We start from the raw sequence: 53055 nt of genomic DNA, 5'->3' as shown, positions 1-53055 counted from the left end.
CAGCCGAAGATCTCGCGGCTCGTGAGCGCCCACCGGAATTGCCGCACGAACTCGTCGAGGTGGTGCTGCACCACGCGGTAAAGGTTCACGAGGTCACTGTTGACATCGTTCAATACCTCGACCTTCGCCGGCTCCTTCAGGAAGAAGAGCGCCGCCGCGCCCGCGAAGGGCTCGACATAGCAAGTGTGCTCCGGGAACAGGGGAAGGATGTGCTTCGCGAGGCGGCGCTTGCCGCCGATCCACGGCACCAGAGGTTTCGCTGAAATTTCCATTGTGCAAGCCTTTGTTCCACATTTTTTGATAGGCTTGGCCCACTCTGTACAGGGTGGCGGGCCTCGCCGGCTTGCAGGCTAGATCTGCACTTCGGGGCTTGAACAGGTGCTCCAACACCTGAACAGGTCGCCCGTCTTTTTTGTGACTCAGGGCGCGGCCGTCGCCACGCCCGTGGGCACCTCGTAGACGTTGAATCGCACGACCTCGTCGCCGATCCACGCGTTGATCTCCTTGAACCGGTCCTGCAGCGGCTTGATCTCGTTGAGCGCGAACACCTGGGCGGCCGGCACCACGGCGCCGAAGCCGCCGGTGTTACTGGGCACGATGCCCAGCAGCTGCGGCGGGATGCGATGCGCGGCCAGCACGTCATCGCGGCTGACGTTTTTGATGTTGAAGAAGTCGTCTTTCGCGGCCACCTCGCTGACCGGGATCAACTGCACGCCATCCTTCTTGCCGTTGGGCGAGTAGAGGAACAGGTTCCGAAAATTGCCCGGGCCCTTGCTCTCCTTGAGCGCGGTGCGCATCGCGTCGACGTCTTCCTGCTGCTGGGCCGGGTCGCTGATGTAGAGGATGAAGCCCGCATGGCTGCCGTTGTTGTAGTAGCGGCGGCGGAATAGCGTGGCCGACTCGTTGAGCCAGGCCGACTGCAGCGCGCTCAGATACTCGGGCAGGCCGTACACCTCTTGATTGATGTCGGCCTCGCGCATGTGAAAGATGCTGCCGGCCTTGAACTCGTGCTCGTCCTTCCAGCCGCGCACGAAGAAATAGCTTTCGAGGTCTGCGCCGCGTCGCATGTACTTCGCGAGCGCGTGCTTCAGTTCCACCGGCCGCCGCGTGAGCGAGTCCCGCCGCTCGACGTACGCGTTGCCGAAGGTCAGGAAATCCAATGCAAAGGCGCTGAAGGTCGTGCGGTCCATCAGCTTGTGCGGGATGAAGGTACTCAGCAGGATGTTGCGCTTGAAGTAGATCGAGCTGCTGTGGTGCGTGCTGGCGCGGAACGATTTCGCCAGGCCGTCCCAGCTCACCGGTGGTTCGTACCAGCGGCCGTTCATCCAGCACTCGATGTAGTCGAGGATCTCGCGCCGGTCCATCACCGGCACCGGGTCGCCGAAGGTGAACGCTTCCATGCCCGCCGGTTTTGCGGCAGTCGTTTGTGTATCCATCAGGAGATCTCCATGAAGCCGCTGTTCGCGGCGGTGAGGCCTTCGAGCGGCTCGTTGTCCAAGGCGTGCATGCAGGCCCACGCAAGGTCGGCATGCCCGGTGTCTTCAGTGCGCCCCGCTTCGAACGTGACATTGCGTCCGCTGGCCGTGAGCGTCTTGCGGATGGCGAGGAACGCGTGCGCGAGATCGACCCACCCGGCATCGAACTCGAGCCTCCCCTTGCTGATCACGCTCTTGGCCTTCAGCACGAGGCGCGTCTTCACTTCGAGCGAGTAGTTGATCGCCTTGGCGGCGGGGAAGAACTTGCTCACCAGCTGGTAGACGCCCTGGCCGAGGCCGGTGGTGTCGATCCCGATGAACGCCACGTTGTAGCGCTCGGTGATCTTTCGGATCGCCTCGGCCTGCGCCTCGAAGTCGAGGCCTCGGAACTGGTGCTTCTCCAGCACACGGAACTTTCCGCCGGGGCGCTCGGGCGGTGCGAGCACCACGCAGCCGGCGGTGTCGCCGGTGTGCGAGGGGTCATAGCCCACCCACACCGGCCTGTAGCCGTAGGGCCTAGGCGCCAGCGGCTTGTACACGTCGGCCCAGTCCACCCACGAGTCGACCATGCAGGCCTGCAGCTCTGACATCGGGAACACCGACTGGGTGTCGTCGATGAACTCGCACATCAGCAGGTTGGCGAACTCCTGCGGGTTGTACTCCAGCCGCAGCTCGTCGATGTCGAACAGATCGCAGCCTGCGGCCTCGGCGTCGATGATGTTGACGATGTTGCGCCAGACCTTGTCTTCGCCTGTGAAGCCGCCTGCCAGGCGCTCATGCGACAAGTCGATGGCGACGCGTTGATCCTTCGGACGGTTCTTGTTGAAGTGCGCGCCGCTCCAGCGTGCGTAGGCCTCGTGCTGGATCGAACTGGGCGAGCTGAAGTAGGTCTTGCGCCAGCGCTTGTGCATCGCCATGGCGCTCGCGACCTTGTTGAGCTCCTCGAAGCGATGCGTCCAGAAGAACTCGTCGAAATAGAAGTTGCCGTGGTAGCCCTGGGCGGTGCGCGCGTTGGTGCCGAGGAAGTAGATGTGGGCGCCGTTGGGCAGGATCATCGGATCGCCGGTCAGCGTCACGCCGCAGGCCTCCTGCGCGAACTGCACGATGTACTGGCGGAAGATGTATGCCTGCGCCTTGCTGGCCGACAGGAAGATCTGGTTGCGCCCAGTCTTCAGCGCATCGACGAGGGCTTCACGCGCGAAGTACCAGGTCGCGCCGATCTGCCGGCTCTTGAGCACCATGCGCGTGCGCTCGTGCCCGTTGCGGAACCAAACCTTCTGATGGCCGAAGAGGGAGTCCTGAAACGCCTCGTACAGATCGTCGGCCTGCTCGTCGGTGAAGTGGTTGCGCTGCGGCTTCTTCTTCGGGCCGGCATTGCGCTTCTCGATCTCCGGATTGAGATCTGCTTCCTTGCCGGTCTTCTCGTATCGCGTGATGCGCGCGGTGCGCTCCAGCTGCCGGCCCAGCAGGTCGATCTCCTTGAAGTCGCCGCCCGTCTTCGATTCCTTCCCGATCAACTGCACGAGGCGGGCTTCGAGCGCGCCCTCTACGCGTTGGATCGGTTGCGCCTTGTCCCACTCCTCGGCATCCTTCCATCCGTGCACTGTCGTGCGCGGAATTCCAAGGTGTTCCGCGATCGAGGAAATGCGCCAGCCTTGCCAGTAGAGATGCCGTGCCGCGCGGCGCTGTTCCACCACTGGCGCATCAGGCGTTTCGACGACATCGCTGCATGAATCCATGCGGGTGAGGCTATGGGCGCTCGCGTCTCTTCGCGACGCCTCTCGGGCCAGTTTCGGTTGTAGATCGCGCATTCACAACCGAATTGCATTGAGCCTCGCGCGTGCTCGGCCGACCATCAGCGCCATCACTCGTCAACCTACCCGCACACCACCATGGCCCAGAAGTCCAAGTTCTTTCGTGTCGCCGTCGAAGGCGCTACCACCGACGGTCGCACCATCGAGCGCTCCTGGCTGCAACAGATGGCCGCCAACTTCGATCCCGCGAAGTACGGCGCACGCATCTGGCTCGAACACATTCGCGGCACGCTGCCCGACAGCCCCTTCAAGGCCTACGGCGACGTGACCGCGCTGAAGTCCGAGGAGATCACTCTCGACGGGCAGAAGAAGCTCGCGCTGTTCGCCCAGCTGGACCCCACCCCCGATCTGGTCAACCTGGCGAAGGAACGCCAGAAGATCTACACCAGCATGGAGGTCAACCCGAAGTTCGGCGACACCGGCCAGGCCTATCTGGTCGGCCTGGGCATCACCGACAGCCCCGCGAGCCTGGGCACCGAGATCCTGAGCTTCGCGGCCAAAAACCCCAACAGCAATCCCTTCACGGGGAAGAAGCAGGCGCCAGAGAACCTCTTCTCCGAGGCTGTCGAGGTCACCCTCGAATTCGAAGATGACGAAGACGAAGAAAAGGGCGTGCTCGCCAAGGTGAAGAGCTGGCGCGAATCGTTCTCGAAGAAGTTCGCCTCCCAGTCGAAGCGCAATGACGCGACGGCCACCGAGCTGATGGGCGCCCTCGATGAGATCGGCGAGACGCTGCAGGCCTCGGTCGAGCAAGGCAGCACCACCTCCAAGGATCTCGCGGCCCTGCAGAAGAAGTTCAACACGCTCGAAACCGAGCACAAGGAACTGAAGGCGAAGTTCGACACCATCGACACGACCGATGCGAACAAGCACTCGCGGCGCCCACCGGCCACCGGCAACGACCCGAAGCTGCAGACCACCGACTGCTGATAGCCCGCACCCACCCCAACGCCACCAGCCACAGCCCTACACGCATCACCGGAGCCACCATGCAAAACGCAACCCGTCTTCTCTTCAACAAGCTCATGGATCGCCTGAGCGAACTCAACGGCGTGCCCTCGGCGCGCGAGCAGTTCGCTGTCGAGCCGACCGTGCAGCAGACGCTGGAAACGAAGATCCAGGAATCGAGCGAGTTCCTCGGCAAGATCAACATCATCGGCGTCGACGAGATGAAGGGCGAGAAGCTGGGCCTCGGCGTCAGCGGTCCGATCGCGAGCCGCACCAACACCGACAACGCCGACCGCGTGCCGCGTTCGGTCGAGACGCTCGATCAACACACCTACGAGTGCAAGAAGACCAACTACGACACCGCGATCAAGTATGCGACGCTCGACGCGTGGGCCAAGTTCGCTGACTTCCAGACCCGGGTGCGCGATGTGATCGTCAAGCGCCAGGCACTGGACCGCATCATGATCGGCTTCAACGGCATCAGCGCCGCGGCAAACACCGACCTCGTGGCTAACCCGCTGCTGCAAGACGTGAACATCGGCTGGCTGCAGCACATCCGCACCGACGCTCCGGCGCGAGTGCTGGATGACGGTGCCGCCCCGGGCGTGATCACCGTGGGCCCGAACGGCGACTACAAGAACCTCGATGCGCTGGTCTACGACGCGTACCAGACCTTGCTGGACCCGTGGTATCGCGAAGACGGTGGTCTCGTGGCCATCGTCGGGCGTCCCCTGATGCACGACAAGCTCTTCCCGCTGGTGAGCGACCCCGAGGCACCCACCGAGATCCTCGCGGCCGACATCGTGCGCAGCCAGCGCCGCCTCGGTAGCCTGCCCGGGCTGTCCCTGCCCTACTTCCCAACCAACAAGGTGCTGATCACGCGCCTGGACAACCTGTCTATCTACTACCAGAACTCGGCCCGCCGCCGCAAGGTCGAGGACAACGCCAAGCGCGACCGCATCGAGAACTACGAGTCGAGCAACGACGCATTCGTGGTCGAGGACTACGGTCTGTGCGCGCTGGTCGAAAACATCTCGATCCAGCCCTGATCGCCATGCGCCAAACCCCCGCACAGCGCCACCTGCAGGCCAAGCTCGCCAAGATCGCATCCGCTGCGGCGGGCGTGGGCGGCGAGCTGCAGGGCAGCGCCTACCAGCTCATGCTCGCGCAGCTCGCCGAGCACCGCCGCGCGCTCAAGGACATTCAATCTGTCGAGCGCAAGATCGAGGCGAAGCGCGCCTTCCTGCCCGTCTATGACGCATGGATCGATGGTGTCCTGGCCAGCAATGGCGGTGCGCAGGATCAGGTGGTGACCACCGTGCTCGTATGGCACATCGACGCAGGCAACTACCAGCGTGCAATCGAGATCGCGGAATACGCCGTGACGCACAAGCTGGCGCCGCCCGACCAGTACGACCGCAACCTGGCCACGATCCTGATCGACGAATTCGCCACGGCGGCGCTGACCGGCAAGATGGATCGCGCCACCGCGCGCGACCTGCTGCCGATCGTCCTGCACGGCACCCAAGGCCTCGACGCACCCGATCAGGCCCGGGCCAAGCTGCACAAGGCCTTCGGCTACGCCGTCATCGGTAGGGCCGGCTCTGCCGACGTGGACTACGACAAGGTGTCCACCGACGAGGCCCGTCTTGCGCTGGACCACCTGCAGCGCGCCCTCGCCCTGTTCGAACAGGTGGGCGTGAAGAAAGACATCGAGCGCCTGGAGCGCCGGCTCAACAAGCCGGAGACGCCCCCCGCGCCGTAACCGAGTCCGACCCCGGACCCCGGCGGCTCGGGCTGATTCCTGAAGCTCCTTGACCGGCCTGCCCACGGATGACGCCCGACCACCGCCGACCTCTTCCCCTTCGCCATGAACTTCCTCGGAAACCCGCCCACCCCGACCGCCGCCGAAGAGACCTCGCTGGCAAACGACGGCTGGTTTCCCGACATCGATCTGGCGAAGCTGCGCGCCTCCGCGCGCCTTGACGGCACCGTGACGCCCGACCGACTGCGCCACAGTGCTGTGCAGGCCGTGCTGAGCATCAATTCCGAGCTGGCGAAGTACAAGAGTGCGCAGCTCGTGCTCGGCCACGCGAAACTGGAAGACGTGCCCGCGCCCGAGATCGACGGCAAGAGCGCGCAGGTCGCGCGCTACCTGCGCGCCGTCTATGCCTACACGCAGGCCGACCTGATCGAGCGCTACCGCGACTACGACACCACGGGCGCCGGCGACAAGGCTGCTGACAAGCTGGAGTTGCGCGACTGCGATCTTCGCCGCGACGTGCGCTGGGCAATCTCCGACTTCCTCGGCATCCGCCGGACCACAGTCGAGCTGATCTGATGCAGGTACGCACCCAACAGAACGAGACCGTCGACCTGCTGTGCTGGCGCTACCTGCAGCGCACGCAGGGCACGGTCGAGGCGACGTACCTGCTCAACCCCGGGCTTGCAGACCACGGCCCGATCCTCCCGGCCGGCCTGGTGGTCACGCTGCCCGAACCCACCACCACCAGCATGAGGCGCACCGTCGCCCTGTGGGACTGAAGCAATGAACGATTTCCTCCAGCTGTTCACGGAACTGAAGGGTGTCTTCGGCGGTGCCGCCGCCATCGGCATCGCTGCCGCGTACTACTTCTTCAGCCAGAAGAACAGCCGCGACATGGCCGGCGCCGACAGCGCGGGCCAGATCAAGGCCCTCGCCGTCTACGAGGAAATGCTCAAGTCGGAGCGCGAGGCCCGCGCCCTGGCCGAGCAGCGCGCCGACAAGTTCGCCGAGGAGCGTAACGAGGCCTACCGGGAGCTCTACAAGCTGCAGGGCCAGATGTCCGAGCTGACCAAGCAGATCGAGCGCCAGAACGCCGAACTCGAGCGGCTGCGCGCGCAGATCTCCAACTTGGAGGAACAGATCCATGCAAACCCAAGACTCTGACCTGACACCGCTCACTCCGACGCGGCACCTGCCGCGCGCGATCCGGCGCGTCGTGGAATCGCTGCTCGTGATCGGCGGGCTGATCGGCGGCGGCCTGGCGATCGGCTACTACGCGGGCATCCAGCAGGAGCGCGAAGCCCGGCTCGAAGAGATCGCGCGCCTGCAGGACAACTTCCAGACCGCGCTGGGCGCCGTGGCGGGCAAGACCGAGCGTTCTGCCGCCAAGGTGGCCGACGCCGCCGCGTCTGTCTCTTCGGCGGCGGAAGCGGTGGCCGAGGTGGCGGGCAAGGCCGACAGCGCCGCTGCCACGGCGAAGACCGCCGCACGCACCGCTGCCAGCGCCGCCGTCACGGCCCAGTCCGTCAGCGCCGCACAGGAACAGGAGCGCCGCGCCGTCAACAACGCCGTCAACCGTGCGAATGCCCGGATACAGGAGCGCGGCCGATGAAGCCGCTGCTGTGCCTGCTGGTGGCCCTCACCGCGACGGCCTGCACCAGTCCGCCCCCGCCCGCGCCCCCGTGCGCCGCCCTGCCCTCACTGCCAGCGGGCGCTACGCCCGCGCAGCGCCACCGCCATCACGAGGCCGTCATCACCCTCTACGCTGAATGCGCCGGGACACGCCCATGAACGACTACCACATGAGCCCGGACGGGCACGAGGTCGCCCACTACTTCGAACAGTGCCGGCTGCTGGCCTATCCCGACCCGGGTTCGGCACTGTTCAAGGCGCTGAGCGCAGCTGGCATCGATCCCTATCGCATCACGTCGGTGCCTGCGGCGTTCGCCCGGCTCAGCGGCAAGCCCTGGACGATCGGATGGGGCGACACGGGGCCCGACGTGGTGCCCGGCCTGGCCATCACACGAGCCGAAGCCGATCAGCGTTACGCGCGCCGTATGTCCGGCGAATTCGAGCCGGCGGTGCGTCGGGCCGTTACGGTGCCGCTTGCGCAGCGGCAGTTCGACGCGCTCGTTTCGATCTTCTACAACTGCGGGGTCGACGCGCTCTCGAAGTCCACGCTCGTGCGCCTGCTCAATGCGGGCGACACGGCCGGCGCCGCCGCACAGTTTCCGCGCTGGAACCTGTCCGGCGGCAAGGTGCTCAAGGGCCTCGATCGCCGCCGCGAGGCCGAGCGCCTGCTGTTCCTGGGCACAGATCCGAAACCGGCCATCACCGCCGCTCTTGCGAAGTTCCCATGAGCTGGCTGCTCAAGGCCCTGCCCTACGTGATCGCGGTGGTGCTCTTCGGTGCCTGGACCGGGCTCACCTACCACATCGCCTCTAAGGCAAGCGGTGATGCCGTGCGCCTGGAATGGCAGGCCGAGCGCGCCAACAACGCCCGCGCGGCCGTCGACGCCTTCACGCGCACGCTCGACGCGCAATGGCAGATGACCGAAAGCCTCGCCGCGCGCGACGCTGCACATGCAAAGGAGATCGAACGTGTTCAAGGCGAAAAAGCTCTTCTTAAGCGTCAGCTTTCTACTGGCGCTGTCCGGGTGTCAGTCCCTGTCCGCACCACCACCTGTCCTGCAGGCGGGAATACAGGTGCCGCCGCTGCCGGCCAGCCTGCAGAAGCGCGAGCCGAACTTGACCCAGCGTTTGCGGCAGATGTGGCAGGAATCACCGGTGAGGGAGACGAGGCCATCTACGACCTCAACGCCTGCATCGACCGCTACAACGAAGTCCGCGATCGGATCAACGCCCTGACCAGACACGGGACCACCAGTGCTCAAAGTCCATAGCCTGCGCGCGCACCTGACCGCCGCGACGCCAGAGTTCCAGACCGACCCGGACAAGCTCACGGTCTTCATCACCAACGGGCGGATCGTCGCCGCCGGCGCCGCCTCGCTGTCGTTCGTCTATCGCTACACGCTGAAGCTCGTGGTGCTCGACTACAGCAGCCACGCGGACGCGATCTTCGTGCCGCTGCTGGCCTGGCTGCGGACCAATCAGGTCGAGATCTTCGAGAACACCGACCTTCGCGAGAAGAGCCTGCGCTTCGAAGCGGAATACCTTAACAAGGAAACGATGGATCTCTCCATCGAGATCGACCTGACCGAGCGCGTGATCGTCAGGCCCGGGACCGACCCCACTTCGAAGGAAACAGCCAAGCGCTACGACGTGACGCATGCGGCCGAGCCCGCGCACGTCGGCACCGTCACGCAGGCCGAGCGCATCGAGGTTTACTTCGAAGGCCAGCAGCTCGCGGCTTGGGACTTCCCGGCGACGGAGTTCTGAGGTGGCTGACGATCTGCGCGCGCTCGAAGACTGGGCAACGCCTCTGCTGTCGCAGCTCACCGCGACCAAGCGCCGCGCGCTGGCCCGCAAGATCGGCCAGGCGCTGCGCCGCGAGCAGGCCGCCCGGATCGCATCGCAGCGCAATCCAGATGGCAGCGCCTACGAGCCTCGCAAGACGACGAACGCCCGCTTGCAGAAAGGCAGCATCCGACGCACCATGTTCGAGAAGCTGCGCGCCGCGCGGCACCTGCGCGTCGAGGCAGAGGATGACGGCGTGGCGGTGGGCTTCTTCGGTCGCACAGCGCGCATCGCGCGCGTGCATCACGAAGGCCTGCGCGATCTGGTGCAGCCCGGCGGCCCCACCTACCAATACCCCGCGCGTGGCTTGCTCGGCATCACGGATGCCGATCGCGAGCTGATCAAGGATCTGCTGCTGCAGCACCTCGCCCCCTGAATCTTTCGGTTGTAGATCGCGCTCGCACAACCGATATGAAGTGCGTCGCGCGCGCACGGTCGGCACCATCGACGGCATGTCTGGAAAGGCCCCGTCCCCGTTCGAACTGCAGCGCCTGATCGAGAACCTTCTCCGGTCGGGAACGATCTCGCAGGTCGACCAGGCGGGCTACAAATGCCGCGTGAAGTCCGGCGGACTGGAGACGAACTGGCTGCGCTGGTTTGCGCACCGCGCGGGCGACGTGCGGCACTGGTCGCCGCCCGTTGTCGGCGAGCAGTGCATGGTGTTCTCTCCGGGTGGCGTCATGGCCGCTGGCTTCGTACTAGTGGGCATCTTCAGCGACAGCATGCCCCCCAATGGCGACAGCGGTGACGTGGAGCGCACCACCTATCCCGATGGCGCGGTCTTCGAATACGACCACAGCGCAAGCGCGCTGAAGGTCACTCTACCCGGCGGCGGAACCGCCGACATCACCGTTCCGGACTCGATCACCGTGCAGTGCAAGACGGCCGACGTGACAGCCAGCGAGAGCGCGAAGGTGCACTCACAGGAGATCACCCTAGATGCGCCGATGAACATCGTGACCGGCCAGCTGGTCGTGCAGGGGCTGCTCACCTACACCGCTGGCATGGCCGGCTCGGGCACTGGGCCCGGCGGCAAGACGGCTCAGATCGACGGCGACATGGAGTTCATCAACGGCCACGGCATAAGCACCGATGGCGGTGACATCGTCGCCGGCAACATCAGCGTGCAAAGCCACGGCCACATCGAGGAAGACGCCGGCGGGCGAACCGCAGGCGGCGCGGTGCCATGAGCGGCATGAACCGTGTCACCGGCAAGGCGCTCGACGGCATTGAGCACCTGCGCCAGAGCATCGCCGACATCCTCGGCACGCCACTGGTCAGTCGCCTCATGCGCCGGACCTATGGCAGCCTCTGGCCCGAGCTGATCGACCAGCCGGACAACGGCGCCACACGCGTGCGCCTGTACGCGGCCACAGCTGGTGCTCTGATGAAGTGGGAGCCTCGCCTGCGCCTGTCACGCGTGCAGATCTTCGGCACCGACACGCCCGGCCAGATCTTGCTGGATTTGCAGGGCATCTACAGCCCACCGGGCCAGCGCCGCAGCGTGCTCTCGATGCGCGTCCCCGTACAGGTAGGGGCCGCAACATGAGCATGGACATGTCGCTGCTGCCGGCGCCGGCGGTGATCGAGGTGCTGGACTTCGAAGTAATCCTCGCGCGGCGCGTTGCTGAGTTTCAAGAGCTGTGCGAACAGGTGGGCTTTGACTACTCACTGCTGCTCGAGTCCGATCCGGCCATGAAGCTGCTGGAAGTGCAGGCCTATCAGGAACTGGAGATGCGCCAACGCATCAACGATGCCGCGAAGGCATGCATGCTGGCCTATGCGACGAAGACGGACCTCGACAACCTCGGTGCGAACTACCAGGTCTATCGCCTGATCGTTACGCCTGCAGACCCGACTGCGGTGCCTCCAGTGGAGGCAGTCTACGAAGACGATGAGCGCTTCCGCGAACGAATCCAACTCGCGCCCGAGGGGACCACCACGGCCGGGCCCGTCGACAGCTATCGCCTCCACGCGCTCTCCGCCAGTGCGGAAGTGGCAGACGTAGGCATCGACAGTCCGATACCAGGCACCGTGCGCGTTACGGTCCTGTCCACCGACCCGAGCGGCGTTCCCTCCGAAGCGCTGCTCAACACGGTGGGTGGTGCACTCAACGCGGAGAAGATCCGCCCGCTGTGCGACAGCGTGCCGGTGCAAGGGCCGGAGATTTTCGAGACGGTGATCACGGCGAAGGTGTACCGGTATGAAGGCCCGGCTGGCGAGGTGGCACTGGCAAACGGAAAAATCGCGCTGGACAAGTGGCTCCTGAAGATCCGCAAGCTCGGCAAGGGGTTGCCGCACTCCGGCATCGACGCCGCACTGCATCAGCCGGGCGTCGATCGTGTCGAGATCACAGATCCGCCGGCAGACATGCTGTGCACGAAGACCCAATGGGTTCGAGTCACCGCGATCAACGTGCTCGAGGAGGTGGTCAGTGGATAGCCTCACCCCCGCGCAACGCTTGCTGCCGCCCAACCGCACGCCGCTGGAACTGGCGCTTGCTGGCACTTCGCCGCTGGATCTGGATACCGATGGCCTTCGGCATCTGTGGACGGCCATGCTTTGCCTCGCGCCGCTGTTGCCGTGGCTTTCGTGGACGCTGTCCGTCGAAGCCTGGCAGGACGCGAAGTCCGACGATGCGAGGCGCGCGCTGATCCTCAACAGCATCGAGATCCACCGCCACAAAGGCACGCCCTGGGCGATTCGCCTGCTGATCCGTTCCCTCGGCTTCGGTGAGGTGAACATCATCGAACGCGTCGGCGGGCGCACCCACAACGGGACGATCCGCCGCGACGGCGTCTATCCGCATGCATCACTTGCGGCTACGTGGGCGACCTACATGGTTGCGCTGCAGCGCCCGATCACCAACGCGCAGGCCGAGCGCCTGCGCAAGCTCCTGCCGTCCGTCGCCCCCGCCCGCTGCCATCTGGTTGCGCTGCGGTATGCCGCCGTGGCGAACAGCCACAACGGCGCCACCCGACGCGACGGCGCCTACAACCACGGAAGCGCCTGACATGGCAAACCTCAACGAATCCGACCTCTGGGAAGCCGGGATCTATCAACTGGAGGAGGATGACCCGGTCCTCGGCGGTCCGACTGGCATCGACAACCTGGCACCCCGGCAGCTGGCCAGCCGCACGCGCTACCAGCGCCTGCGCAACATCACGCCGTGGGATGCCACGCTCACCTATCCGGCAAGCGTCGCCTATGTCAGCTACGGCGGCACCACGTGGAAGAGCGTGGGCGAGAGCCTCAACGTAGCGCCCGGCGCGGACGCCGCGAAGTGGGTTCGCTGGGCGTTCACTGCGGCCGAGCTCAATGCGGCTCTCGGCGATGCCGTGACCGCGCACGAGGCCAAGGCCAACCCTCATCCGCAGTACGCCACCGATGCCGACTTGGCTGCGCACGTCGCCGATGCCAACCCGCACCCGCAGTACGCCACGGACGCCGATATGGCAGCGCATGTGGCAGCCGCCGACCCCCATGCCCAGTACATCATGGCCGCCGGCGACGCGATGACCGGCCCGCTCACCCTTGTCGATGCCGGGCAGTTCGACAACAGCGCCAAGGCCGCCAGCACGGCCCACGTGCAGCGCGCGCTGGGCAACTACAGCGGCGCGCGGGACATCGCGATCACGGGCGGCACGAACCTCACGGCAGCTGACATGGGCCGCTACATCAGCGTCTCCGCAGCCGGGGTGAATCTGACCCTGCCTGCGGGCAACGCGATCGCAGCCGGTGCGACCTTTGTCCTGGGGCCCTCTCAGCGTTGCGTCATCACTCGCAGCGGCGCGGACGGGATCATGACGCCTGCGGGCTCCGTAGTGACCAGCATGGCCCTGTTTTCTCCGGCCATCGTGACATGGCGCGGCGACATCTGGCACGTCCTCGAACTCCCCATGGGCGGTGATGCTGACGCGGGGGAGGTGTTCTACACAGCGCGCGCGACCCCGCCGGCGGGGTCGATCAAGGCCAATGGCGCTGCGGTGTCGCGCACCACGTACAGCCGCCTCTACACAGCCATCGGCACCACGTTCGGAGTTGGCGATGGCGCGACCACCTTCAACGTACCCAACGCCCGCGGTCTGGTGCTTCGGGGCTTCGACGATGGGCGGGGCATCGACACCGGCCGCGTCCTCGGTACCGAGCAGGAAGGCACCTGGCTGCGCACGATGGCACAGGAGTGGACCGGTGCAGATGGCGTGGCCGGCGGTCCGTATGCCTTCGGCAACCCGTTCGCAAATGCGGACGCCTCCATCTCCAACAGCGGGGGCCCCGGAGGCACAGTGCCTGCCGGCGCCAAGGGCGCTGCTGGCGGCGCATGGCAAGCGGCTGCAAGTGACAACTTCATGCTCGCTACAGCGGCCGTCGACGCAACCGTCGCCAACACCTGGATTCGCTTTCGCATGTCCAACCTGGCACTGATGGCCTGCATCAAGTATTGAAAGCACCTTCATGAACATCAAGACGGTCTATTCGTACGACCCGCAGACACGCTTCTACACAGGCCCCGTCTATCTCGACGACAGTGACCTGTCGCCGCTGGAGCCCGGCGTACACCTGATTCCGGCCGACTGCCTCGAGGAAGCGCCGCCGCACATCCCAGAAGGCTTTCGCGCGAGCGCCGAAGGCACCACGTGGGCTCTGGTCGCCATCCCGGCCGTGGCACCGCCGGCACCGCCTTCGCTCGACGAGCTGCGCGTCACGCTGACACAAAAAGCCACCGCGCGCCGGTGGGCCGTCGAAACCGGCGGCATCACTCTGCCCAACGGCGTGAAGGTTCTGACCGGCATCGATGACCAGACACGGATCACTTCGGCCATTGCGGGCATGGAGGCCGAGGGCTATCCGTCCGTGGATTTCAAGGCGGCGTCCGGCTGGGTAGAGCTCACCCTGGACGAATTGCGCGCGCTGCGCGGCTTCGTGGCCGGCCACGTGCGCGCCTGCTATTCGGCGGAGCGGGCACACCACACCGCCATTGGAGCGATCGCCACCGTCGCGGCTGCACAAGGCTACGACCTCACCACGGGCTGGCCCAGCCCCGTCATCACCGTTTCGCCTTCCGCCTAACACCCATTTCTCAGGAGCACTCCACCATGGCCCTCACCGACTACCACCACGGCGTCCGCGTTCTCGAAGTCACCGAGGGCACGCGCCCGATTCGCGTGATCAACACCTCGATCATCGGCCTCGTCGCAACCGGGCCCGATGCCGACGCGGCCACCTTTCCCCTCAACACGCCGGTCCTTGTGACCAACGTCCTCAACGCCATGGGCAAGGCCGGCACGACAGGCACTCTGAAGAAGGCGCTCGAATCCATCGCAGCCCAGGCACGACCAATCACCGTTGTCGTGCGCGTCGAGCAGGGTGCCGACGAGGCGGCCACCACCACCAACGTGATCGGGACCGTACTGCCCAGCGGCCAACGCACCGGCATGAAGGCACTGCTCTCTGCACAGGCCAGGCTCGGCATCAAGCCGCGCATCCTGGGCGCTCCCGGCCTCGACACGCAGCCGGTGGCCGCCGCCTTCGGGACGATCGCGCAGGCACTGCGCGCGTTCGCCTATGTGAGCGCATGGGACTGCGAGACCGTCGAGGAAGCAACCGCCTACCGCGAGCAGTTCGGTGCGCGCGAGCTGATGGTGATCCACCCCGACTTCCTCGCATGGGACACGGTCAACAGCGCCAACGCCCGCGCACCGGCTACCGCTTTCGCTCTGGGCCTGCGCGCGAAGATCGACAACGAAGTGGGCTGGCACAAGACGATCTCGAACGTCGCAGTCAACGGCGTCACGGGCATCAGCAAGGACATCTACTGGGATCTGCAAGACCCGGCCACCGATGCGGGCGTGCTCAATGCCGGCGATGTGACGACGCTGATCAACCGCGACGGCTACCGCTTCTGGGGTTCGCGCACCTGCAGCGACGAGCCGCTGTTCGCCTTCGAATCGGCCACGCGCACCGCACAGGTGCTGGCCGACACCATCGCCGAGGCCCACATGTGGGCCGTCGACAAGCCGCTAGTACCTAGCCTGGTGAAGGACATCCTCGAAGGCATCAACACGAAGTTCCGCTTCCTGACGCGGGCCGGCTACATCATGGGCGGCAGCGCCTGGGCCGTCGACGGCGACCTGAACACCGCCGACGAACTCAAGGATGGCCGTCTGATCCTCGACTACGACTTCACGCCGTGCGCGCCCCTCGAAAACCTGATGTTCCAACAGCGCATCACGGGCCGCTACTACGAGAACTTCGCCGACCTGGTCGCCAAGGCCTGACGGCTCCCTGCCCGCTGATCCACAGAGGAAAACACCATGTCCCTCCCCCGCGTACTCAAGAACTTCATCGTGTTCAACGATGGCACCGGCTACCTCGGCGAAGTGCCCGAGGCCACCCCGCCCAAACTCTCCCGCAAGATGGAGGAATACCGTGCCGGCGGCATGAACGGCCCCATCAGCATCGACCTCGGCATGGAGGCGCTGGAGTTCGAGTGGACCGCTGCCGGCTATATGTCGAGCCTGCTCACCCAGTGGGGCGCGCCGACCCATGACGCCGTCCTGCTGCGCTTCGCTGGCGCGATCCAATCCGACGACACGGGCGAGGTTCAAGCGCTCGAAATCGTCATGCGTGGTCGCCACAAGGAAATCGACTCGGGCAACGCCAAGCCCGGCGAGAAGACCGAGATCAAGGTGAAGTCGGCGCTCAGCTACTACAAGCTGAGCATCAACGGCGAGGTAATCATGGAGATCGACTTCGTCAACTTTATCGAGGTGATCGGTGGTGTCGATCGCATGGCGCAGATCCGCCTGGCGCTCGGCCTGTTCTGACCTGATCCAGTCGCGCCGGCCGCTGCCGGCGCATCTCTTCCCTTTCCCTTTCCTCTTCCAGCACCATGAACCTCAACGACACCAACGGCGCCGGCGACGGCCAGGAGCCGACCACCACCCCGACCGCTGTCCCCGGCGAAGTCATCCTCGACACGCCCGTCGTGCGCGGCAGCCAGACCATCGCCAAGGTGGTCATCCGCAAGCCGCGCTCCGGCGAGCTGCGCGGCACCTCGCTGTCCGCGCTCATGCAGATGGACGTGATCGCACTGACCATGGTGCTGCCCCGCGTCACGGTTCCCACGCTCACGAAGCCCGAGATCGAGGCGCTCGAGCCAGCCGACCTGGCGCAGCTCGGTGCGGAGATGGTGAATTTTTTGCTGCCGAGGGCGGACCGGATTCCCGCATCCCAGAGCACGTAGAAGACGCAATGGCGGACCTCGCCTTCGTCTTCCACTGGGGCCCCGCCCAGATGGACGACATGACAGTGTCCGACCTGATGCAGTGGCGCGAGCGCGCCCGTGAACGCCACGAACCGCCCAAGTAGACCCATGCGCCACCTCTCCCCCTTCCAGCCTCATTCGCGCCACGCGGCCGCCTCGCAAGGGGGTGCACATGTCCGGTAGCGGCGATCTGCGCCTGATGGTGATCCTGCAGGCACTGGACAAGGCCTCCGCGCCCTTCAGGCGGGTGACCGAGAGCAGCAGCAAGGCCGCGAAGGCGCTGCGCGATGCCCGCGACCGCCTCAAGGAGCTCAACACCCAGCAGAAGAGCGTCGGCGAGTTCCGCGAGATCCGTGCCGGGCTGCAGGACACCACGGCCAAACTCACCGCCGCACAAGCGCGCGTCAAGCAACTGGCGCAGGGCCTCGGCGCCATGGGGCCGCCCTCCAAGGCAATGATCCGCGACTTTGCCGCGGCGAGGCGCGAGGCGGCCGCGCTGAGCGAGCAGCACCAGCGGCAGGCCACGCGCGTGCAGGCGCTGCGCGACAAGCTCACGGCCGCCGGCATCAGCGCGAGCGCCATGGGCACGCACGAGCGCCAGCTGCGCACCGAGATCTCGGCGACCAACCGCGTCATCGGCGAGCAGCAGACCAAGCTCAAGCAGCTGGGCGATCGACAGCGCGCCATGCACGCCGCCAAGGCCGAGTACCAGAAGGGTCGGCACCTCGGACATAACACCGCAGTTGCCGGCGCCATTGCGGCCGGCTCCGGCTTCGCAGTGCTGCACGGCATGCGCGCGCCGATCGAGGAAAGCAAGAAGTTCGCGACTGAACAGCAGCGCATTGCGGCGCTGGGCCTCGGCGATGCGACCACGGCCGACGCGATCAAGTATGCGAAGGCCATGAAGACCTACGGCACCAGCACCCGCGACAACCTGATGCTGGTGCGCGATGGTCTGACGGTGTTCGCCGACCTGCATCACGCCGAGATGGTCGCGCCCACGCTGGCGAAGATGAAGTTCGCCAACGAGGCGATCTACGGCGAAGAGCAGGGCCACGAGAACGAAAAGAAGTTCATGGACATGCTCAAGGTCATCGAGCTGCGCGGCGGCTTGGCGAACGAGAAGGTGTTCAAGGACCAGGCCGACAAGATCCAGCGCGTGATCGCGGCCACGGGCGGGCGCGTGCAGGGCGAAGAGTGGCTCAACGTCATCAAGACCGGCGGCGTCGCGGCCAAGGGCCTGACCGACGAGGCCCTGTACTACCAGATGGAGCCGCTGGTGCAGGAAATGGGCGGGCACCGCGTGGGCACGGCCATGATGTCGGCCTACTCCAACATCTACCAGGGCAAGACCACTAAGCGCTCAGCCCAGATGCTCGACCAGTTCGGGCTGATCGCCGATCCGTCGAAGGTCAAGCACGACAAGGTCGGGCAGATCTCGCAACTGGGCGTCGGCGCACTCAAGGGCAGCGAGATCTTCCGTGAAAACCAGTTCCGCTGGATGGAGGAGATCCTGCTGCCTGCGCTCAAAGCCAAGGGCATCACGGAAAAACAGGACGTGCTCGACGCTATGGGAGGCATGTTCAGCAATCGCACCGCATCCAACCTGTTCGCGCAGATGTACCTGCAGCGCGAGCAGATCCACAAGAACGCGAAGCTCAACGCCGGCGCCGATGGCATCGGCACGCTCTACGACCGCGCACTGCAAACTACATCCGGCGCCGAGCTGGAGCTGGCCGCGCGGCGCAACGACCTCTACAAGCAGTTCGGCGACAGCATCATGCCGGCCTACGTAGCGGCGCTGCAGTTCGCAACCGCTGCGATGAAGGGCCTCACGAACTGGATGGCAGCCAACCCTCGTCTCGCGCAAGTGCTGGCGACCGGTCTCGGCATCCTTGCAGTGACGCTCGTGGCGCTTGGCGGCATCCTCCTGGTAGTCGGGCCCGCAATCCTCGGTTTCGTCACGATGCGCTTTGCCTTCGCCGCCATGGGCATTCAGGGCGGCGTGCTCGCCCGAGTGCTGGGCCTGCTCGCCACAGGCTTCCGCCTGGCTGGCACCGCGCTGCTGTGGCTCGGGCGCGCGCTGCTGATGAATCCCATCGGGCTTGTCATCACGGCCATCGCTGTCGCGGCCTACCTGATCTACCGCTACTGGGGCCCGATCAGCACCTTCTTCGTCGACCTGTGGAACCGCGCGAAGTCGGCCTTCGATCAGTTCTGGCAGTACCTGGGCGGCTCGGTGCCTGCGGCCCTCACGACGGTGGGCGCAGCGATCCTCAACTGGTCACCGGCCGGCCTGTTCTACCAGGCCTTCGCCGAAACGATGCGATGGTTCGGTTTCGAGCTGCCGGCCAAGTTCACCGAGTTCGGCACCCAGATCATGTCTGGCCTGGCCAGCGGCATCACCGGCGCACTCGGGCAGGTCCAGACCGCGATCTCGGGCGTGGCCGATTCAACAGTGGCATGGTTCAAGGAAAAGCTCGGCATCCGCAGCCCCAGCCGGGTCTTCATGCTGGCCGGTGGCGAGATCAGCAACGGCGCCGCGCTCGGCATCGCCAGCCGCGCAGGCTACGTGCGCCAGGCGGTGCTCGGCGTAGCGGCTGCTGCTGCTTCGGTTCTGCCGATGACCGCTGGCGCCGACAGCATGCCGCTGATCGACAACCGTGCGCCGATCAGCGCCAGCGCTGGCCAGTTCGCGCAGATGTCACCCACGAAGTACGAGATCAACATCCATGCGGCGCCCGGCATGGACCCGCAGGCCATTGCCCGCGCTGTTACGGCCGAACTGGATCGCCGCGAGCGCGCCAAGCGCGCGGCCGGCCGTTCTTCTCTGTCGGACATCGACTGATCGAAAGCCCAACCATGGACATGATGATGGCCTTGGGCCAGTTCGTTTTCTGCCTAGACACGCTGGCCTATCAGGAACTGCAGCGGCAGATGAAATGGCGCCATGCGAGCAACAGCCGCATCGGCGCGCGCGCTGCACGCCAGTTCCTCGGCGTGGGCGACGACACCTTCCAGCTGTCGGGTGTGCTGATGCCCGAGCTGACCGGCGGCACTCAGTCTCTCGACGAGCTGCGCGAGATGGGCAACCTGGGCGCCTCGTGGCCGTTGGTCGACGGCACGGGCATCGTGTATGGCCTGTACGTGATCGAGGGCCTTACGGAAACGAAGACTGTGTTCCTGTCCAATGGTGCCGCCCGCCGCATCGAGTTCCAGCTGCAACTCGAGCGCGTCGACGATGAACTGACCGACTCGATTGGCGAAGACGACGGCAGCAGCGAGGACGTGGCAGCGTGACGATGGACCCGCAGGACCAACGCCCAGCCCATCCGGCCCCGACCTACCGCCTCAAGATCGGCGAGCGGGACATCACCCCGGCCGTGGACGCGCGCCTGATCAGCATGACGCTGTCGGAGTGCCGGGGCAACGAAGCCGACCAGCTCGATCTGGTGCTCGACGATCACGATGGTGCGCTGGAGATTCCCCGCAAGGGCGTCGAGCTGCAGCTCGCCATCGGCTGGAGCGGTACCGACCTGGTCGACAAGGGCACGTTCATCGTCGACGAGGCCGAGCATGCCGGCGCGCCCGACCAGATCTGCATCCGGGCCCGCAGCGCGGAGATGCATCAGTCGCTGCGCACTCGCGTTGAGCGCAGCTTCCATGGCGTCACGCTGGGTGAAATCGTGCGGCAGACGGCCGCCCGGCACCAGTTGGTGGCGCGCATCGATCCCACGCTCGGAGCCCGCCAGATCGAGCATATCGACCAGACCAACGAGAGCGACCTGAACTTCCTAACGCGCCTGGCGAAGCTGCACGATGCCGTCGCAACGATCAAGCGGGGGCGCCTGCTGTTTCTCCCCATCGTCGGCACAGCCACATCGAGCGGAGAAACCCTGCCGATCATTGAGATCACGAGAGCCGATGGCGACAGCCACCGCTATCACTCCAGCGATCGGGACGCATACAGCGGCGTGCGCGCCTACTGGCACGATCCGAAGCGCGCGAAGCGGCGAGGGGTGCTTGTGGGGGTCAGCGGCAACGCTAAGCGGCTCAAGGACACGTTCGCGAACGAGGCCGATGCACGCGCAGCAGCGCAGGCCGAATGGCGGCGCATCCAGCGCGGGCTCGCGACCTTCGAGCTGACGCTGGCGCTGGGCCAGCCCCTGCTCTCCCCTCAATCGCCGGTGAAGGTCTCAGGATGGAATAAGCCCGAGATCGACGACACGGACTGGCTGTCGGTCAAGGTGCGGCACTCCATGACGCCGGACGGTGGATTCACCACGCATGCCGAGATGGAGGTGGCGGGCACGGTGACCGACGAGCCCAGCAGCGTCGAAGACTCCGAGTGAGGCGCTCCGGATCTACTAGGCCCGAGCCGTAGGCCGATGCAACCCAAGCACGTCTTGGGCGTGCAGCATCTTTCCTTCGTGCATGAGCCGGTCCTTCCGGTCGGCACAGTAGACCTCTCGATGCGCATTGGCAAACGTGATCGAGTTGAGGGCCGCCACGCTTTCAGCGTCGAGTGTTCGGACCTCGCTTGGTCCTTCAAACCTTCCGATGGCCATCAGCCGCCGGTCAATCGGAAAGTACAAATCAGTCCCCGGAATCCCATGCGCCAGTTGTCGATCAGGGCCTGCAGTTGCGCCGTCCGAATGCACGAGTGTCACCGGGCGGTCGCTTGTCACGAAGTTCCCGGCCTCCGGCCCGGCGATACAAAGTGTCCACTTGCGTTCCACGAGCGTTTTCAAAACGTGCTCGAGCACCATGAGTTCGAGGCCGATGTGATACGACGTCGGCAGCTCAACGGTGTACCCCGCTGCAAATGCCCGCCCGTCCGCCAACGAAAAAAAATCTTCCTCTGTGTTTATTCGCCCGTGCTCTCTTGCGATGCGCTGATACGAGTTCCAGCTTTCCTCATCGGCGGTGAGCAGGTCCAGCACCGTCTTAGCAGCCAATTCGGCAGTTGCCTGGGTCTTCTGTCGCTGAACCGGGTGACGAACAGCGAACAGCGCGACAAGATACAGGACCTCCTCCCACGCAGCCGTAGCGTCCAGCGAGCGATCCGCGCAGATTCGCTTCAAGGCTGTAGCGATGGCCCCTTCGAAGCCCGCAAGCATGCGCTCGACCTCGCCGGCGGGTAACCCCTCGGCGCGGTTGAAGTCTCGGATTTTCGCGACGCCTCCGGGGACGCTTTCAAACGTCTTGTGCTCGGCAAGCGAGACAACGTACAGCTTGGACTTCTTCGAGCCGTTCCGGGTGAACCCTCTGAGGTAGCACTGTGAGATGAAGTGATGGCCGCGCGCCTCGCTCACAGTAGTCCCTCTACGGCAGCAAGCAGTTTGCGAAGCACTCGAGCCCTGCGGCGAGCAGTGGTGTCAGGGAACACGCTGAAGGATCAGGATGGTGCCGCCTGCAGCTGCAGGAATCACTGGTCCAAGCCAGGCAGCCAACAACAGCAGCCCCCGCGACGGCACTTTGCCGGTCTTCTTGTCGGCCAACCACTGGGGATTGACGAAGCCGACGATGCACACAACGAACAAGAAAAGGGCAAACGCGAGAAATGCCCATCCCAAAAAAGTCAGCATGCCAGCTCCCCAAAACGCCACTCGGTGAGCAGCTCATTCTTCGATATCGAATGGTCCGAAAGCAACCTGATCCATGTCTTCCAGATCAAGCCAGTCTTCGACGTCCAGCAGTCTGAGCAAGGCCCAGAGCAGTTGAAGCCAAGGTGGCCTACGGCTACCCGGTTTTCTGTTTCGCGAGCGAAGAAAGCACCCTCCGGGCTGCTGCCCGCCCCTCTTCATCCGAATGTTTGTAGTTGTCCAACAGGGCCGCCTCGTCAGGTGTGAGTCGGCTCTCGACAGGCACAGATCGTTGACCAATAAGGACGTAGAGCACATCTATACCGACCTCCGCCGCAGCCGTGAGGGCGTCGGCATTGGGCGACTGCTCACCCTTCTCCCAAGCAACCAATGTCCGCCGCGACACATCGATGGCGGCTGCAAATTGTTCCTGCGAGAGGCCTGTTCGGTCGCGCTCCTCGCGCAAGCGATCGCCCACGGCTGCGCGATTTTTCTCACTCATAGCTTGACTTGCGCGATATTTCTCGCAAGAATGGGTTCACTGTGCAATTTTCTGTTCCACAAGCATACCGCCGCCCATGAAGCCCGCCTCGAAGACACCGCGTCGTGCGCCCAACGGCGTACTCACCGACAGGCCAATCCCCATCCGGCTGCTGCCAGCCGAGCGGGCCAAGCTCGAAAAGATGGCCGAGCGCGAGCAGCGTTCCCTTGCCTCGGTGTCCCGGTTGGTGCTCCTGCGTGGCCTCGCCGTCTGCGAGCGCACGAAGACGCTCACCAGCTGACGCGACCCACTTCTTCCGAGCACGACCATGACCTACCCCGATCCCAAGCGAGTGCGTTCCAAACGCTACACGATCCGCCTCGATGACTACGAGGATGGGCTCGTTCAAGCGATGGCTGACTACCAGGGCGAGCAGCTCGCGACGTTGTTGCGCGAGTTGGCGCTTCGTGAAGCGCGGCAGGTGCTGGGTTTGATTCATGAGCCGAGTCTCGACCGGCGAGCGGCCTGAAGGAAGGCCGCAAACAGCCGCTTCACGGCGCAAAAAGAGCAGCCGAAAAGATGCCCGAGCACACCATCACCTTCACCGACGAAGACCACGCGCTGATCGAGCGCGTGCAGCTGGAGCGCGGGCTACCCACATTCGAATCCGCAGCCGAATGGCTGGTGAAGGCCCGGCTTCGCCGCGCCGCACGGGCGACCACCGGACGCGGCCGTGCCCTCTATCTCGTCGACCGGCGCCCGGCGCCCGAGGAGTCGCGATGAGACTGCGTTGCCCTCACTGCCAACACCTGGGCTCCATCAGGACCACGAAGGTGATGACGCCAACCGTGTCGCAGCACTACATCCAGTGCGGCAACTTCGAATGCGGGCACACCTGGCGCGCGACCACCGAGGCGGACATGACGATTTCGCCTTCGGCCACGCCCGCCCCGTCAGTCCACCTGCCCCTCGCATCGCACATGCGCCGTGACGTGTTGGCTCAGCAGATCCGCTCGGGCAACACGGCCGAGCACACGCCCCTCATGACGCCGCCGGAGACACGCGACCTCTTCGCGCCTGCCGGTGTCGACGGGCCCTCATAGCGCCCAGAGCACCCGCTCGATCCCCCTTTCACCTAACCCCTGCGGTGCCTGTTCGGAGGCCCTGCGGGACGTGCTCACCCCGGAGGTTTCCACATGACAGCACCGATCCTTCTCCAACCCCATGCAGGGAGCGCCGCATGAATACCGCTGCGCTCATCCAGCTCTGGAACGTCACGCAGATCCACCAGGGCACATCGGGCGCCCGAGCAGCTGCCGGCGTGCTGCTCGGGCTCTACAACGGCTCGCGATTCCCGTTCGACCTCACCGACCTTCGCGTGCTCGATGACAGCAATCTCGAAGCGGCGATGGAGGTGATGCGCTGCGACGCATCGCGCTGCCAGATGGAAGTCCACGCGTGGCTCAACCGCCTCACCGGTCGCCACGACTTCGGGCAGCGGTTCGAGCACCTCGCGCATGAATGGCGTCGCAAAGGGAAGTGCAAACGCGAATACCTCGACCCACTTTCGCCAGCTCACATCACCATCGCAGCGGCAGCGCCTGACGACGCCGGGGATGCAGCATGAGCGCCCGGCTCCTCGATCATGGCGGCAATCACTGGGTCGCCCACGGCCACACCATCTGCCACAAGCAGAACGGCAACCCCGACGCGATGCCCGGCGTCGGGCTCGACGTCTACTCGTACCACAGCGCCGGCGGCAGCAACAAGAGCCATCGCCCGTTCGTGCTGGTGATCGTGGGCTCGGGCCCAACCGCTGGCATCTTGCCCCTGCACATCACGCCGGACGATGCCCGCTCGCTCGCCACGGCCCTGAACCGCGCCGCAGCTGCCGCTGACGCCGCCGATGCCGCCGTGCAGGCCCGGCACCGCCGCCAGGAGGTGCCAGCCTGATGCGCCAGCCCTTCCACGGCCACCTGCAGCCGCGCGCATTTATTGCCGCGTTGCTGCCCCTGCTGCCCGCCTTCGTGGTGGTGCTGATCGCTGTCCTGCTTGGCCGCGCGCTCGCGCTGGCCGGGCTGCTCTGAGGATCTCATGCGCAGGGATCTCTACGACGAAATCAGCGCGGCGCTGGAGCAGGACTACGAGTTCAAGTTCTCCAGCGACCGCCAATACCTGCAGAAGGGAAAGTGCCCCAACTGCGGCCACCGCGAGATGTGGACGTGGGCAGCGAAGCCGCTGGTCGTCATGTGCCAGCGTACGAACAACTGTGGCTACCAGTCTCACGTCAAAGATCTGCTGCCCCATTTCTTCGACAACTGGACCGACCGCTTCCAGAAGCCCGAGCAGGCAAAGCCGCCAGAGCAGCAGAACCCCAACGCCGCGGCCGATGCCTATCTCGCCGAGAGCCGCGGCTTCGATCTGTCGCTGATCAAAGGCACCTACACGCAGGAGCACTACTTCGATCCGCACGCTGATCAGGGGCGCGGCGCCGGCACGGGCACCGTGCGCTTCCAGCTCGGAGACACCTGGTGGGAGCGCTTCTTCGATGCGCCTCACCGCTTCGGCAAGAAGAAGGCGAACTTCAAGGCCGGCGGCAGCTACAAGGGCACATGGTGGGCGCTGCCCTCCCTGTCGTTCGCAGAGCCCGCGCCCACCGAAACGGCCCTGTCAGAGGCCCTGCAGCAGGCCATGAAGGCCGCAGGCACCAGCAATACGGAGCGGGCCGCCACTTTGCCGCCCCCCTCCGAGCTGTGGATCGTGGAAGGAATTTTCGACGCGATCGCGCTGGCACATCACGGCATTGCCGCCGTCGCGCTGCTCAGCTGCAACAACTACCCGGAGAAGGCGCTCGCCGCGCTCAAGGCCCAGCTCGAAGCCCAGGGCGGCACCGTCGCCGCGCCGGTGCTGGTGTGGGCGCTCGACGGCGACACCGCCGGCCGGACCTTCACGCTGAAGCACGCGCGCCGCGCGCGCGATGCAGGCTGGACGTGCGAGGCCGCACAGATCCCGCAGGACAGGGGTGGCAAGACCGATTGGAACGATGCCCACCAGCACGACCGGCTCAAAGAGAGCCACCTGAAGGAATACCGCTATCACGGCGCGCTGCTGTTGGCCTCCTCGGCGCAGGAGAAGGCGCTGCTCATCTACAACCACACCGGACGGGCCGAGTTCGATTTCGACCACGGCAATCGGCTGTGGTGGTTCAAGCTGGATCTCGATCGCTACGGCAAGGCCCGGGACAAGCTGCGCGACGAGATCAAGGAACGCACCAAGGAAGAGATGTCCGAGGACGCCCAGCGCGACCATGCGCTGCTCGAGTCCCACACCGTCCAGAACATCGCGAACTGCTACCCGCGCGCCCTCTACTACCAGAAGAACGAGATCACCGACGAGGCCTGGTACTACTTCCGCGTCACGTTCCCCCACGACAGCCCGGCAATCAAGGCCACGTTCACCTCGGGCCAGCTCACGGCCGCCACCGAATTCGAGAAGCGGCTCTTGCACATTGCGCCGGGCGCGATGTTCAGTGGCAGCAGCCACCAGCTCAAGAAGATCATGCAGTGGCAGCTGGACAACCCGAAGGTTGTCCAGACCATCGACTTCATCGGCTACAGCGCCACGCACAAGACCTACATCCTCGGCAAGGTGGCGGTGCGCGACGGCCAGATTCACGAGGCCAACAAGGAAGACTTCTTCGAGGTCAACAAGCTCTCGATCAAGTCGCTGCAGAAGTCGATCCAGCTGCGGATCAACACCGACCGCGAGGGCTATCAGCGTGCATGGCAGCAGCACCTGTGGCGGGCCTTCGGCGCGAAGGGCTACATCGCGCTGGCGTTCTGGTTTGGCACCCTCTTCGCCGAGCAGATGCGCGCCGAGCAGCAGAGCTTCCCGTTCCTTGAGATCGTCGGCGAACCCGGCGCCGGCAAGACCACGCTGATTCAGTTCCTCTGGAAGCTGCTTGGCCGCGACTACGAGGGCTTCGATCCCTCGAAGTCCACCGCCGCCGGCCGCCTGCGCACCTTCACGCAGGTCAGCAACTTGCCCATCGTGCTGATCGAGTCGGACCGGGAGACGAAATCCGGCGGCCAGGCACACGTCAAGAGCTTCGACTGGGACGAACTCAAGGATGCCTACAACGGCAACAGCATCCGCACCACTGGGGTGAAGACCGGCGGCAACGAAACCTACGACCCGCCTTTCCGCGCGTCCATCGTCATCAGCCAAAACAACCAGGTGCAGGCCTCGCAGGCCATCATGGAGCGGATCTGCCACATGACCTTCGACACGAAGGGCTTCACGCAGGCCAGCTACGAGAGCGCCAAGACGCTCGAAAAGGTCGAGATCGAGACCGTCAGCGGCTTCATCCTGGCCGCGCTGCGCCGCGAGACCGAGGTGATGCAAACCGTCACCGCCTCGCACGACGAGAACATCCGCTTCCTGCTCGCGCAGGACGGCATCCACAAGCCGCGTATCGCGAAGAACCACGCACAGTTGTTGGCGATGGCCACGGCGATGCGCAGCGTGGTGAAGCTCACTGACGAGCAGTTCGACCAGGTACAGGCGCAGATCGTCACGATGGCCCGCGAGCGCCAGAGCTCGATCAACGCCGACCACCCGCTGGTACAGGAGTTCTGGGAGGCCTTCGACTACCTCGACAGCCTCGGCGTGGAGTCAGTCAAGCACGGGCACATCGACCGGCCGGTGCTCAACCACAGCCGCGTGGCCGACCAGATCGCCGTGAACCTCAACGAGTTCGTCGAGAAGGCGAACACGCACCGCCAACAGATCCCGGTGCTTGCCGATCTGAAGAAGGTGCTGCGCACCAGCAAGACCCGGCGCTTCATCGACATCAAGTCGGTCAGCAGCGCCATCCGCTTCAGTCTGACCCCGGCCACAGCCACCGAGGTCAAGAAAGAAGTCCCGAAAACCGTGCACTGCTGGGTCTTCGAGCGCCCGGCGCGCGGTTCCTGAAGCCCATGGAGCCCAACGCCATGCACATCACCCCATCCCACCCCTTTCGCTGCCACTACCGGCACGCCGTTCCCGGTCAAGCGCCGATCGCGCTCTTCATCCAGCTGCGCGCGCGTGATGCCGATGCGGCCCAGCGCCTCGCCGAGTCCGCATTGGGTCGGCTGGTCGACCGCGTCGAGCCCGCCCCCTTCCCCTTTTCCATCACCAACCCTGCAAAGGAGGTCTGACCATGCACGCCTACATCGTGAAGGTCATCGACGCCGCCGGCGTCTTCTACGGGTACGTCCAGCTCGCCACCTCGTGCGCCGCAGCCGAAGGCCTGGCCTTCGATCGCTTCGGCGACGTGCGGCTGCTCAGCGTGCGGAGGTCTGCATGAAAAAGCGCAAATGGGCCGAGCGGTCCAGCCTGGAGCGCACCACCTGCACGGCCGTGCTGCTGTCTGCGCTGCGCAACTTGCACAAAGTCTGCCTCGACATGGAGCTGGAACGCGAAGACAAGCGGCCCAGCGAAGCCCAGTACCAGCATGCCATGCGCCACGCCAGCGCGGCCATCGCCATGTGCAACGGGAGCGCATCGTGACCGGCCCGCGCAAGACCATGCCGACGCGCGGCATTTACGCGAGCAACTTCAAGTACCGCGACTCGGCCCATACCGACATTCGCGAGACGTTCAAGGCCGCCCGGCGCGCGCTGGCCCGCGACGCCCAGCGCAAGGCCGAAGAGCGCCAGCAGAGCCTGGAACTCGACAACGTGGTGCACATGCCCTCGCGAGGTGGCAAATGAGCGGCTTCGACATCGCGACCGCGCCGGATACGACGGTCGTGCAGCTCGTGTTTACGTCGCCGCCGTGCGTGGGTCACAGCAAGCCCATGGAACGGGCGCTGGTGACCTCGTTTCGGGCTTGCGAGCTGTGCACGCACTCGACGGCCCGCGCCGGCCGTCTGCTGTGCGACAGCCCGGCCGTGCGGCTGACGGGCCAGCCCGAAGCGCTGGACGTGGCGCGCGCTCCGGCCGGCAGCTGCGGGCCCAACGCCAGGCATCTCGACATGCCGGGCTGGCACTGACGACGAGAAGCCGCCATGGCCCACGCGATCGAGCCCACCGACCAGATGCTGCGCGAAGCCTGCGCACGCATGGCGGAGCGCTTTCACTGGGCCGACGACTTCGAGGCGGTGATGAAGGACCACGTGCGCAGCCGAATGGTGCGCATCGCAGCCCGGCATCCGACCGCCGCCGGCATGGCACCCGCGCCGCCGCGCGCGCCGGCCTGCCGTCCCTTCCAACCGTCCACCAGCGGAATCCCCCTCTTCGACCGCAAGCGCGCCGCCTCGGGCGAGCGCGATGACGACTGACTCAACCACTTCAGAGACTCAACATGAAACGCGTCTACATCGAGGCCCCTCGTGCCTTCGGCAAGGTCACCCAGCGCAGCATCACGGTGATCGCCTTCACCGGCAAAACCGGCGCGGGCAAGGACAGTTGTGCCGCTGTCCTGCACAACCGCTACCAGTTCGAAACCATTGCGTTCGCCGACGCACTGCGGCGTGAGATCGCGGCGGCATGGCGCCTCGACGAGCGGATGCTCAACTTCCGGCCGACGAAGGAATTCTCGATTCCTGCGCTCGCTGTGGGCATGTGCAGCGACCCTGCCTTCATCAGCTGGTGCTTCGACGCCGACGAGAGCCTGCACGAGCCGCGCAGCCCGCGCTGGGTGATGCAGCACTGGGCCGACTATCAGCGCCGCTATCGCCCGACCTACTACGCCGACATCGTCACGCGCTGGGTCAGCCGGCAGGCCTCGTTGGGCTTCCGCCGCTTCGCGGTCACAGATCTGCGCGATCCGGTCGAGCGGCAAGCCCTGACGGCCCTCGGCGTGCAGCTGAGCGTGGTCCGCGTCCTTGGCCCGCACGCGGCCGGGCTCAGCGCCGACACGGCACACCACAGCAGCGAGCGGCACCAGATCGATGCGGACTTCGATCTGGTGAACGATGGCAGTTTGGAGCTGCTCGCCGAACGCGTCTCGGCCTTGCCGCCGGTGCGGTGCCTGACCGACGAAGGTCGCGCGGCGTTCACGCAGGAAATGCTCACCGGCCATTTCAGCAGCGAGGCCCATCCATTGGAGGAGCTGGTCAAGCAGTACCACGAGCGCTGCGAAACCTACGACCGCAGCGTATGCACGGGGCCGGTGGGCGTCGACGGCATCCTGCCAGCCACCGACCGTGAGCGCAGCCTCATCAACCTCAACGCGCAACGCGTGCGCCAAGAGATCCTCGAGCGCAACGGCATCGGCCCTGCCGCCTTCAGCGCCGCCCTGGCCTCTTTCGGTCGCCGGGGAGTCTGATCGTGGACGAGCTCTTCGTCATCCTCGACATCACGGGCTGCGAAAACTGGCCCTTCGCCCTGCAGTACCTCACCGGGCCGGCCTCGCCGCGCAGCATTCCGCCGGAAGGCCGTTCGAACGTGCTGCAGGTCAGCCGTGGCGCTGCCGAGCGCGAGGCGGTGCGCCTGGCAGAAATGCATCCGGGCCGCACGTTCGCGCTGTTCCTCGCCACCCACGCCACCGCGCGTACCGAGATCCCGGCGAGCGTGAACTTCAAGGGCGAGCCATTCATGCGGCGCAGCCTGACCCAGCTGCTGCCTCTCGACGATGGCATCCCCTTCTAGGCCTGACATGAAGCACCAGAAGACACGCCATCACCGCCCGATGCGCTCTCGCGCCGAGTTGGCCCGCAGCGGTCCGGTTGCGACGGCCGTCGCGCTGCAGCGCATGAGCAGCCACATGACGACGGTCAGCATCGACATCTACCTGACGCAGAACGACGAGCCGGCGCGCGATCTGCTTTCACACCTGGGCTGGCTCATCGCCCTGGGCGCGGAGATCTCGGCGACCGTCAAGCCAGGCATGCCCGAGGCGAAACGACTGCACGCCGCCCTGCGCACGGTGATCCAGATGAGCATCGACAACGCTTGGCAGTCCAGCCAGGCCGGAACGCTCGACGTTGCCGCCAACGAGGCCAAGGCGCTGCTGATCGCTCATGCATCCCTCGGCCTCGAACTGATCGCCAGCGCCGACTGGCTCGCATCCCGTATCCGCGACGGGCAGGCACGTCTTTCCGACGTGGCCGGCGCGGAGATCTATTCCCCCCAACCTTCAGGAACTCACGCATGAGCACTCAAATACACGCGAGCATTGCCGCGACCGAGATCGTCAATCACTTCCATGTATGCGGAGGAGTCGGCAGCGGTGCCGCCGGGTTCAACGATGCAGACCCGAGCATCGGTCCGGTTCGCGGGAAGATGCGGTGCATCGGCGGCGTCGACAACGATCCGCGCGCCTGCCGCGACTTCAAGCGCCTCACGGGCGTCGAACAAGCCTGCATTGACCTGTTCACGCTGGGCATGTACCGGCGCTTCCACGATCGCATGCCGCCGCCGGGCTGGCGCGAGGCCACGCCCGACGACATGCGCAAGGCCGCGCACGGCCTCTTCCCGCACATCGTCTTCACCTCGATGCCATGCAAGGGCTTCTCGGGCCTGCTGAGCGCACAGAAGAGCACGACCGACAAATACCGCGCGCTCAACGAGCTGGTGCCGCGCGCCATGATGCTGACGATGGAGGCCTTCGCAGACGATCTGCCCGGCCTGTTCGTCTTCGAGAACGTGCCGCGCATCGCCACCCGCGGGCGCCCGCTGCTCGACGAGGTCGATAAGCTCATGGGCTACTACGGCTACATCGGCGCGGAGACGGTCCACGACTGCGGCGAGCTGGGCGACGGCCTCGGTCAGAGCCGCAAGCGCATGCTGAAGGTCTTCCGGCACAAGAAGAAGGTGCCGCCCTTCCTGTACGAGCCGCACAAGCGGCGCCTGCACGCCGTGGGCGACATCCTGCGCCACATGCCGCTGCCAGGCGATGCCGCTGGCGGCCCAATGCACCGGGTGCCGGCGCTGCAGTGGAAAACGTGGGTTCGCCTGGCCTTCGTGGAGGCCGGCAGCGACTGGCGCAGCCTGAACCGGCTGGCCGTCGAGGACGGGAAGCTGCGCGACTTCCTGCTGGTGCCCAGCACTCAGGAGGGGACCGGTGCCTACGGCGTCAACCGTTGGGAAGACCACTCGAAGCTGGTGGCCGCGCGTAGCGGCCCCAGCAATGGCCCGTTCTCGGTGGCGGACGTGCGCTTCGACCAGTCGGCGAAGTGGAAAGACGGCCAGGCCCTCGGCGTACGCCGCTGGGGCGAGCACACGGGCACGGTGGCGGGTCAAACCGGGCCGCTGCAGGGCGCCTACAGCGTCGCCGACGTGCGTCACCAAGGGCCGGCCAAGCACTCCAACGAGTTTCGCATCGTGGCCTGGGGCAAGGCGGCGCAGGCAGTGACCAGCGCACACGGCTCGGGACAGGCCGTCGCAGATCCACGACCGGACCGGCAGGGCAAGCTGTTCTCGAAGTACCCGGTCACGGCTTGGAGCGGGGCCACCGGCACGGTCATCGGCGGCGACGACATGGGCGCCTACGCCGTGGCGGATCTGCGCCGCGACGGCCCGACCTTCGGGAAATACGCGGTCACGGCGTTCACCGAGCCCGCCGGCACGGTGATCGCCGGCTCCACCACGGGCCAAGGTGCCTTCGCGGTGGCCGACGTGCGCCCCGGCATGCAACGCACGAAGGGCGATCACTACCTGACCGGTGGGCACTACGGCGTGGTGCCGTGGGAAGCCAGCAGCGGGGCCGTCAGCGCCTCGGCATGTCACGACAACGGGCCTTGGAGCCTCGCCGACCCGCGTGCTGGAGGTGTTGCGCCCGAGGTCGAGGTGCCCGCGATGCCGGCGCCCTCTGACAAGCTGGTGTGCCGCATCCAGTCGCTCGATGGCACATGGCACAGGCCCTTCACCACGCTCGAGCTGGCCGCGCTGCAGAGCCTGATCGATCCGGAGGAATGGTTCGCCCCTGACGGGCCCGGCGGGCGCGGCGAGACCTTCGTGCTCGACGGCGAGAGTGATCAGCGCTGGCGCGAGGGCATCGGCAACGCGGTGCCGCGCAAGGCGGCGAAGGCGATCGGCACGGTGATGGGTCAAACGATCCTGCTGGCGCGCACTGGGGAGACCTTCGTGCTCGGCAGCACGCCGATCTGGGTCCGACCGCTGGCCGTAGCTGTCAGCGTGGCGCAGGAAGGTGGTATGGCATGACCGCGATCAAGGTTTTCGGCCTCCTCGCGCGCAATCCGGATCAGAAGCCGCTCATCGAGAAACACTGTTTCGGTGACTGCGGCAAGGTCTCAATGGCTGGAGCCATCATGGACGAGCGAACTGGCGGTCTTTGGGTCTGCGCCGAAACCGTCTGCCCTTGGTTGAAAGGCGAAATGGATGAGCCCTACGGGACAACCATTTCATTCGGCCAGGAGCACCACATCTTCCTGCGCGCGATCACCGATTCGCCGGTCAACAAGGGAGGGGAACACCCATGAGACACCTTTGCCACTGGCCCGGGTGCCAGCAGGAAGTCCCGCCGGCGAAGTGGGGCTGCACGCCCCATTGGTATCAGCTGCCCAAGGCGCTGCGCGATCGGATCTGGGCAACGTATCGACCCGGCCAGGAGATCACGAAGACACCGAGCCGCGCCTACATCGAGGCGGCGCAGGCCGTGCAAGCGTGGATCAAAGAGCACGGCGGTCCGCCGCACGGCTCGCGCTGGTGCGCAGCGCTCAGCATCCGCCAGCCGTGGGCCTGGCTGATCGTGAACGGCTTCAAGGACATCGAGAACAGGGAATGGCGCACGCCGTTCCGTGGGCGCTTTCTCGTGCACGCCAGCAAGACGATGGCCCGGGTGTACTACAACGAGGTACGCGACAGCCTGCAGGACGTGATGGACATCGGTCAGATCCCCGCCTACGAGGATTTGCCCCGCGGCGGCATCGTCGGCGAAGCCCACATCGTCGATTGCGTCGACCTCAGCGATTCGCCGTGGTTCATGGGGCCGCACGGCTTTGTGCTGCGCGATGCCAAGCCGCTGCCCTTCCGGGAGTGGAAGGGGCGGCTGCAGTTCTTCGACGTGCCGGAGGTGCAGGCATGAAGGCTGTCACCCACCCCGCTCTGCGATTCCAAAGCGGCGCAGCACCGCTGATCTACCGGAAGAAAACGGTGCTCGAGAAGTGTGGGATTTCGGAAACCACTTTGCGTCGATGGATGACCACCGAAGGCTTTCCCCGGCCTCGCCAGCTCGGGCCCCGCGCGGTGGGTTGGGTCGCGGTCGAGATCGACACATGGCTCACTGCGCGCCCGGTAGCCGACCCGAATGCGCCCTCCGACAGCTAAGCGTCTTTGGGCTTCGGTGGCATCGGCGACGGGATGCAGTAGTCGGCCCAATCCTGCATCATCGCGGCTCGCTTGGCGAGCATGTCGCCGCGCCGATATGCCGCCTCCACCTTGCTTTCAATGGCATGCGCCAAGGCCATTTCGGCCATCTCGGGGGGATAGTGGGTGTGCTCGGCAGCCCAGTCTCGAAAGGTGGATCGCCAACCGTGAGGCACGCATACCCGGTCGGTCGCATCGCGAAAATCCAGCCTGCGCATGCATGCCGTCAACGACATGTCCGACAGCTGTTGCAACTTCCGGCCAGGAAACACCAGATCGGTCTCCTCGTAGCGCGGCATCGATTCGAGAAGGGCGATCGCTTGCGTCGACAACGGCACCCGATGAGGTCGTTTCCCCTTCATGCGTGTTTCCGGGACATCCCAAAGCGCGGCGCCGAAGTCAAATTCTGCCCAGCGTGCACCTCGGATTTCCCCTGAACGCCCTGCGGTCAGCACTTGGAACAAAAGGGCTCGAGCGCTAACTCCCTCGACAGCCTTGATCGCGTCGACGGCTATCAACACGTGGGCGAGCGGCACGGCGGGGTGGTGCTTCACCTTGGCGATTTTTTCGGGCTTAGGCAGCAGCTTGTCCAGGTGGCCGCGCCAACTTGCGGGGTTCTCACCTGTCCGATGTCCTCTTGTCTTCGCCCAATCAAGCACCTGCTCGATGCGCCCCCGCAGGCGGCTCGCCGTCTCTGTCTTCGTGCGCCAGATTGGGTCGAGCACGCGCAGCACCTCGTCTTGTCCGATGGCTGACACATCAAGGTGTCCAATGATCGGTTCGGCATAGGTTTCGAGCGTGTTCTCCCATTGATCCCGATGCTTCGGGTTACGCCACTCAGATTCCTTGACGGCAATGAAGCGCTCGCACGCCACCTTGAACGTCAGCGCTCGGGCTCGAGAAGCCGCCGCGGCCTTTTTTAGAGCGTCACGGGCATCGATGGGGTCGACACCCTGGTCGATCAATTTGTGTGCCTCCCTCGCCCGTTCCTTTGCCTGCGCGAGCGGCACTGCGGGGAAGCTTCCCAAGCCCATGCGCCGCCGCCGCGCACTGATCACGTAGCGCAGCACCCACGACCTCGACCCGCCGACGATGTGAAGATACAGGCCCTGTACTCCGCCCACAGCGTGGGCGCCTTCGGAGCGAAGGCGTCCGACCTCGATCGCAGACAGTTCACGTGAACGCTTTGGCATCAGTTCTATGGGCCATCCCATGGGCCATCCCCAAAGCACTTTCACGGCGTGTTACAGCTGCTTAGGGCGGATGAGTATAGGCAGTCTCCCAATGAAAAACGCGCCAAGCGGCGCGTTCTGGTGTGCTGAAAATGTTCATCCCTGCGGAGAGTGTGAGATTCGAACTCACGGACGCTTTCACGTCGGCAGTTTTCAAGACTGCTGGTTTAAACCACTCACCCAACTCTCCGGAACCGTCGATTCTAAGCCGCCGGCAAAACCTCAATCCTCATCGGGCAGGAAGAGCGTCTGCAGGTCGCTCAGAAAATCCAGCCCGCGCTCGGTGGGCCAGACGCGGAACAGGTCTCGCGCCACGAGCCCCTTGCGTTCGGCTTCTTCCAGGCCGCGCTGGATCGATGTCATCGCCAACCCGGTGCGTTCGCTGAACTGCGGCAGCGTAAAGCCCGCCTTCAGCCGCAACGCATTGAGCATGAACTCGAACGGCAGGTCGGCCAGCGCCACTTCATCGCTTTGCGACACGGCCGCACCCGCACGCGCGTTCTCCATGTACAGGCGCGGCTCGCGATAGCGCACCTGCCGCACGATGCGGTGCGCAAAGCTCAGCTTGCTGTGCGCCCCTGCACCAATGCCCAGGTAGTCGCCGAACTGCCAGTAGTTGAGGTTGTGCGCGCAGCCATGGCCCTCGCGCGCATAGGCCGACACCTCGTAGCGCGACATGCCGTTGGCGCCGGTGCGCTCGGTGATGCGGTCGAGCATCGCGTAGGCGATGTCGTCTTCGGGCAGCGTCGGCGGAAACTTCGCGAACCAGGTGTTGGGCTCGATGGTGAGGTGGTAGACCGAGATGTGCGGCGGCGCGAGCGCCAGCGCTTGCGAAAGGTCGGCGTCGAGGTCTTCGAGCGTCTGCCCCGGCAAGGCGTACATCAGGTCGAGGTTGAAGGTGTCGAAGGTGCTGGCAGCCTCTTCCAGGGCCGCGATGGCCTGCGCGCGATCGTGCACGCGGCCCAGGGCTTTCAGGTGCTCGTCGTTGAAGCTCTGCACGCCCACCGACAGGCGCGTGACGCCAGCGGCGCGATACGCACGGAAGCGGTTGCGCTCGAAGGTGCCAGGGTTGGCCTCGAGCGTGATCTCGCAATCGGGTGCGAGCTTGAGCCGCGCGCGCACGTCGCCCAGCAGGCGGTCGATGGCTTGCGGCGAGAACAGGCTGGGCGTGCCGCCGCCGATGAAGATGGTGTGGACGGTGCGGCCCCAGATGAGCGGCAACGCGGCATCGAGATCGGCCACCAACGCATCGAGGTACGCCGCCTCGGGAATGCCATCGACTTCGGCGGCGCTGGTGGCGCGCCACTCGTGCGAGTTGAAGTCGCAATACGGGCACTTGCGCAGGCACCACGGCAGGTGGATGTAGAGCGACAGTGGCGGCAGCGCCGACAGTTGCAGCGGGCCAGGCCGCATCCAGTGCAGCACGTCGTTGGCCTGCGGCGCGCCCGTGGACTGCGCCGGCTGGATCGGGAAGACGGTGGCCATTACAGCCAGCGCTCACGCATCAACGCCAGCATCGCCTGCGCGGCGCGGCCGCGATGGCTGTTGGCGTTTTTCACCTCGGGCGGCAACTGGGCAAAGGTCTTGCCAAAGGCCGGCAGGTACATCACGGGGTCGAAGCCGAAGCCGTTGTCGCCGACCGGGGCTCGCGCGATCTCGCCGACCACGCGGCCGACGGCGATGAGCGGCTCGGGGTCGTCGTGGCTGCGCAGCGCGACCAGCGTGCTCACGAGTGCGGCGCGGCGGTTGACGACGCCGTCGAGCTGTTCGAGCAGCGCCTTGACGTTGTTGGCATCGCCCTTGGCATAGCCGAACTGCGTGGCATAGAACGCAGTGTCTACACCCGGCAGGCCGCCGAAGGCATCGACGCACAGGCCGGCGTCGTCGGCCATCGCCGGCAGGCCGGTGGCCGCGCTGGCATGGCGCGCCTTGGTCAGCGCGTTCTCTACAAAGGTACGGAAAGGTTCTTCAGCCTCGCCCACGCCCAGCGCCGATTGCGGCACCAGCGTGACGGCCAGCTCAGCAAACAGTTGCTGGAGTTCGGCGAGCTTGCCCGCGTTGTTGGAAGCCAGAACCAGTTTCATAAGTCAAAGTGGCTGTGACGCACATCGGGCGTACGTCAGTAGCTATTAATTCGAGAGCAATGCCTGCTGCTGCAGGGTCACGAGCTCGCCAATGCCCTTTTCGGCCAGGCCAAGCAGGATGTTCATTTCATCGCGCGTGAAGGCCACGCCTTCGGCGGTGCCCTGCACTTCGACGAAGTGGCCGGCGCCGGTCATGACGACGTTCATGTCGGTGTCGCAGGCCGAGTCCTCGGTGTATTCGAGATCGAGCAGCGGCGTGCCTTCGACGATGCCCACCGAGATGGCGGCCACGTGGCCCTTGATGGGCGAAGCCTTGAGCGTGCCGGCGGCCAGCAGCTTGTTGACGGCGTCCTGCGCTGCGACGAAGGCGCCGGTGATGGCCGCCGTGCGGGTGCCGCCGTCAGCCTGCAGCACGTCGCAGTCGAGGTGGATGGTGCGCTCGCCCAAGGCAGCCAGGTCGAACACGGCGCGCATCGAGCGGCCGATGAGGCGCTGGATTTCTTGTGTGCGGCCGGTCTGCTTGCCCTTGGCCGCCTCGCGGCTGCTGCGGGTGTGGGTGGCGCGCGGCAGCATGCCGTATTCGGCCGTTACCCAGCCTTCGCCGCTGCCCTTCTTGTGCGGCGGCACCTTCTCTTCGACCGAGGCGGTGCACAGCACGCGCGTCTGGCCGAACTCGATGAGCACGCTGCCTTCGGCGTGGATGGTGAAACCGCGGGTGATGCGCACGGGGCGCAACTGGTCGGCGGCACGGCCGCCGCTTCGTGTGAAAGCAGTCATTTTTTGAAAACTGGAAAGAAAAGAAAGAAAGGCGCGCTCAGGTCTTGCGCGCGGCCGAACGTCGGATGGCTTCGTTGATCTCGGCGATGGAGCGCTCGATGGCGTCTTCATCGAGATCGTCGATCTCACTGTCCGAAGGCATGCCGGCCTGGATGGTCGAGGCGAACACGCCGTCGGTGATGGTTTCGGTGGAAATGCCGTGGTCTTCGCCCGCGCTGTCGGGCATTTCCCATTCGAGCGCGATCAGCGTCACGTTGTCGCTGTGGGCGCCGCCCTTGCGCAGCGCCATTTCGGCGAGGTCGGGGGCGGCATCTGACACCGGCTTGCCGGAAGAGAGCGTGTGCACGATCAGCGCATCGTCGAGCACGCCCCAGACGCCGTCGGAGCACAGCATGATGCGATCGCCGCGCTGCAATTGCAGCGGCGCCGAAACATCGAACAGCGGCGTGGTCGGCGAGCCGAGGCAGGTCAGCAACAGGTTGCGATTGACCGGCGCATCGGAGCCGTGCGGTTTGGGGCGCTCGGCGTGCGAGTGGTCGCGCGTGCGGGTCAGCAGGCGACCGTCGCGCACCACGTAAAGGCGCGAATCGCCGCAATGCATCCACGTGGCGGTGGTGCCTTGGAGCACGGCAGCGACGACGGTGGTGCGCGGCGTGTCGAGCATGGCCTTGTGGCTGGCGTAACGCATGATCTGCTGGTGCGCGGCCATGGCCGATTCGGCCAGGAAGGCCTTCACGTCCTTCACGGTCGGGCGGGCTTCGCGCTGGTAGAGCGCGGCAATGGTTTGCAGGGCCAGCTGGGCCGCGACTTCGCCTTCCGGGTGGCCGCCCATGCCGTCGGCCAGCACGAACAGTCCCGACTCCCGCGTGTAGCAATAGCCCATGCGGTCTTCGTTCTTGAGACGGCCGCCCTTGCGGCTGACCTGGAAGACGGAAAATTTCATGTCGTCGTCATGCGGGGCGGGTTGTGGGCGCGGCAGCCTTGGGCAGGCTCTTCTTGTCGAAGGACCGGATGTTGTCGATCGACAGGCGCACCTTCTCGCCGACCGTGAGCTTGGTGTAGCGGCGCTCGCCTTCGCGGCTCAGTTCCTTTTGCAGCGCAAAGACCGATTGCGGACGCGAGAGCGGATCGAGGGACATGCACCACTCGACCACTTCGATCAGGTTGTCGGAGTACACGCCGCGCAGGCGGGACAGCGAGAGGCTCAGGCGGTCTTTCTCGATGCGCCGTGGGGCGTCGTTCGGCGGATAGCCCTGCATGCAGGCGTAGATGCAGGCACCGATGGCGTAGATGTCGGTCCAGGGGCCCATCGACGAATCGCGGCGGTACATCTCGGGGGCCGCGAAGCCGGGGGTGTACATCGGGCGGATGAAGATGCCTTCTTTGCTGAGCACTTCGCGCGCGGCGCCGAAGTCGATCAGCACGGCGCGGTCGTCGTCGGTGACGAAGATGTTGGCCGGCTTGATGTCCAGGTGCAGCATCTTGTACTGGTGGACGATGCGCAGGCCGCGCAGGATTTCGTCGAACAGCGATCGGATGGTCGATTCGCGGAACACCTTCTGCCGCTTCAGGTCGCGCGCCGTGACCACGAAGTCCTGCAGGGTCGCGCCCTCCAGGTAGTTCATGACCATGTAGACGGTTTCGTTCTCGCGAAAGAAATTGAGCACGCTGACGACCGAGGCGTGCGAGATTTGCGCGAGCGAGCGGCCTTCCTCGAAGAAGCTCTTCAGCCCCAGCCGGTAGAGGGAAAGCTTCTCGGGCGGGACCTGCGGATTCAGTTCGCCGGGCCCGCGGGTGGCCAGCGAAGAAGGGAGATATTCCTTGATGGCGACCTGCTGCCCACTGGGGTCGATGGCGAGGTAGACCACACCAAAACCGCCCGCGGAAAGCCGGCGAACAACGCGGTAACCGCCAATGACCGTATCGGGCAACAGGGGCGAAGGCTTGACCTTTGACATAATCCGGGAGTTTCGCCCGAAGGCGATGGTGCGGCAAGCGAACGCCGTGCCGACGCCTCGGTGCATGCAAGCAAAACCACAGTGAGGCGCAATGCCAGTTTACAGCATGACCGGCTACGCCAGCGGCCAGAACGGGTCCGCAGGCAGCCACTCCGAAGCCGAAGCACGGCCTGCCGCCGGAGGCCGACTCGGGGTCGAAATCCGCTCGGTCAACAGCCGCTTCCTCGACCTGACTTTCAAGTTGCCGGAGGAACTGCGCCAGCATGAAACCGCGCTGCGCGAGCTGCTCACGGGCAAGCTCAAGCGCGGCAAGGTCGAAGTGCGCGCCGCCATCGAGAACACCGCCCAGGCGGGTGTGGTCGAGCCCTCCGTCAAGCTGCTCCAGCGGCTCAACGGCGTGCAGGACAGCATCAAGGCCTGGCTGCCCGGCGCCCGCGACCTGAGCGTGGCCGACGTGCTGCGCCTGGCTGGCGGCGACAGTGCCGCCCGCGGCGACTGGGGCGCCGACCTGATCGACGTCGCCGGCAAGGCGCTCGAAGGTCTGATGTCGGCCCGCCAGCGCGAAGGCGCCCGGCTGGCCAAGATGCTCGAAGCCCACCTGGGCCAGTTGCGCACCCTGGTGCAGCAGGCCGGGCCGCTGGTGCCGCAGCTGGTCGAACAGCAGCGCACGCGCTTCCTGGAACGCTGGCAGGAGGCCATGGGCCTGACCGCCGGCACGGGCGGCACGCTGCCCGAGGCGGCGCAAGACCGCGCGCTGACCGAAGCCACGGCCTTCGCGATCCGCATCGACGTGGCCGAAGAACTGACCCGCCTGAATTCGCACCTCGACGAGATCGAGCGACTGCTCAAGAAGGGCGGCGAGATCGGCAAGCGCCTCGATTTCCTGATCCAGGAGCTGCACCGCGAAGCCAACACCCTGGGCTCCAAGTCGGCAGCCCTGGAACTCACGCGCATCGGCGTGGACATGAAGGTCTTTATCGAGCAGATGCGCGAACAGGTCCAGAACATCGAATGACGAGCGAAAGAATGGATTACCCCGGCAATATCTTCGTGGTCGCCGCGCCCAGCGGCGCGGGCAAGTCGAGCCTGGTCAAGGCGCTCATGGAACTCGACTCGGCCGTCCAGCCCTCGGTTTCCCACACCACGCGCTCGCCGCGCGGGCAGGAAAAGCACGGTCGCGAGTACTTTTTCGCCTCTCCCACCGAGTTCGACGCAATGATCGCGGCGGACGGTTTCGTGGAATGGGCGCATGTGCACGGCCACCGCTACGGCACCTCCAAAAAGGCCATCGAGGAACGGATTGCCCAGGGGGCGGACGTGATCCTCGAAATCGACTTCCAGGGCGCGCTGCAGATCCGCAAGACCTTCGCCAACGCGGTGATGATCTTCATCCTGCCGCCAAGCTGGGAAGAATTGCGCTCCCGGCTCGAACGGCGCGGCGAAGACAGTGCTTCGGTGATCGAACTGCGCCTGAAAAACGCCGCGGAAGAGATGGCCAGGGCCGGGGAATTCGACTTCGTTATAATCAACGAGTTATTTGAGCGCGCGCTTTTCGATCTCAAGGCGATCGTCCACGCTCAGCGGCTTCGGTACTCCGCACAGCGCCGTGCACGTGCCGACACTTTCGCCGCACTGAACATCCCCTGATTTCCCGCTCACCGACCGAAAGATTCTCATCATGGCCCGCATCACCGTCGAAGATTGCCTGCTTCAGATCCCGAACCGCTTCCAGCTCGTCTTGGCCGCCACGTACCGTGCGCGCATGCTGAGCCAAGGCCACGCGCCCAAGATCGAAAGCAAGAACAAGCCCGCCGTGACCGCCCTGCGCGAAATCGCCGAAGGCAAGATCGGCATCGAAATGCTCAAGAAGGTGCCGGGCTGATCTGACGCAGCCCTGCAACGAAAAGGCACCGCAAAGCGGTGCTTTTTTTATGCTTGGACGCGTCCATAGAGCGGTCACGCTAAAGTGGTAGCCATGAGCGCGGTCGCCAAACATCAGTCCCATGCCCCCTCGGGCACGCCGAAGCCAAGTCCGGCGGCGCTGAACGCGGCTGCCGCAAGCTTTGCCGCCTTGACGGCGCGCCTCGACTACCTGAGCCCCGAAGATACCGAGCTGGTCCGCCGCGCCTACCGCTTTGCCGACGAAGCCCACCTGGGCCAGCTGCGCAACAGCGGCGAGCCGTACATCACGCACCCCATCGCCGTGGCGGCGCAATGCGCCGAATGGAAGCTCGATGCACAGGCGCTGATGGCCGCCCTGCTTCACGATGCGATCGAAGACTGCGGCGTCACCAAACCCGAACTGATCGAACGCTTCGGCGCCCCGGTCGCCGAACTGGTCGACGGACTCACCAAGCTCGACAAGCTGCAGTTCAACACCCGCGAAGAAAACCAGGCCGAATCCTTCCGCAAGATGCTGCTGGCCATGGCGCGTGACGTGCGCGTCATTCTGGTCAAGCTGGCCGATCGCACGCACAACATGCGCACGCTGGCCGATGCGCCGCGTGAAAAATGGGCCCGCATCTCCCGCGAAACGCTCGAGATCTATGCGCCCATCGCGCATCGGCTCGGGTTGAATCAAACGTACCGCGAGCTGCAGGAGCTGTCGTTCCGGCATCTCAAGCCGTGGCGCTACGCCACCCTCTCCAAGGCCGTGGCCAAGGCGCGCGGGCGACGCCGCGACCTGATCCAGAAGGTACAAAAAGAGGTCGAGACCGCCTTCTCGGCCGCCGGCATGACGCTGCGGATCGCTGGGCGCGAGAAAACGCTCTATTCCATCTACCGCAAGATGGAAGAAAAGCACCTGAGCTTTGCCCAGGTGACCGACATCTACGGCTTTCGCCTGATCGTGCCGAACGTGATCGCCTGCTACACCGGGCTTGGCATCCTTCACCAGATGTACAAGCCGCTGCCAGGCAAGTTCAAGGACCACATCGCGATCGCCAAGCTCAACGGCTACCAGTCGCTGCACACCACGCTGGTGGGCCCGGCCGGCGTGAGCGTCGAATTCCAGCTGCGGACCGAGGCGATGCACGTGGTGGCCGAATCGGGTGTGGCGGCGCACTGGCTCTACAAGGCCGCCGAGCCGAACGCGGCGAGCAACGACAGGCTGGGCACCAAGTGGCTGCAGTCGCTGCTCGACATCCAGGACGAGACACGCGACGCCGCCGAGTTCTGGGACCACGTCAAGGTCGACCTGTTTCCCGACGCGGTGTATGTCTTCACGCCCAAGAGCCAGATCATGGCGCTGCCGCGTGGCGCCACGGTGGTCGACTTTGCCTACGCGATCCACAGCAACATCGGCGATCACACCTCGGCCGCGCGCATCAATGGCGACCAGGTGCCGCTGCGCACCGAGCTGAAGAACGGTGACGTGGTCGAAGTGATCACGGCGCCGGTGTCGACTCCCAACCCTGCTTGGCTCGGGTTCGTTCGCACCGGCCGCGCGCGCTCCAAGATCCGCCATTACCTGAAGACCCTGGCCCACGCGGAATCCGAAGGCCTGGGCGAAAAACTGCTGGCGCAGGCGCTGCGCGCCGAAGGCCTCGGCAAGCTGCCCGAGGAAGACGAAGAGCACCAGGCACTGTGGGAAAAGCTGCTGCGCTTCACCGGCAACCGCACCCGTTCCGAATTGCTGACCGACATCGGCCTGGGCAAGCGCATCGCGAGCATCGTGGCCAAGCGGCTGATGGCGCTGCTTTCCGAACTGGGTGAACGGCCCGACGCGTTGCTGTTAAGCCGCGAACGCTTCATCTCGCACGAGACCGTGTCGCAAGGCGCGGTCACGCTCGATGGCAGCGAGAACTCGTCGGTCCGCTTTGCACTGTGCTGCCGCCCCATTCCGGGCGACCAGATCGTCGGCTACCTCGGGCACGGTGAAGGCTTGGTAGTTCACACCGAAGATTGCGGCGTGGGCCAGCGCCTGCGCAACAAGGACAGCGAGCGCTTCTTCGCCGTCGAGTGGGCGGACGAACCCACGCGTGCCTTCGAAACCGGTGTGGTGATCACCGTGCGCAACGACAAGGGCGTGCTGGCACGGGTTGCTGCCACGCTGGCCGATGCGGAAGCCGACATCACGCATGTCGAGATGGCGGACGAGACCCCTCAGGATTCGACCGACCTGCGCTTCGTGATCGCCGTGCGCGACCGTGCGCATCTCGATGCCGTGCTGCGGGCCGCGCGGCGAACCACGTCGGTGCTGACCGCCGCAAGGACCGTTCCCGCCCCTTGAGATGGCAGGGCCGCGGCGCGCTCGCTGCTAGGCGGCGGCCGGACGCGGCGCCGGATAGCTCACCGAAAGAATTTCGACTTCGTGCGCCCCACCCGGGGTCACCAGCTTGACCACGTCGCCTTCGCGCGACTTGAGCAGTGCTCGCGCGATGGGCGAGATCCAGCTGACCTGCGACTTGGCGCTCTGCGCCTCGTCGATGCCAAGGATCGTGACGCTTCGCTCGTCGCCGCTCTCATCGATATAGCGAACGGTGGCGCCGAAGAAAACCTGGTCGCGGCCGTGATGCACCGAGGGGTCCGTGACTTCGGCAATCTCGAGCCGCTTGGTGAGAAATCGGATGCGCCGGTCGATCTCGCGCAAGCGTTTCTTGCCGTAGAGGTAGTCGCCGTTTTCAGAGCGATCCCCGTTCTTGGCCGCCCAGTGAACCGCCTCGACCACTTTCGGGCGTTCTTCGTCCATCAACTGCAGCAATTCGTCGCGCAGTCGCGCGTAACCCTCTGGCGTGATGTAGTTTTTGCTGCCTGCGGGCAGCGCAGGCAAGGCACCGCCGGAGCCGTCGTCGTCATCTCCGTCGGTGTCGGTTTCCTTGGTGAATGCCTTGCTCAACGCAGAACCCTCCAAATGAAAAAAGCCCGCAACTTTCGTTGCGGGCTTTCCTTGTAGTGGTGCGGCTGGCAGGAATTGAACCCACGACCCCTTGGTTCGTAGCCAAGTACTCTATCCAACTGAGCTACAGCCGCACAGCTTGCAATTATAGCCTGTTTTTTCTACCCTTTCGGACTTACGTGATCCGGGGCGAAAAAGCGCGTTGACGGCGGGTTCCGCTGCCGCAGCGCCACGTGCCTCGCGCAACGCACACGATCTCCCCTCCATCGGCACTGCATTCAAGCCGTGCGCCAAGCAGGATCCGAGCGTACTGATCGGCAGCAAGGGGACCACATGGAGGCGCCATGAAAGTCAACGCGTTCGATGAAGGATTGGAACACCGCCACATCCTGCCTTACGACCCTGCGTACGCCAGCGTGTTCGCGCAAGTGCAGCGGTACGTTCACGAAAATCTCGAGAGCGTGGCGCTCATTCATATCGGGAGCACCGCCATTCATGGGCTGCGGGGCAAGCCCATGGTGGACATTGCCGCCATCACGCGCGAACAGAATCTGCGCGCAACGCAAACGGAATTCGAGAGACTTGGATTTCACCGACGTGCCGTCTGGGTCGACAGGGATGAGAAGCCCTATGTCTGCGGCTGCGTTCAACACAACGGACGCAACTACAACATCAATATCCACATCTGCCATCACGGCGATCCGGTCCACAAGGACTCCCTGGCGTTCATGGACATCCTCCAGCGACGCCCAGACCTGCGCAGGAGGTACGAGGAAGCCAAGGACCGCGCGCACATGATCGATCCGGTCAACCCGGAGGTCTACAACCTGGAAAAAGAGGCCGTGATCAAGGAGATACACGCGCAGATTGGACTGAGCTGACGGAGCGAAAGCGCAGGGGCCAGCCCATAGGGCAGATCGTCGCCTCGCGCGTACGAGCATCTCAATGTCGGCGATGGCCGTTCTCGAGCCCGGCCCAACGCCCGTAAGAGATGCCAAAAGGCGAGCCCAAAAGAAAATGGACCAGAAGGCATAAACCTTCTGGTCCATTCGAGAGTGGTGCGGCTGGCAGGAATTGAACCCACGACCCCTTGGTTCGTAGCCAAGTACTCTATCCAACTGAGCTACAGCCGCGAAGCCTTCGATTATAGCCTGCTTGTCAGCGTGAATCTGCCTTCGCCCCGAGAACTCCGATTGACCCTGCCGTATTCGGCCCGGCCAACTGCGTCAATCCCGATCGATTGATGCCCAAGCTACGGGGCAGCAAAAAGCCCACTACCAATCTTGGTAGCGGGCTTTCTCTATAGGGACATGGTAGGCCGTGATGGGCTTGAACCATCGACCAACGGATTATGAGTCCGCTGCTCTAACCAACTGAGCTAACGGCCCACGCGGGCACGATTCTATTCGTGCCGCACCACCCGCCCGCTTACTTGCGATGGCTCAGCGCATTGCCGATCAGCCGCGACGTGATGTCGACGATCTGGATCATGCGCTCGTAGGGCATCCGCGTCGGCCCGATCACGCCGAGGGTGCCGACCACCTGCCCATCGACCTCGTAGTTCGCGCTGACGATGGAAAGTTCTTCGAACGGCACCACCTGGCTCTCGCCACCAATGAAGATGCGCACGCCTTCGGCCTTGCTCGACACATCGAGCAGGCGCATGAGCTGCGCCTTCTGCTCGAAGAGCTCGAAAGCACGGCGCAACTGCCCCATGTCGCTGGAAAAATCGCTCACGGAGAGCAGATTGCGCTCGCCGGAAATCACGACGTCGTCTTCCTGCGCCTCCGTCAACACCTCGGAACTGACCTGCACCGCCGCCTGCATGAGCGCAGCGATCTCGCCACGCAGCTTCTCGACCTCGGACTGCAGCCGGTCGCGCACCTGCTCGATGGTCAGCCCCGCATAGTGGGCGTTGATGTAGTTCGAGGCCTCGACGAGCTGCGACTGTGAATAGTCGGCCTCCGGGAAGATCACCCGGTTCTGCACGTCACCGTCGGGCGAGACGATGATCACCAGCAGTCGGTTTTCCGACAGCCGCAAGAATTCGATCTGCTTGAACACCGATGCGCGCCGCGGTGCCATCACCACGCCCACGAACTGCGAGAGGTTCGACAGCAGGTGCGCCGCGTTGGCAATCACCTTCTGCGGCTGGTCGGGCGCCAGGCTCGGCGCGCTCATCTGCTCGCGCTCCGCGGTCAGCATGGTGTCGACGAAGAGGCGGTAGCCGCGATGCGTCGGGATGCGGCCCGCCGAGGTGTGCGGGCTGGCGATCAGCCCCAGCGCCTCGAGGTCCGACATGACGTTGCGGATGGTCGCCGGCGACAGGTCCAGCCCCGACGAACGCGACAACGTGCGCGACCCGACGGGTTGCCCGTCGGCGATGTAGCGCTCGACGAGCGTCTTGAGCAGCAACTTGGCACGGTCGTCCAGCATTGCAAGATTTTAGTGTTGTACGTTGAGAAATTTGGGAAACGGCTGCGCATAGCTTAGCCCGCCCGACAGGTTCGCAGCCCGCCCCAACCACGGCGCGCCACACCGCCCCGCACCAGCGCAGACCGCACAGCCGTGGTCGATACGCCGAACATCAGCGCAATCTCAGCCAGCGTAAACCCCGAGCCGTACAGCAACGCCGCCACCTCAGCGTCATCGCCGTCGACAAGCGCGGCTCGGCCGAACTGAACACCCCGCGCCCTCGCCGCGACCCTGCCAGCTTGGCAACGTTCACGAATGATCGCCCGCTCAAGCTGGGCCACAGCACCGAGGATCTGCAACACGAACTCCCCCATCGCAGACGAGGTATCGATTGGCTCAGTGAGCGATTTCACGGCACATCCGGCGCGCTTAAGCCGGTCCAGCAGCTGCAGCAAATCCTTCAAGCTGCGCGCCAACCGATCGAGTTTGTAGACCACCAACGTGTAGCCCGGTTGCAGCGCATCGAGCGCCCGATGCAGCTCTGGACGCGGCCCCACACCGCTTGTTTTCTCCGAGTAGATGCGCTGCACACCAGCCCCACGCAGAGCATCAAGCTGCATCCTCGTTTCCTGCTCGCTAGTCGAAACTCGCGCATAGCCTACAAGCATCGAACTCCCCTCAAACAATCTACTGAACATGGGTGTATTTGGCCTCGCGCGCGAGGAAGCCAACACGCTGACATTCGCCACCCCGGGTAAAGCAAAATCGCGACTCCGGAGAGGAAGAAACCATGCCCGTTGACCAACAAACTCAAAAATTTGTCGAGCACATCGAGATGCTCGGCATGCGCATCTTCATTGCCGAAATCGTATGGACGGTCATCGGAACCGCCATCTTCTTCGGCCTGCTCTACCTGACCCTGCGCTACGCAATCCGAGACGGACTGCGCGATGCACAACGGTCTGATCGACGCACCGCCGCACCACGCGAACGAGACCGCATCGCAGCACCCGACATGAGAGCGGACTAGCAAGCTGCCCCCGGAGGCTCTGCCTCTGTGCAGAGGTAATAGCTGTCCTTGAAGCGCCCAATCCGGTGATCAACAACGCGCTCCCCGTCCTCGCACCAAAAGCACATCGTGATGAGATCGCGCAGCGACATGCGCACCAGCCGCTCGACCACCGAAACAGGCACGGCGACCCCCTGCGAATGGCTGTAGCGCTGCTTGCCCTCGGGCACCATTTCGTAGTGCTTGGTGATGTACTTCGCGACGTACGCCGCCATCTTGGCCAAGCTGTTGCGCGCCTTCTTTGCACCTGGGCCCTTGCCGCCGATGAAGCACATGCCGTTGTCCTTGCCAACGATGGCCCGCCACACCATCGTGCCGACCTGCCAGCCCTTGACCTTGAACGTTTTCCACTCGCCGTTGGGCATGCGCTTCTTCACGTCGACGTGATCCGGCAGACGGTGGATCGCCGCATGGACATGCCACGCGCCGCGTTTCTGAGGCTCGTAACCCGCGCAATAGCCGAAGCCGGGGATCAGGTCACCCATGCGCCGAAACCAGCGCCTAGCGTCTTCCTTGGCCCTGCGTTCGTCCGTTTGGTTCTCGCGGTAGGTCAACGTTGCCAGCTCGCTAAAGCCATTGGCCTTGATGAAGCGCCGGCACATGGTCTTTGCGCGTCGAGCAGCACGCAGAGCGTTCTTTTCTTTGCGCTCGGCTTCGTCGGCCTCAGCCCACTCTGCCCGCTTTGCATCGTCGGCCAGATGCGACCAGTCGGGAGCGGGGCCAACCTCCGTCCACTCGACCACAGGCCGAGCAGAAATCTCTCGGTGACCGTTGCATTCCCACACCCTGACATCGAAGCAGTCAGGCAAGGTTTTGCCTTTGTAGGCGATCCCATCCACAATGCGTTCCATCGCTGTTTCCCTTTGACAAGGCAGTGATCACGACCCGGGCGGCTGGCAGGCTGCGCCGGGTCTTTCTTTTGGCCCAACGGGCCGGGGGTCTCAGCGAACGCTGCGTAGGCATTCGTAGAGAAGTGTCTTAGTAATAAATTAAGGCCGCGCTGCGCGCGGCCTCGGTCCTCGTACCTCGGCCCTTCGACCGCTACAGCGCGTGCCGAATCGCATCCGCGACCACACACCACCGACAGGAGCCCGCAGCCGCGGGCGTTTGCTTGGCCGGCCAGAGAGCACGCAGGGGCACGTAAACCACCCAGCACCAGAGACGAGACGCCTTCGCCACGAGGGCTACGGCGGTTTTGCTTTGCAGTAGCGCGAGCGCTGGCGCAGGGGCACGTAAGCAGCATCCCGCGTGCCGGCAGATCGTCGTAGGCGTAGATCACTGGCCGCCTGGCTGAAACGACCACTTCGAGCCGGGTTGCACGCGCGGCTGTGCGGGCGGCGCAGCGGCTGCAAGGGCCGTAGGCGCGCCGGGAGACTTAGGGCCACCCTCGATCAGGATTGCGGCTGGAGGCGCTGCAACGGCCGTTTCCATGGCTTGGCGGGGTGCTGGCGCGGGCTCGATCATCTTTCGATCACCCTCGGCCTGAAACGCAAGGAAGGCGCCTTGCGCCACCAGCTGACGGCACATGGCCAGATCCACCGGGTATGGCGTGGCGTCCTGCGTGTAGCACTTGCAGCCAACCGACTTCATTTCGACGCAGGCGGCCGGCACCGGCACTCGCTTTGGCTCTGTCAACTTGTCATAGGCCGGTGCCGTGTGCATCAGGCCGGCGATGCGCGGCTGATACGACGCGATGTATTCGGCCTGTGTCATCGGCTTGCGCTCCGAGGCGTTCGCGTTCGAGCCCATGCCGAACGAGCCCGAGCCTGCAGCGTCACCAGTCTGCGAGACCTTCGCCGGCTCCTTCGGGCGCAGCTTGTCGTAGGCGTAGTACAGCATCAACGGCACCACGATGACGCACCCAGCGACGATGAACACCTGCTTCGGAATGCGCACCTTCGCCGTATGCAGCGATGCACTCTCGTACCAGCTGTAGACATGCTCCGGATGTGACCGTGTGCTGCCCTGCGCGTTCTTGCCCGAGCCGTCTTTCTCGCACTGCGGGTTGACGGCGTCCCACTGGAGGATGCGGGTGGACTTCGTGCCGCCGAAGATGCGCTTGTAATGCTGGTGATAGCCGGGTGCACCGATGAGCCGCCGCACGAACTCATCGATGTTCATGGGGTGCTGTGTCAGCAGAAAGAAATCGAAGCCCCGCGCACGATGCTCGGCCAACATCTGAACATGCTCCGGCACAGGCGCTGACGGTGCGCGCTTGGGCAGGTCCTTGTGGCATTCGTCCGCGAGGATGATCGCGTTGTTCGGCAGCTGGAGCCATTCCTTGAACTCGATGCCGACCCAGCCGAACTCCTCGGTAATGATGGCATTGGGCTTGAAACGGTCCTTGACGTAGTAGACCTCGCGCCCCTCTGCCACCTGCATCTTGCGCACGTCTTCCAGCGTGAACAGCGTCTTGCACGAGCCATTGGCTCCAGTTCGAAGGTAGAGCATTTACTTCTGCACCCAGCGCTTGAACGTGTCGCCCTGGACACCGTTGATGACTGCCTTCGCCAGCATCGCAGAGAAGACGATGTTGATGGACTGCCCGACCTTCAGCATGGTCAGCATGCCAACGACCTCAGGCCCGAGGCCGAGGATGGCACTGATCGCCTGCGATTTGGCCCACCCGATGGTGGTGTTGATGCCGCTATACGTCACGACGCCAATGCCGAGCGCGACCAGCACACGGCCGGCCATAGAGCCAACCAGCTGGAGCAAAAGCGTGCCGAGAGCGAGAAGGATTGCGGGCATGTCAGCGCCTCAGGATGATCACGCCGGCCAGCAGGAAGCTACAAGCCAGCATGAGATTGCCGAGCAACGGGAAGCCATCGCACCAGCGGGAAAACGGAATGGTCACCGGGGACAGGCCCATCACGTTGATCGTCTTGTCGCCAATGCACATGGCCGCGCCGCCGAGTGCATCTGAGGTATCGATGGCGCCGCTACTGATCGACACCTTGTCGTTGTTGGGGTTGTCGCCGGTCCGATTGCCAGTCTTGATGCGCTCAGTCTTCGCAAGCGTTGTCTCACCGTCATCCGGGTTGACCTTGCAGTTCTGGCGGAAGGTTTCAGCAGCCATTGCATTGATCACCGCATCGTCGCTAACAGCGATAAACCCCGAAGCACACGTCCCACCAAAGGATGTGGGCGTGCCCTCGCCCTGCCCCTGACAAACCTTGTTGCCCTTGTTCTCGCCCTTGGTGCAAAAACCGGACTGGTCAGAAGTCGTCGTGGTGGTCTCGCAGGTCTCCAAGCCATCCGTACCCTTGCTGCACACACGAGTGTCTTTCTCGCATTTCACGCCGTTGCAACGCGTAGTCTCATCTGTGCGCGTGGTGGATCCGTCCGGGTTCTTTTTCTCGGTGGTCTCTTTGCCATCCTTGGGCACATCGGACCCAACAGGCGCGCAGATCCGCGACCCGTTGAAATCGCCAGCAGCCTGCCCCGGAGGACACGGCGCAGGGGCTGCCTCGCCGGGTGCTGGCTTAGGTAGCGGGTTCTTATCAGGCGTAGGCGTGGAGCCTGCCGGATCACTGCCACTTCCGCCCGTCCCATTGCATGAAGACGCTCGATTCCCTGTATACACAGCATCCCCCTGTGAGACCCATTTGCCGGAGCCCTTTGGGTCCTCCCAGCTCAACGCCTTGTACGCAGTCGCCGTGCATTTGCCACCGCCAAGGTCATTCCAGCCATCACAGAACGTGAACGAATCTTGAGTGCCATTCCAATTCTTCGATCCAGCCGGCTTACCAGCAAGCTGCGCGCACTCGTCAGGCTTCGGGACACACGACGTATGCGTGGGGTCCTCAATGAAACCCGTACTGCACTGGCACTGTGTCCCGGAAGGGGTGCTGTTAGCGGGACACTGTGGCGCCCCCGCGTAATAGCGATTGCCATCCGAGAAAGTACCAGAGGGCTTGCCGTCCAAGAACTGCGCAACGGTCGCGGACCCAAAACCGGGCGATGTCACCGCGCACGACGTCAGCGAGAAGGTATAGCGAGGGTTAGTGAACTGAGCCTGCAGCGCAACCACGTACGCAGCACATGCCGCCTCCATCGACGGATATTGCTGCGACGGGGATGCCGTACGGACCCAGTAGCCCGGCGCATTGCCCATGGGGATCATCGCGTGCACCGCGCCAGCGACGAAGAACAAGACAGCCGCAATCAGTCGTTGAAGATGAGCCATAGGGCACCGAGAAGAGCGACGAGGTAGTAAATGCCCATGACGTGGACCCTTTGCGCAGCGCCCGACTGGACGCTCTGAAAAGGGCAGCAGGGGCGTCCCCCCGCTGCGCTAGGCAACATCAGCCGCCGATGGCGCGACGGATGTAGCCGAAGCCCTTGATGGCTGCGTCGATGAGCAGCTTGGCGTTGCCCACCACTGCCACCAGCACGCCGAGAGCAGCGATGGCCGCAGCGATGGTGGTGGCGTCCGGCTGGCCGTCGCCGGCAGCGAATGCACCACCGGTCAGGCCCACGAGGCCGAGACCGAGGACAGCGCCCTTCAGGTTGATCGCTTGCAGGCGGGCGAAGAGTTGCAGTTTGTTCATGATT

At 64.8% G+C, this 53055-nt stretch carries 71 protein-coding genes and 4 tRNA genes (1 of these 75 only partly in view); 51 read left to right on the top strand and 24 right to left on the bottom strand.

Annotation, left to right across the window (positions count from 1 at the left end; translation table 11 throughout):
- From BLQ28_RS06500 to BLQ28_RS06490, 3 genes are all read right to left on the bottom strand, one after another.
- Positions 1-272: the 5' end (the start) of a DNA adenine methylase gene (locus BLQ28_RS06500; RefSeq protein ID WP_093237850.1), read on the bottom strand. Its footprint begins 499 nt before the window's first position; only the first 272 of its 771 coding nucleotides appear in the window; it begins with the start codon at positions 270-272; the stop codon falls past the left edge of the window.
- Positions 273-419: 147 nt separating this feature from the next.
- Positions 420-1436 carry a phage portal protein gene (locus BLQ28_RS06495; protein WP_093237849.1) on the bottom strand — a complete coding sequence of 339 codons (1017 nt, stop codon included), beginning with the start codon at positions 1434-1436 and terminating at the stop codon, positions 420-422.
- Positions 1436-3214, bottom strand: coding sequence for a terminase ATPase subunit family protein (locus tag BLQ28_RS06490; RefSeq protein WP_093237847.1), 1779 nt, complete (start codon positions 3212-3214; stop codon positions 1436-1438). Before BLQ28_RS06490 ends, BLQ28_RS06495 begins: the two co-directional genes overlap by 1 nt.
- 153 nt (positions 3215-3367) lie before the next feature.
- On the opposite strand from BLQ28_RS06490, the gene BLQ28_RS06485 reads away from it, so the two are divergent.
- The 24 genes from BLQ28_RS06485 to BLQ28_RS06370 all read left to right on the top strand — a co-directional run bounded on the left by BLQ28_RS06485 (position 3368) and on the right by BLQ28_RS06370 (position 21097).
- On the top strand, positions 3368-4219 hold the full coding sequence (locus BLQ28_RS06485) for a GPO family capsid scaffolding protein (RefSeq protein ID WP_093237846.1): 852 nt from the start codon (positions 3368-3370) through the stop codon (positions 4217-4219).
- Between the two features lie 59 nt (positions 4220-4278).
- A complete protein-coding gene (locus tag BLQ28_RS06480) occupies positions 4279-5286 on the top strand; it encodes a phage major capsid protein, P2 family (RefSeq protein WP_093237844.1) in 1008 nt (335 codons plus the stop codon).
- Between the two features lie 5 nt (positions 5287-5291).
- Positions 5292-6002 carry a phage terminase small subunit gene (gene gpM / locus BLQ28_RS06475; protein ID WP_093237842.1) on the top strand — a complete coding sequence of 237 codons (711 nt, stop codon included), beginning with the start codon at positions 5292-5294 and terminating at the stop codon, positions 6000-6002.
- Positions 6003-6107: 105 nt separating this feature from the next.
- Complete coding sequence (locus BLQ28_RS06470) at positions 6108-6578, top strand: head completion/stabilization protein (protein WP_093237840.1); 471 nt, start codon at positions 6108-6110, stop codon at positions 6576-6578.
- Positions 6578-6781, top strand: coding sequence for a tail protein X (locus BLQ28_RS06465; RefSeq protein ID WP_093237838.1), 204 nt, complete (start codon positions 6578-6580; stop codon positions 6779-6781). The genes BLQ28_RS06470 and BLQ28_RS06465 overlap by 1 nt, the downstream gene beginning before the upstream one ends.
- A gap of 4 nt (positions 6782-6785) precedes the next feature.
- Positions 6786-7166, top strand: a complete 381-nt coding sequence (locus BLQ28_RS06460) for a hypothetical protein (RefSeq protein ID WP_093237836.1) — start codon at positions 6786-6788, stop codon at positions 7164-7166.
- The gene (locus BLQ28_RS06455; protein WP_093237834.1) at positions 7147-7614 is read left to right on the top strand and encodes a hypothetical protein; all 468 of its coding nucleotides are present in this window, start codon (positions 7147-7149) and stop codon (positions 7612-7614) included. Before BLQ28_RS06460 ends, BLQ28_RS06455 begins: the two co-directional genes overlap by 20 nt.
- Positions 7615-7789: 175 nt before the next feature.
- Entirely contained in the window at positions 7790-8362 is a 573-nt protein-coding gene (locus BLQ28_RS06450) for a lysozyme (protein WP_176801035.1), read from the top strand.
- The gene (locus BLQ28_RS06445) at positions 8359-8904 is read left to right on the top strand and encodes a lysis system i-spanin subunit Rz (protein WP_093237833.1); all 546 of its coding nucleotides are present in this window, start codon (positions 8359-8361) and stop codon (positions 8902-8904) included. Before BLQ28_RS06450 ends, BLQ28_RS06445 begins: the two co-directional genes overlap by 4 nt.
- Positions 8888-9400 carry a phage tail protein gene (locus BLQ28_RS06440; protein ID WP_093237832.1) on the top strand — a complete coding sequence of 171 codons (513 nt, stop codon included), beginning with the start codon at positions 8888-8890 and terminating at the stop codon, positions 9398-9400. Before BLQ28_RS06445 ends, BLQ28_RS06440 begins: the two co-directional genes overlap by 17 nt.
- Before the next feature lies 1 nt (position 9401).
- A complete protein-coding gene (locus tag BLQ28_RS06435) occupies positions 9402-9854 on the top strand; it encodes a phage virion morphogenesis protein (protein WP_093237831.1) in 453 nt (150 codons plus the stop codon).
- 76 nt (positions 9855-9930) lie between these two features.
- Positions 9931-10668 (top strand): phage baseplate assembly protein V, encoded by a 738-nt coding sequence (locus BLQ28_RS06430; RefSeq protein ID WP_143012437.1) that lies wholly within the window; start codon positions 9931-9933, stop codon positions 10666-10668.
- Entirely contained in the window at positions 10665-11027 is a 363-nt protein-coding gene (locus tag BLQ28_RS06425) for a GPW/gp25 family protein (RefSeq protein WP_093237827.1), read from the top strand. Before BLQ28_RS06430 ends, BLQ28_RS06425 begins: the two co-directional genes overlap by 4 nt.
- Positions 11024-11920, top strand: coding sequence for a baseplate assembly protein (locus BLQ28_RS06420; RefSeq protein WP_093237826.1), 897 nt, complete (start codon positions 11024-11026; stop codon positions 11918-11920). Before BLQ28_RS06425 ends, BLQ28_RS06420 begins: the two co-directional genes overlap by 4 nt.
- Positions 11913-12491, top strand: coding sequence for a phage tail protein I (locus BLQ28_RS06415; protein ID WP_093237824.1), 579 nt, complete (start codon positions 11913-11915; stop codon positions 12489-12491). Before BLQ28_RS06420 ends, BLQ28_RS06415 begins: the two co-directional genes overlap by 8 nt.
- 1 nt (position 12492) lies before the next feature.
- Positions 12493-13923: a phage tail protein gene (locus tag BLQ28_RS06410; protein ID WP_256327195.1), complete on the top strand. Its 1431-nt coding sequence runs from the start codon at positions 12493-12495 to the stop codon at positions 13921-13923.
- A gap of 10 nt (positions 13924-13933) precedes the next feature.
- Positions 13934-14548, top strand: a complete 615-nt coding sequence (locus BLQ28_RS06405; RefSeq protein WP_093237823.1) for a DUF4376 domain-containing protein — start codon at positions 13934-13936, stop codon at positions 14546-14548.
- 26 nt (positions 14549-14574) lie between these two features.
- Positions 14575-15756, top strand: a complete 1182-nt coding sequence (locus BLQ28_RS06400) for a phage tail sheath protein (protein WP_093237821.1) — start codon at positions 14575-14577, stop codon at positions 15754-15756.
- Between the two features lie 36 nt (positions 15757-15792).
- Positions 15793-16305, top strand: a complete 513-nt coding sequence (locus BLQ28_RS06395; protein ID WP_093237820.1) for a phage major tail tube protein — start codon at positions 15793-15795, stop codon at positions 16303-16305.
- A 65-nt stretch (positions 16306-16370) separates the two neighbouring features.
- Positions 16371-16724, top strand: coding sequence for a phage tail assembly protein (locus BLQ28_RS06390; protein WP_093237818.1), 354 nt, complete (start codon positions 16371-16373; stop codon positions 16722-16724).
- A gap of 8 nt (positions 16725-16732) precedes the next feature.
- On the top strand, positions 16733-16849 hold the full coding sequence (locus BLQ28_RS06385; RefSeq protein ID WP_093237816.1) for a GpE family phage tail protein: 117 nt from the start codon (positions 16733-16735) through the stop codon (positions 16847-16849).
- A gap of 68 nt (positions 16850-16917) precedes the next feature.
- Entirely contained in the window at positions 16918-19593 is a 2676-nt protein-coding gene (locus BLQ28_RS06380; RefSeq protein WP_256327194.1) for a phage tail tape measure protein, read from the top strand.
- Positions 19594-19607: 14 nt separating this feature from the next.
- Positions 19608-20045 (top strand): phage tail protein, encoded by a 438-nt coding sequence (locus BLQ28_RS06375; RefSeq protein WP_256327193.1) that lies wholly within the window; start codon positions 19608-19610, stop codon positions 20043-20045.
- A 2-nt stretch (positions 20046-20047) separates the two neighbouring features.
- Positions 20048-21097 carry a phage late control D family protein gene (locus tag BLQ28_RS06370; RefSeq protein WP_093237815.1) on the top strand — a complete coding sequence of 350 codons (1050 nt, stop codon included), beginning with the start codon at positions 20048-20050 and terminating at the stop codon, positions 21095-21097.
- 15 nt (positions 21098-21112) lie between these two features.
- On the opposite strand, the gene BLQ28_RS06365 is transcribed toward BLQ28_RS06370, so the two are convergent.
- From BLQ28_RS06365 to BLQ28_RS06355, 3 genes are all read right to left on the bottom strand, one after another.
- Positions 21113-22060: a DUF4238 domain-containing protein gene (locus BLQ28_RS06365; protein ID WP_093237813.1), complete on the bottom strand. Its 948-nt coding sequence runs from the start codon at positions 22058-22060 to the stop codon at positions 21113-21115.
- 63 nt (positions 22061-22123) lie between these two features.
- Positions 22124-22333 (bottom strand): hypothetical protein, encoded by a 210-nt coding sequence (locus tag BLQ28_RS06360; RefSeq protein WP_093237812.1) that lies wholly within the window; start codon positions 22331-22333, stop codon positions 22124-22126.
- 154 nt (positions 22334-22487) lie between these two features.
- Positions 22488-22832 (bottom strand): helix-turn-helix domain-containing protein, encoded by a 345-nt coding sequence (locus BLQ28_RS06355; RefSeq protein WP_093237810.1) that lies wholly within the window; start codon positions 22830-22832, stop codon positions 22488-22490.
- A gap of 76 nt (positions 22833-22908) precedes the next feature.
- On the opposite strand from BLQ28_RS06355, the gene BLQ28_RS06350 reads away from it, so the two are divergent.
- From BLQ28_RS06350 to BLQ28_RS06260, 21 genes are all read left to right on the top strand, one after another.
- Positions 22909-23112: a hypothetical protein gene (locus tag BLQ28_RS06350; protein ID WP_093237809.1), complete on the top strand. Its 204-nt coding sequence runs from the start codon at positions 22909-22911 to the stop codon at positions 23110-23112.
- A 27-nt stretch (positions 23113-23139) separates the two neighbouring features.
- Positions 23140-23340, top strand: coding sequence for a hypothetical protein (locus BLQ28_RS06345; RefSeq protein ID WP_093237807.1), 201 nt, complete (start codon positions 23140-23142; stop codon positions 23338-23340).
- Between the two features lie 50 nt (positions 23341-23390).
- Positions 23391-23594 carry a hypothetical protein gene (locus BLQ28_RS06340; protein ID WP_093237806.1) on the top strand — a complete coding sequence of 68 codons (204 nt, stop codon included), beginning with the start codon at positions 23391-23393 and terminating at the stop codon, positions 23592-23594.
- Positions 23591-23914 carry an Ogr/Delta-like zinc finger protein gene (locus tag BLQ28_RS06335; protein ID WP_176801034.1) on the top strand — a complete coding sequence of 108 codons (324 nt, stop codon included), beginning with the start codon at positions 23591-23593 and terminating at the stop codon, positions 23912-23914. Before BLQ28_RS06340 ends, BLQ28_RS06335 begins: the two co-directional genes overlap by 4 nt.
- A gap of 137 nt (positions 23915-24051) precedes the next feature.
- The gene (locus BLQ28_RS06330) at positions 24052-24438 is read left to right on the top strand and encodes a DUF7673 family protein (RefSeq protein WP_093237803.1); all 387 of its coding nucleotides are present in this window, start codon (positions 24052-24054) and stop codon (positions 24436-24438) included.
- The gene (locus BLQ28_RS06325) at positions 24435-24764 is read left to right on the top strand and encodes a hypothetical protein (RefSeq protein ID WP_093237801.1); all 330 of its coding nucleotides are present in this window, start codon (positions 24435-24437) and stop codon (positions 24762-24764) included. Before BLQ28_RS06330 ends, BLQ28_RS06325 begins: the two co-directional genes overlap by 4 nt.
- Positions 24764-24898, top strand: coding sequence for a hypothetical protein (locus BLQ28_RS33210; protein ID WP_256327192.1), 135 nt, complete (start codon positions 24764-24766; stop codon positions 24896-24898). Before BLQ28_RS06325 ends, BLQ28_RS33210 begins: the two co-directional genes overlap by 1 nt.
- A 7-nt stretch (positions 24899-24905) precedes the next feature.
- Positions 24906-27785 (top strand): toprim domain-containing protein, encoded by a 2880-nt coding sequence (locus BLQ28_RS06320; RefSeq protein ID WP_093237800.1) that lies wholly within the window; start codon positions 24906-24908, stop codon positions 27783-27785.
- 20 nt (positions 27786-27805) lie between these two features.
- A complete protein-coding gene (locus BLQ28_RS06315) occupies positions 27806-28012 on the top strand; it encodes a hypothetical protein (protein WP_143012436.1) in 207 nt (68 codons plus the stop codon).
- A gap of 2 nt (positions 28013-28014) precedes the next feature.
- Positions 28015-28161 carry a hypothetical protein gene (locus BLQ28_RS32920; RefSeq protein ID WP_176801033.1) on the top strand — a complete coding sequence of 49 codons (147 nt, stop codon included), beginning with the start codon at positions 28015-28017 and terminating at the stop codon, positions 28159-28161.
- Positions 28158-28364, top strand: a complete 207-nt coding sequence (locus BLQ28_RS06310; RefSeq protein ID WP_093237797.1) for a hypothetical protein — start codon at positions 28158-28160, stop codon at positions 28362-28364. Before BLQ28_RS32920 ends, BLQ28_RS06310 begins: the two co-directional genes overlap by 4 nt.
- The gene (locus tag BLQ28_RS06305; RefSeq protein WP_093237795.1) at positions 28361-28567 is read left to right on the top strand and encodes a hypothetical protein; all 207 of its coding nucleotides are present in this window, start codon (positions 28361-28363) and stop codon (positions 28565-28567) included. The genes BLQ28_RS06310 and BLQ28_RS06305 overlap by 4 nt, the downstream gene beginning before the upstream one ends.
- Positions 28564-28848: a hypothetical protein gene (locus tag BLQ28_RS06300; RefSeq protein ID WP_093237794.1), complete on the top strand. Its 285-nt coding sequence runs from the start codon at positions 28564-28566 to the stop codon at positions 28846-28848. The genes BLQ28_RS06305 and BLQ28_RS06300 overlap by 4 nt, the downstream gene beginning before the upstream one ends.
- 15 nt (positions 28849-28863) lie before the next feature.
- Positions 28864-29136, top strand: coding sequence for a hypothetical protein (locus tag BLQ28_RS06295; RefSeq protein ID WP_093237792.1), 273 nt, complete (start codon positions 28864-28866; stop codon positions 29134-29136).
- Positions 29137-29159: 23 nt separating this feature from the next.
- Positions 29160-30125 (top strand): hypothetical protein, encoded by a 966-nt coding sequence (locus BLQ28_RS06290; protein ID WP_093237791.1) that lies wholly within the window; start codon positions 29160-29162, stop codon positions 30123-30125.
- Positions 30126-30127: 2 nt separating this feature from the next.
- Positions 30128-30448 carry a hypothetical protein gene (locus tag BLQ28_RS06285; protein WP_093237789.1) on the top strand — a complete coding sequence of 107 codons (321 nt, stop codon included), beginning with the start codon at positions 30128-30130 and terminating at the stop codon, positions 30446-30448.
- Between the two features lie 7 nt (positions 30449-30455).
- A complete protein-coding gene (locus BLQ28_RS06280; protein WP_143012435.1) occupies positions 30456-30953 on the top strand; it encodes a hypothetical protein in 498 nt (165 codons plus the stop codon).
- A complete protein-coding gene (locus tag BLQ28_RS06275; protein WP_093237786.1) occupies positions 30950-32962 on the top strand; it encodes a DNA cytosine methyltransferase in 2013 nt (670 codons plus the stop codon). Before BLQ28_RS06280 ends, BLQ28_RS06275 begins: the two co-directional genes overlap by 4 nt.
- On the top strand, positions 32959-33240 hold the full coding sequence (locus BLQ28_RS06270) for a hypothetical protein (RefSeq protein WP_093237785.1): 282 nt from the start codon (positions 32959-32961) through the stop codon (positions 33238-33240). Before BLQ28_RS06275 ends, BLQ28_RS06270 begins: the two co-directional genes overlap by 4 nt.
- Positions 33237-33845 carry an ASCH domain-containing protein gene (locus tag BLQ28_RS06265; protein WP_218121905.1) on the top strand — a complete coding sequence of 203 codons (609 nt, stop codon included), beginning with the start codon at positions 33237-33239 and terminating at the stop codon, positions 33843-33845. The genes BLQ28_RS06270 and BLQ28_RS06265 overlap by 4 nt, the downstream gene beginning before the upstream one ends.
- Complete coding sequence (locus BLQ28_RS06260; protein ID WP_093237783.1) at positions 33842-34087, top strand: helix-turn-helix transcriptional regulator; 246 nt, start codon at positions 33842-33844, stop codon at positions 34085-34087. The genes BLQ28_RS06265 and BLQ28_RS06260 overlap by 4 nt, the downstream gene beginning before the upstream one ends.
- On the opposite strand, the gene BLQ28_RS06255 is transcribed toward BLQ28_RS06260, so the two are convergent.
- The 7 genes from BLQ28_RS06255 to BLQ28_RS06225 all read right to left on the bottom strand — a co-directional run bounded on the left by BLQ28_RS06255 (position 34084) and on the right by BLQ28_RS06225 (position 40177).
- Entirely contained in the window at positions 34084-35319 is a 1236-nt protein-coding gene (locus BLQ28_RS06255; protein ID WP_093237782.1) for a tyrosine-type recombinase/integrase, read from the bottom strand. The genes BLQ28_RS06260 and BLQ28_RS06255 overlap by 4 nt on opposite strands.
- A gap of 144 nt (positions 35320-35463) precedes the next feature.
- Positions 35464-35548, bottom strand: a tRNA-Ser gene (locus BLQ28_RS06250).
- 32 nt (positions 35549-35580) lie between these two features.
- Positions 35581-36843 (bottom strand): radical SAM family heme chaperone HemW, encoded by a 1263-nt coding sequence (gene hemW / locus BLQ28_RS06245; protein ID WP_093237780.1) that lies wholly within the window; start codon positions 36841-36843, stop codon positions 35581-35583.
- Positions 36843-37442, bottom strand: coding sequence for a non-canonical purine NTP pyrophosphatase (locus BLQ28_RS06240; RefSeq protein ID WP_093237779.1), 600 nt, complete (start codon positions 37440-37442; stop codon positions 36843-36845). Before BLQ28_RS06240 ends, hemW begins: the two co-directional genes overlap by 1 nt.
- 45 nt (positions 37443-37487) lie before the next feature.
- Positions 37488-38219 carry a ribonuclease PH gene (rph, locus tag BLQ28_RS06235; protein ID WP_093237777.1) on the bottom strand — a complete coding sequence of 244 codons (732 nt, stop codon included), beginning with the start codon at positions 38217-38219 and terminating at the stop codon, positions 37488-37490.
- 37 nt (positions 38220-38256) lie between these two features.
- Positions 38257-39162 (bottom strand): PP2C family protein-serine/threonine phosphatase, encoded by a 906-nt coding sequence (locus BLQ28_RS06230; RefSeq protein ID WP_093237776.1) that lies wholly within the window; start codon positions 39160-39162, stop codon positions 38257-38259.
- Between the two features lie 7 nt (positions 39163-39169).
- Positions 39170-40177, bottom strand: a complete 1008-nt coding sequence (locus BLQ28_RS06225) for a serine/threonine protein kinase (protein WP_093237774.1) — start codon at positions 40175-40177, stop codon at positions 39170-39172.
- A 91-nt stretch (positions 40178-40268) separates the two neighbouring features.
- On the opposite strand from BLQ28_RS06225, the gene BLQ28_RS06220 reads away from it, so the two are divergent.
- The 4 genes from BLQ28_RS06220 to BLQ28_RS06205 all read left to right on the top strand — a co-directional run bounded on the left by BLQ28_RS06220 (position 40269) and on the right by BLQ28_RS06205 (position 44408).
- A complete protein-coding gene (locus BLQ28_RS06220) occupies positions 40269-41192 on the top strand; it encodes a YicC/YloC family endoribonuclease (protein ID WP_093237773.1) in 924 nt (307 codons plus the stop codon).
- 11 nt (positions 41193-41203) lie between these two features.
- A complete protein-coding gene (gene gmk / locus BLQ28_RS06215) occupies positions 41204-41824 on the top strand; it encodes a guanylate kinase (RefSeq protein WP_007835873.1) in 621 nt (206 codons plus the stop codon).
- A gap of 31 nt (positions 41825-41855) precedes the next feature.
- Positions 41856-42059 (top strand): DNA-directed RNA polymerase subunit omega, encoded by a 204-nt coding sequence (gene rpoZ / locus BLQ28_RS06210; protein ID WP_021009011.1) that lies wholly within the window; start codon positions 41856-41858, stop codon positions 42057-42059.
- A 93-nt stretch (positions 42060-42152) separates the two neighbouring features.
- Entirely contained in the window at positions 42153-44408 is a 2256-nt protein-coding gene (locus BLQ28_RS06205; RefSeq protein WP_093237771.1) for a RelA/SpoT family protein, read from the top strand.
- Positions 44409-44435: 27 nt separating this feature from the next.
- On the opposite strand, the gene greB is transcribed toward BLQ28_RS06205, so the two are convergent.
- Both greB and BLQ28_RS06195 read right to left on the bottom strand, forming a co-directional pair.
- Entirely contained in the window at positions 44436-45014 is a 579-nt protein-coding gene (greB, locus tag BLQ28_RS06200; RefSeq protein WP_093237770.1) for a transcription elongation factor GreB, read from the bottom strand.
- 57 nt (positions 45015-45071) lie between these two features.
- Positions 45072-45148 (bottom strand) — tRNA-Arg (locus BLQ28_RS06195).
- A 210-nt stretch (positions 45149-45358) separates the two neighbouring features.
- On the opposite strand from BLQ28_RS06195, the gene BLQ28_RS06190 reads away from it, so the two are divergent.
- The gene (locus tag BLQ28_RS06190; RefSeq protein WP_093237768.1) at positions 45359-45895 is read left to right on the top strand and encodes a GrpB family protein; all 537 of its coding nucleotides are present in this window, start codon (positions 45359-45361) and stop codon (positions 45893-45895) included.
- A 175-nt stretch (positions 45896-46070) separates the two neighbouring features.
- On the opposite strand, the gene BLQ28_RS06185 is transcribed toward BLQ28_RS06190, so the two are convergent.
- The 4 genes from BLQ28_RS06185 to BLQ28_RS06170 form a co-directional block, all read right to left on the bottom strand.
- A tRNA-Arg gene (locus BLQ28_RS06185) sits at positions 46071-46147 on the bottom strand.
- A 178-nt stretch (positions 46148-46325) separates the two neighbouring features.
- Positions 46326-46402: transfer RNA gene (locus BLQ28_RS06180), tRNA-Ile, on the bottom strand.
- Positions 46403-46442: 40 nt separating this feature from the next.
- Complete coding sequence (gene hrcA / locus BLQ28_RS06175; protein ID WP_093237766.1) at positions 46443-47450, bottom strand: heat-inducible transcriptional repressor HrcA; 1008 nt, start codon at positions 47448-47450, stop codon at positions 46443-46445.
- Positions 47451-47503: 53 nt separating this feature from the next.
- A complete protein-coding gene (locus BLQ28_RS06170; RefSeq protein ID WP_371126576.1) occupies positions 47504-48049 on the bottom strand; it encodes a recombinase family protein in 546 nt (181 codons plus the stop codon).
- 170 nt (positions 48050-48219) lie between these two features.
- On the opposite strand from BLQ28_RS06170, the gene BLQ28_RS06165 reads away from it, so the two are divergent.
- Entirely contained in the window at positions 48220-48459 is a 240-nt protein-coding gene (locus BLQ28_RS06165; protein WP_093237765.1) for a hypothetical protein, read from the top strand.
- Here the strand turns inward: BLQ28_RS06165 and BLQ28_RS06160 are convergent.
- The 5 genes from BLQ28_RS06160 to BLQ28_RS32915 form a co-directional block, all read right to left on the bottom strand.
- A complete protein-coding gene (locus BLQ28_RS06160; protein WP_143012434.1) occupies positions 48456-49349 on the bottom strand; it encodes a rolling circle replication-associated protein in 894 nt (297 codons plus the stop codon). The genes BLQ28_RS06165 and BLQ28_RS06160 overlap by 4 nt on opposite strands.
- A gap of 424 nt (positions 49350-49773) precedes the next feature.
- Positions 49774-50949: a zonular occludens toxin domain-containing protein gene (locus BLQ28_RS06155; RefSeq protein WP_093237762.1), complete on the bottom strand. Its 1176-nt coding sequence runs from the start codon at positions 50947-50949 to the stop codon at positions 49774-49776.
- Positions 50950-51249 carry a DUF2523 domain-containing protein gene (locus BLQ28_RS06150; protein WP_093237760.1) on the bottom strand — a complete coding sequence of 100 codons (300 nt, stop codon included), beginning with the start codon at positions 51247-51249 and terminating at the stop codon, positions 50950-50952.
- A 1-nt stretch (position 51250) separates the two neighbouring features.
- Positions 51251-51886 carry a virulence factor TspB C-terminal domain-related protein gene (locus BLQ28_RS32510; RefSeq protein ID WP_143012433.1) on the bottom strand — a complete coding sequence of 212 codons (636 nt, stop codon included), beginning with the start codon at positions 51884-51886 and terminating at the stop codon, positions 51251-51253.
- Positions 51887-52805: 919 nt separating this feature from the next.
- A partial coding sequence (locus BLQ28_RS32915) for a major capsid protein (RefSeq protein WP_176801032.1) occupies positions 52806-53055 on the bottom strand: 250 nt, incomplete at its 5' end.

This window comes from Variovorax sp. EL159 (assembly GCF_900100965.1).
Classification (GTDB): Bacteria; Pseudomonadota; Gammaproteobacteria; order Burkholderiales; family Burkholderiaceae_C; genus Variovorax.
The sequence above is the reverse complement of the archived record's forward strand: the minus strand, read 5'-3'. Positions and strand labels throughout refer to the sequence as shown.

Coding starts and splice junctions, on each gene's coding strand:
- BLQ28_RS06450 (WP_176801035.1), top strand. CDS start 7,790: ATGAACGACTACCACATGAGCCCGGACGGGCACGAGGTCGCCCACTAC.
- BLQ28_RS06360 (WP_093237812.1), bottom strand. CDS start 22,333: ATGCTGACTTTTTTGGGATGGGCATTTCTCGCGTTTGCCCTTTTCTTG.
- BLQ28_RS06385 (WP_093237816.1), top strand. CDS start 16,733: ATGGCGGACCTCGCCTTCGTCTTCCACTGGGGCCCCGCCCAGATGGAC.
- BLQ28_RS06395 (WP_093237820.1), top strand. CDS start 15,793: ATGTCCCTCCCCCGCGTACTCAAGAACTTCATCGTGTTCAACGATGGC.
- BLQ28_RS06160 (WP_143012434.1), bottom strand. CDS start 49,349: ATGGAACGCATTGTGGATGGGATCGCCTACAAAGGCAAAACCTTGCCT.
- BLQ28_RS06480 (WP_093237844.1), top strand. CDS start 4,279: ATGCAAAACGCAACCCGTCTTCTCTTCAACAAGCTCATGGATCGCCTG.
- hrcA (WP_093237766.1), bottom strand. CDS start 47,450: ATGCTGGACGACCGTGCCAAGTTGCTGCTCAAGACGCTCGTCGAGCGC.
- BLQ28_RS06465 (WP_093237838.1), top strand. CDS start 6,578: ATGCAGGTACGCACCCAACAGAACGAGACCGTCGACCTGCTGTGCTGG.
- BLQ28_RS06485 (WP_093237846.1), top strand. CDS start 3,368: ATGGCCCAGAAGTCCAAGTTCTTTCGTGTCGCCGTCGAAGGCGCTACC.
- BLQ28_RS06405 (WP_093237823.1), top strand. CDS start 13,934: ATGAACATCAAGACGGTCTATTCGTACGACCCGCAGACACGCTTCTAC.
- BLQ28_RS06340 (WP_093237806.1), top strand. CDS start 23,391: ATGCCCGAGCACACCATCACCTTCACCGACGAAGACCACGCGCTGATC.
- BLQ28_RS06430 (WP_143012437.1), top strand. CDS start 9,931: ATGTCTGGAAAGGCCCCGTCCCCGTTCGAACTGCAGCGCCTGATCGAG.
- BLQ28_RS06470 (WP_093237840.1), top strand. CDS start 6,108: ATGAACTTCCTCGGAAACCCGCCCACCCCGACCGCCGCCGAAGAGACC.
- BLQ28_RS06370 (WP_093237815.1), top strand. CDS start 20,048: ATGGACCCGCAGGACCAACGCCCAGCCCATCCGGCCCCGACCTACCGC.
- rph (WP_093237777.1), bottom strand. CDS start 38,219: ATGACTGCTTTCACACGAAGCGGCGGCCGTGCCGCCGACCAGTTGCGC.
- BLQ28_RS06345 (WP_093237807.1), top strand. CDS start 23,140: ATGACCTACCCCGATCCCAAGCGAGTGCGTTCCAAACGCTACACGATC.
- BLQ28_RS06315 (WP_143012436.1), top strand. CDS start 27,806: ATGCACATCACCCCATCCCACCCCTTTCGCTGCCACTACCGGCACGCC.
- BLQ28_RS06225 (WP_093237774.1), bottom strand. CDS start 40,177: ATGTCAAAGGTCAAGCCTTCGCCCCTGTTGCCCGATACGGTCATTGGC.
- BLQ28_RS06260 (WP_093237783.1), top strand. CDS start 33,842: ATGAAGGCTGTCACCCACCCCGCTCTGCGATTCCAAAGCGGCGCAGCA.
- BLQ28_RS06295 (WP_093237792.1), top strand. CDS start 28,864: ATGGCCCACGCGATCGAGCCCACCGACCAGATGCTGCGCGAAGCCTGC.
- BLQ28_RS06275 (WP_093237786.1), top strand. CDS start 30,950: ATGAGCACTCAAATACACGCGAGCATTGCCGCGACCGAGATCGTCAAT.
- BLQ28_RS06265 (WP_218121905.1), top strand. CDS start 33,237: ATGAGACACCTTTGCCACTGGCCCGGGTGCCAGCAGGAAGTCCCGCCG.
- BLQ28_RS06205 (WP_093237771.1), top strand. CDS start 42,153: ATGAGCGCGGTCGCCAAACATCAGTCCCATGCCCCCTCGGGCACGCCG.
- BLQ28_RS06220 (WP_093237773.1), top strand. CDS start 40,269: ATGCCAGTTTACAGCATGACCGGCTACGCCAGCGGCCAGAACGGGTCC.
- hemW (WP_093237780.1), bottom strand. CDS start 36,843: ATGGCCACCGTCTTCCCGATCCAGCCGGCGCAGTCCACGGGCGCGCCG.
- BLQ28_RS06280 (WP_143012435.1), top strand. CDS start 30,456: ATGAAGCACCAGAAGACACGCCATCACCGCCCGATGCGCTCTCGCGCC.
- BLQ28_RS06170 (WP_371126576.1), bottom strand. CDS start 48,049: ATGCAGCTTGATGCTCTGCGTGGGGCTGGTGTGCAGCGCATCTACTCG.
- rpoZ (WP_021009011.1), top strand. CDS start 41,856: ATGGCCCGCATCACCGTCGAAGATTGCCTGCTTCAGATCCCGAACCGC.
- BLQ28_RS06400 (WP_093237821.1), top strand. CDS start 14,575: ATGGCCCTCACCGACTACCACCACGGCGTCCGCGTTCTCGAAGTCACC.
- BLQ28_RS06155 (WP_093237762.1), bottom strand. CDS start 50,949: ATGCTCTACCTTCGAACTGGAGCCAATGGCTCGTGCAAGACGCTGTTC.
- BLQ28_RS06375 (WP_256327193.1), top strand. CDS start 19,608: ATGGACATGATGATGGCCTTGGGCCAGTTCGTTTTCTGCCTAGACACG.
- gmk (WP_007835873.1), top strand. CDS start 41,204: ATGGATTACCCCGGCAATATCTTCGTGGTCGCCGCGCCCAGCGGCGCG.
- BLQ28_RS06240 (WP_093237779.1), bottom strand. CDS start 37,442: ATGAAACTGGTTCTGGCTTCCAACAACGCGGGCAAGCTCGCCGAACTC.
- BLQ28_RS06190 (WP_093237768.1), top strand. CDS start 45,359: ATGAAAGTCAACGCGTTCGATGAAGGATTGGAACACCGCCACATCCTG.
- BLQ28_RS06320 (WP_093237800.1), top strand. CDS start 24,906: ATGCGCAGGGATCTCTACGACGAAATCAGCGCGGCGCTGGAGCAGGAC.
- BLQ28_RS06335 (WP_176801034.1), top strand. CDS start 23,591: ATGAGACTGCGTTGCCCTCACTGCCAACACCTGGGCTCCATCAGGACC.
- BLQ28_RS06150 (WP_093237760.1), bottom strand. CDS start 51,249: ATGCCCGCAATCCTTCTCGCTCTCGGCACGCTTTTGCTCCAGCTGGTT.
- BLQ28_RS06490 (WP_093237847.1), bottom strand. CDS start 3,214: ATGGATTCATGCAGCGATGTCGTCGAAACGCCTGATGCGCCAGTGGTG.
- BLQ28_RS06165 (WP_093237765.1), top strand. CDS start 48,220: ATGCCCGTTGACCAACAAACTCAAAAATTTGTCGAGCACATCGAGATG.
- BLQ28_RS06390 (WP_093237818.1), top strand. CDS start 16,371: ATGAACCTCAACGACACCAACGGCGCCGGCGACGGCCAGGAGCCGACC.
- BLQ28_RS06230 (WP_093237776.1), bottom strand. CDS start 39,162: ATGAAATTTTCCGTCTTCCAGGTCAGCCGCAAGGGCGGCCGTCTCAAG.
- BLQ28_RS06350 (WP_093237809.1), top strand. CDS start 22,909: ATGAAGCCCGCCTCGAAGACACCGCGTCGTGCGCCCAACGGCGTACTC.
- BLQ28_RS33210 (WP_256327192.1), top strand. CDS start 24,764: ATGCGCCAGCCCTTCCACGGCCACCTGCAGCCGCGCGCATTTATTGCC.
- BLQ28_RS06455 (WP_093237834.1), top strand. CDS start 7,147: ATGCAAACCCAAGACTCTGACCTGACACCGCTCACTCCGACGCGGCAC.
- BLQ28_RS06270 (WP_093237785.1), top strand. CDS start 32,959: ATGACCGCGATCAAGGTTTTCGGCCTCCTCGCGCGCAATCCGGATCAG.
- BLQ28_RS32920 (WP_176801033.1), top strand. CDS start 28,015: ATGCACGCCTACATCGTGAAGGTCATCGACGCCGCCGGCGTCTTCTAC.
- BLQ28_RS06495 (WP_093237849.1), bottom strand. CDS start 1,436: ATGGATACACAAACGACTGCCGCAAAACCGGCGGGCATGGAAGCGTTC.
- BLQ28_RS06325 (WP_093237801.1), top strand. CDS start 24,435: ATGAGCGCCCGGCTCCTCGATCATGGCGGCAATCACTGGGTCGCCCAC.
- BLQ28_RS06255 (WP_093237782.1), bottom strand. CDS start 35,319: ATGCCAAAGCGTTCACGTGAACTGTCTGCGATCGAGGTCGGACGCCTT.
- gpM (WP_093237842.1), top strand. CDS start 5,292: ATGCGCCAAACCCCCGCACAGCGCCACCTGCAGGCCAAGCTCGCCAAG.
- BLQ28_RS06425 (WP_093237827.1), top strand. CDS start 10,665: ATGAGCGGCATGAACCGTGTCACCGGCAAGGCGCTCGACGGCATTGAG.
- BLQ28_RS06355 (WP_093237810.1), bottom strand. CDS start 22,832: ATGAGTGAGAAAAATCGCGCAGCCGTGGGCGATCGCTTGCGCGAGGAG.
- BLQ28_RS06330 (WP_093237803.1), top strand. CDS start 24,052: ATGAATACCGCTGCGCTCATCCAGCTCTGGAACGTCACGCAGATCCAC.
- BLQ28_RS06300 (WP_093237794.1), top strand. CDS start 28,564: ATGAGCGGCTTCGACATCGCGACCGCGCCGGATACGACGGTCGTGCAG.
- BLQ28_RS06310 (WP_093237797.1), top strand. CDS start 28,158: ATGAAAAAGCGCAAATGGGCCGAGCGGTCCAGCCTGGAGCGCACCACC.
- BLQ28_RS06410 (WP_256327195.1), top strand. CDS start 12,493: ATGGCAAACCTCAACGAATCCGACCTCTGGGAAGCCGGGATCTATCAA.
- BLQ28_RS06290 (WP_093237791.1), top strand. CDS start 29,160: ATGAAACGCGTCTACATCGAGGCCCCTCGTGCCTTCGGCAAGGTCACC.
- BLQ28_RS06380 (WP_256327194.1), top strand. CDS start 16,918: ATGTCCGGTAGCGGCGATCTGCGCCTGATGGTGATCCTGCAGGCACTG.
- BLQ28_RS06460 (WP_093237836.1), top strand. CDS start 6,786: ATGAACGATTTCCTCCAGCTGTTCACGGAACTGAAGGGTGTCTTCGGC.
- BLQ28_RS06420 (WP_093237826.1), top strand. CDS start 11,024: ATGAGCATGGACATGTCGCTGCTGCCGGCGCCGGCGGTGATCGAGGTG.
- BLQ28_RS06445 (WP_093237833.1), top strand. CDS start 8,359: ATGAGCTGGCTGCTCAAGGCCCTGCCCTACGTGATCGCGGTGGTGCTC.